Below are 54,667 nucleotides of genomic sequence, written 5' to 3'. Positions count from 1 at the left end.
GATGATGCGGTCGCGGATCGTCAACACCATCGGTTTCATCGCCACCGGTTCGGTGCTGCTGGTGGTCATGGTGACCAAGTTCCTGGCCGGTGCATGGATCGCCCTGGTCGCGATGGGACTGCTGTTCGGGCTGATGAAGCTGATCCGGGGCCATTACAACGGAGTCAGTCGGGAACTGGCGGAGCAAGCCGCCGAACGGGGCAACGAGATCGTTTTGCCCAGTCGCAACCATGCTCTGGTGCTGGTATCGAAGCTGCATCTGCCGACGCTGCGCGCGGTGGCCTACGCGCGCGCGACCCGGCCCGACATGCTGGAGGCCCTGACCGTGAACGTCGACGAGGCCGAAACCCGTGCGCTGCAGCATGAATGGGAAGAGAGCGATATCAGCGTTCCGCTGAAGGTGATCGCTTCCCCGTACCGTGAAATCACCGGGCCGATCCTGAAATATGTCAAACAGATCAGCAAGCCGCGAACTGTGGTGACGGTGTTCCTCCCGGAATACGTGGTGGGCCACTGGTGGGAACAGTTGCTGCACAACCAGAGTGCGCTGCGGCTCAAAGGTCGGCTGCTGTTCATGCCGGGTGTGATGGTGACCTCCGTTCCGTGGCAGCTGACGTCATCGGAGCGGATCAAAGCCTTGCAGCCGCAATCGGCTCCCGGCGACGCGCGACGGGGCATTTTCGATTGAGCCTCGAATCGGCTTGCGGGGAGCTGACATTGGTCACCGGCGCCCCCGCCAATGGCGGTAGTTGCATCGCGCACCACGACGGGCGGGTCGTTTTCGTTCGCTACGCGCTGCCCGGGGAACGGGTTCGCGTGCGGGTGACCGCTGATCGCGAATCATATTGGCACGCAGAGGTTATCGACGTGATCGAGCCGTCTGCCGACCGGGTGGAGTCGCTGTGCCGGATCGCCGGGGTGGACGGTGCCGGTTGTTGCGATCTGGCATTCGCCAGACCCGAGGCGGCCAGTTCGCTCAAGGCGCAGGTGGTGGCTAATCAGCTCGAGCGACTCGGCGGGCACGGTTGGTCCGGCGACACCGAACCAATGTCGGACGCCGGGCCGACTGGCTGGCGAACCCGGGTCCGGCTCGACGTCGGGCGCGACCGCAAGCCCGGATTCCACCGCTATCACAGCGACGAACTGGTCACCGACCTCGATTGTGGGCAGTTGCCCGCCGGCATGCTGGACGGGCTGGCCGGCTCTGATTGGCCGCCCGGCGCCCACGTGCATGTCGTCGTCGACGACGACGGCGAGCGCCACGTGGTGCGCACGGTTTCCCGGGGTCCCCAGAAAAAGGGCAGCCAGCGGTCCGGCACCGCGACGAAGGTGCTGGAGGGCAACTATCACACCGTGCAACGGGTGGGCGGGCGCAGTTGGCGGGTGCCGGTCACCGCGTTCTGGCAGTCGCACCGCGATGCCGCGCGCGTGTACAGCGAGATCGTCGCTGACTGGGCCCAACCCGCGGCGGGTATGACCGCCTGGGACCTCTATGGCGGAGCCGGCATCTTCGCCGCCGTGCTCGGTGCGGCGGTGGGGGAGTCGGGTCGGGTGGTCACCGTCGACACCGCCCGCGGGGCCACCGGGGCAGCCCGAGCCGCCCTTGCTGATCTGCCTCAGGTCGACGTCGTCACCGACTCGGTGCGCCGCGCGGTGGCCGCCCAGGACGCGCGTGCCGATGTCGCGGTGCTGGATCCGCCGCGCTCGGGCGCCGGGCGCGAGGTGATCGATCTGCTGGCGGCGGCCGACGTCCCACGCGTGGTGCACATCGGTTGCGAGGCAGCGTCTTTCGCCAGGGACATCGGCCTGTACCGGCGACACGGTTACAACGTCGAGCAGATCAGGGTGTTCGACGCTTTCCCGTTGACTCATCATGTGGAGTGCATAGCGCTGTTGAGCCGTTAGGAAGGGGCTGCCGGTCCATGGCGGACGTCATCGAAGTGCGAGGGCTGACGTTCACGTATCCCAAATCCGCCGCGCCGACGATCCAAGGGATGGACTTCAGCGTGGGCAGCGGCGAGATCTTCGGGTTTCTGGGCCCCAGCGGCGCGGGCAAGTCGACCACGCAGAAGCTGCTGATCGGATTGCTGCGGGGCCACGGCGGGCAGGCGGCGGTGTGGGGACGCGATCCGCTGGACTGGGGACCGGACTACTACGAGCGCATCGGTGTCTCGTTCGAGCTGCCCAACCACTATCAGAAGCTCACTGGACTGGAGAACCTGCACTTTTTCGCGTCCCTGTACAGCGGCGCGACAGCCGACCCGATGCAGCTGCTGACCGACCTCGGTCTGGCAGATCATGCTCACGTTCGGGTAAGCAAGTACTCCAAGGGAATGCAGATGCGGCTCACCTTCGCCCGGTCACTGCTCAACAATCCGGAGTTGCTGTTTCTCGACGAGCCCACCTCGGGTCTGGACCCGGTCAATGCCCGCACGGTCAAAAGCATGGTTCTCGATCTGAAGGCGCAGGGCCGCACCGTGTTTCTCACCACCCATGACATGGCGACCGCGGACGAGCTGTGTGACCGGGTCGCCTTCGTCGTCGACGGGCGAATTGCGGCACTGGACACCCCGGCCGAGCTGAAGATCGCCCGCAGCAAGCGGATGGTGCGGGTCGAATATCGCCGGGGCAGCGGCGGTGGCGGCGGTCTGGAATCGGCCGAATTCGCGATGGAGAACCTGGCCGACGACCCGGAGTTCCACGCGGTGCTGCGTAACCACCGGGTCGAGACCATCCACAGCAGGGAAGCCAGCCTCGACGACGTCTTCGTCGAAATCACCGGTCGGCAGCTGACATGACCCGACTCGCCAGCGTCGTGCGACTCGAACTGACGATCCAGACGCGCCAACGCTTCCTGCATGCGGCCGTCTTCTCCGGGCTGATCTGGCTCGCGGTGCTGCTCCCGATGCCGCATGGCCTGCGCGCGGCCGCCGAACCCTATGTGATGTCCGGTGATACCACGATCATCGGGTTCTTCTTCATCGCCGGTGCGGTGTTCTTCGAGGAGCAGGAACGCACGCTGGGCGCCATCATCTCCACGCCGCTGCGGTTCACTGAGTATCTTTTCGCGAAACTCGCTGTCCTGGTAGCAGTTTCGCTATCAGTGGCACTCGCGGTGGCGACCATCGCCCACGGGCTCAACTATCGACCGGCGCCGATGCTCGCCGGAGTGCTGCTGGGCACGCTGCTGATGTTGCTGGTCGGCTTCATCACCTCGCTGCCGTTCGCCTCGATCAGCGACTGGTTCCTGGCGGCGACTGTTCCGCTGGCCGTGATGAACCTGCCGATCCTTTACCTGTCCGGCGTCTGGCCGAACCCGGCGCTGTATGTGCTGCCCATGCAGGGACCGTTGCTGCTGATCGGATGTGCTTTCGGGCAGGTGGTCCTGGCGCCGTGGCAGGTTGCCTACGCCCTGCTGTATCCGCTGCTGACGATCGCTGGATTGTGCTGGGCGGCAAAGGCATTGTTCGGCCGGTACGTCGTCGCAAAGTCCGGGGGAGTGTGATGGGAACGGCGCGCACGCTGGCCGCGTTCGGCCGCAATGACCTTCGCGGCACCTACCGCGACCCGTTGATGATCGGCATCGTCGGCGCACCGGTCATCTGGACCAGCCTGGTCGCGGTGATCACCCCGCGGGTGACCTCGCTGGTCGCCCGGCGCAACGGGTTCGACCTTGTGCCGTACTACCCGCTGATCCTGACCGCGTTCCTGCTGCTGACCAGCATCATCGTGGCAGGCGCGCTCGGCGCGTTTTTGGTGCTCGATGAGGTCGACGCCGGAACGCTGACCGTACTGCGGGTCACGCCGGTGCGGGTAGCCACCTTCTTCGCCTACCGGGCTGCGACCGTACTCGTGGTGACGACGGTGTACGTGGTCAGCACACTGTCGCTCAGCGGCATCCTGGGGCAAGGCCTGCTGGTGCCGCTCATCCCGATCGGGCTGCTGGCGGGTGTGTCGGCGGTGGTGACGCTGTTGCTGATCATTACCATGGCCGGCAACAAGATTCAGGGTCTGGCAATGGTTCGCGGGCTGGGCATGCTGATCGCCGGGCTGCCGTGCCTGCCATGGTTCATCCACTCCCAATGGAACCTCGCCTTCGGAGTGCTGCCGCCTTACTGGGCCGCCAAGGCGTTCTGGGTGGCCAGCGCCCACGGTGTGTGGTGGCCGTATCTGGTCGCCGGTTTCATCTACAACGTGGCGATCGCGTGGCCCCTGTTCCGCCGCTTTGAGGCCAAGCAGCGGTGAAACGCCCGCGGGAGGTTAGACTCCGTCGCGGTGTGCCGGGAAGTCTGGTCGGCGATTTCGTCGTCGACCGATCGAGGGGCACGGATGCTTAGTAACCGAATGAGTTCGACGTCGTCACGGCTCGCATGAGCGAAACAATCCGCTACGCACTTGTCATCCTGTTCTGTAGCGCCGTTGGATTGGTTGCGGTGCTGGCGAACCGGCTCACCGAGCGGGTGAAAATCCCGGTCGCGCTGCTGGTATTGGTCGGAGCCGCTATATCAGTGCACGCCGTGCCCGCAGTGCAGCCACCGTCCGAGCGAACCGTCGAGCGGGTCCTCACCATCGCACTGGTGCTGGTGTTGTTTAACGGCGGCATGCACATAGGGCAATCACGATTTCGGGCCGCGGTCGTACCCATCCTCTCGCTCGGCGTTCTCGGCACCGCCCTGACTGCTGTCGGCGGGGCAATGTTGCTGCATTACCTGTGTGGAATCACTTGGTACGCTGCGGTTCTGGTGGCGACGGCGGTTGCTCCGACCGATCCGGCTATTGTCTTCGCGGTGCTCGGCAAGCGTGAGATCGCCGGCCGCAGCAGCACTATTTTGGAAGGCGAGTCCGGAGCCAACGACCCTGTAGGCATCGCGTTGATGAGCAGCCTGGCGGCCGCCGGCGGCCTCACCGCCGCCGGGTTCGCCAGCGTGGGAGCCCAATTCGTCCTGCAAATGGCAGTTGGGGTGGCCGTCGGATTGGTTGGCGGGCCCGCCTTGCTCGCGTTCATGCGCCGTGTCGCCCTGCCGAGCGAAGGCCTCTACCCACTCCGGACACTGGCATGCAGCTTGATGCTGTACGGCATCGCCACCCTCGCCCACGGATCTGGTTTCCTGGCGGTGTTCGTCGCCGGAATTGTGATAGGCGATGCCCGGGCGCCGTACAAGCCGGAAATCAAACGATTTCATGCAGCCCTGGCCGGATTGGCCGAAATCGTCGCCTTCGCTGTCTTGGGTCTTACAGTCAACCTCCGCGTACTGACTCACCCCGACGTGTGGATTCCTGGGATTCTTCTCGGCGCGGCCCTGACGGTGCTGATTCGACCGTTGGGCGTCGGCGCTTGCCTGGCAGGTGTGGAGCTGCGGCGAAATGAACGTGTCTTTATCCTTTTCGCCGGCTTGAAGGGTGCGGTACCGATCCTGCTCGGTGAGTTCTTACGGGTCGCCCATGTTGACGACGCGGAACGCCTATACGGCATCGTGGTGGTCGTCGTCGCATTCTCGGTCTTGGTGCAGGGCAGTTCGGTGCCCGGCGTAGCACGACTGCTGCGCCTACCAATGCGCATGGTGGAGACGCAGCCCTGGGAGATAGCTGTCCGACTCGCAGACGAACCCCAGGGTGTTCATCGCTTCAGTGTTGCCGTGGGGTCGGCGGCGGAAGGATGCACGGTGGAGGGGCTCAGTGATCGCGTCGGCGACATCTGGGTGAGCATCGTGGTCCGTACGACTGGCTTGGTACCGGTGCGGGGCGACACCCGACTCGAGGTCGGCGATGAGGTCGTTGTGCTGGCGGATCCCGAACTGCATGACACCCTCACGGAGCTGTTCGGAGCCGCGTAGCGGTCCTAGCACCATATTCCGGCCCACTGCGTAGACTGGCGGGATGCTGGAACAGATCCGCGGGCCCGCTGATCTGCAGCACCTTTCCCAACAGCAGCTACGCGAATTGGCTCAGGAGATCCGCGAGTTCCTGATCCATAAGGTTGCTGCCACGGGAGGGCACCTGGGCCCCAACCTCGGGGTCGTCGAATTGACCCTCGCGCTGCACCGAGTTTTCGACTCGCCGCACGACCCGATCATTTTCGACACGGGTCATCAGGCGTACGTGCACAAGATGCTGACTGGTCGCGCCCAGGAGTTCGTCAGCCTGCGTAAGAAGGGCGGCCTGTCCGGATATCCGTGCCGGGCGGAGAGCGAGCACGACTGGGTCGAGTCCAGCCATGCCAGCGCCGCGTTGTCCTACGCCGACGGTCTGGCCAAGGCGTTCGAGCTGACCGGGCATCGCAATCGGCACGTCGTCGCGGTCGTCGGCGACGGCGCCCTCACCGGCGGCATGTGCTGGGAGGCACTGAACAACATCGCGGGTTCCCACCGGCCGGTGATCGTCGTCGTCAACGACAACGGACGTAGCTACGCTCCGACGATCGGGGGCCTGGCCGACCGCCTGGCCACCTTGCGGCTGCAGCCGGCCTACGAACAGCTGTTGGAGCGCGGCCGCAACGCGATGCTCTCGGTTCCGATGATCGGTGACGTCGCCTACCACTTGATGCATAGCGTGAAGGCCGGAATCAAGGACTCGCTGTCGCCGCAGTTGCTGTTCACCGACCTCGGGTTGAAGTACGTCGGTCCGGTCGACGGCCACGATGAGCGAGCGGTGGAAGTCGCCCTGCGCAGTGCCCGTGGCTTCGGCGCCCCGGTGATCGTGCACGTCGTCACCAGGAAGGGAAAGGGCTATCGCCCGGCTGAAGACGACGAGGCCGAGCAGATGCATTCGACGGTTCCGATCGATCCGCACACCGGCATGGCCACCAAGGTGGCAGCGCCGGGCTGGACCGCGACGTTTGCCGACGCGCTGATCGCGGCCGGCCAGAAGCGTCGCGACATTGTGGCCATCACTGCAGCGATGCCCGGCCCCACCGGGCTGTCGGCGTTCGGCGAGAAGTTTCCGGACCGGTTGTTCGATGTCGGCATCGCAGAGCAACACGCGATGACGTCGGCGGCGGGACTCGCGATGGGCGGAATGCATCCCGTCGTGGCGATCTATTCGACCTTCCTCAACCGGGCGTTCGACCAGATCATGATGGATGTGGCGTTGCACAAGCTGCCCGTCACCATGGTGCTCGACCGGGCCGGGGTCACCGGCAGCGACGGGCCGAGCCACAACGGCATGTGGGACCTGTCGATTCTGGGCATCGTGCCAGGCATTCGGGTCGCCGCGCCCCGCGACGGGACCCGGCTGCGCGAAGAACTCGGCGAAGCACTCGACATCAACGATGGTCCGACCGCCATCCGGTTCCCCAAAGGCGATGTGGGGGAGGACATTCCAGCCCTCGAGCGGCGAGGCGGCATCGATGTGCTCGCCGTGCCTGCCGGCGGCTTGACCAACGACGTGCTGCTCGTCTCGGTTGGCGCGTTCGCGTCGATGGCCTTGGGAGTGGCCAAGCGGCTGCACAACCAGGGCATCGGTGTGACGGTGATCGATCCGCGCTGGGTGTTGCCGATACCCGACGGGGTGCGCGAAATGGCGTTGCAGCACAAGCTGTTGGTCACGTTGGAGGACAACGGAGTCAGCGGCGGCGTGGGTTGCGCGGTGTCGGCCGCGCTGCGGCGGGCCGAGGTCGATATTCCGTGCCGCGACGTGGGTTTGCCACAGAACTTTTACGAGCACGCGTCGCGGGGTGAGGTGCTCGCCGACCTGGGACTCACTGACCAGGATGTGGCCCGGCGTATCACTGGCTGGGTCGCGGCGCTGGGGACTTCCGCGGTAGAGCAGTCTGAGATCAGCGAGCGTCTGGACTGAGCCCGATGGTCGGGACCCGCTGCGCCCGGCTAACGCCGCGCTTGCGATCCCTCTAGCCTTCTTCGGTATCCGACTCGGTTTCTTGGCCGACTTGCGGGGCCTTGATCATCGCGGCGGCCAGCACCGGGACCACCAGTTCACGCTGCCACGGTCGCGCATGACCGGCGCGCAGGCACTCATCGGTCATCGCTACCGGATCGGTGATGACGCCCAAGCCTTCCCAATCCCAGCACAACCGGCGCACCAGTTCCGGTAACACCAGATTCTCGGTCGGAATCTTCACCCGCTGAGACAGCGCAGCGAGCGCCGCGCGAGCCGTCTCCAGCCGAGCGGCGGCATCGGGCTTGCGCCTGCTCCACCGGGCCGGCGGCGGTGGCCCGGTCGACGGCTCCGCCACCTGCGGAAGATCCTGGTTCTGCCGGGCGGCCTCCAAGGCCGACAGCCAGATCGAGGCACTGCGGCGCTGGTTGCGACCACCGAACACGGGCAACGCGACCAGATCATCGATCGTTTTCGGATCGGCGACCGCGGCGTCGATAATGGCCGAGTCCGGCAGGATGCGGCGCGGCGCGATGTCGCGGCGCTGGGCGATTCGGTCGCGCGTCGTCCACAATTCGCGTACCGCGGCCAGCGCTCGGCGGTCGTGAATCTTGTGGATGCCCGATGTTCGGCGCCAGCGGTCACGCCGCGTTGTGGCCGCACCCCGTTCTTCGAACGTCCGTAGGAACTCGAATTCCTCTGCCGCCCAGTCGCTTTTGCCTTGTTCGGCGAGAATATCGGAGATCGCCGCACGCAATTCGATGAGCAGTTCGACGTCGAGGGCGGCGTAGTTGAGCCAATCGGCCGGGAGTGGCCGCTTGGACCAGTCGGCTGCGCCGTGGCCTTTGGCCAGCCCCCGGCCCAGCAGCAGCTCGACCATGGTCGCCAGATTGACTCGCTCAAAGCCTGCCAGTCGTCCCGCCAACTCGGTGTCGTACAACGCCGGCGGCCGCAGGCCGACCTCGGCCAGGCAGGGCAGATCCTGGTCGGCAGAATGCAGAATCCATTCGTCTTGGCTGAGTACCTCAGCGACCGGACGCAGCACGGTCAGCGAATCACCGCCGTGGCTGACCGGGTCGATGAGCACGGTGCCTGCGCCGGACCGCCGAATCTGGATCAGGTAGGCCCGGTTGGAGTACCGGAAGCCCGACGCCCGTTCGGCGTCCACGGCGAATGGGCCACGGCCCCGGTCAAGCTGGGCGGCCGCAGCTTCGATCTGACGCACGCTGACGGAAAGGTCGGGCATCCCGTCGGACGGGTGTAGTAGTGGGGCGGCTTCAGGTTCGGCGCCGCCCGACGGATCAGTCTCCGCAGGGGCCGGGTCGGGGCACATGCTATGCGCGTGACCGCGAGCTCAGGTCTGTGATACCCGTCGGTGGCAGGCCCGCGGCGTGCTCGAGGACATCGCAGAATGCCTGGACGTGGGTGCCCACGTCGGGGGTCATGGCAGTCCAGGACGCCCGGAGTTCGAGCTGGTGGGCCCGCGGCGGGCCGGAGATGTCGCCGTAGCGCACCGACGTGGTGGCTGTCACCGTCCCACCAAGCGCGGTCATCTGCTCGGTGTGCGACTCCAGCGCCTCCGACAGCCAGCTCCAGGCCACTTCCGGCAGGAGCGGATCGATGGCCTCGTGCGAGTCCAGGTCGGCCTGGATGTAGGCGACCAGGCGGATGGTGCCGTCCCAGGCGTCGGATCCCTCTGGGTCGTACAGCAGGATCAATCTGCCGAACGCGTCGCCCTCGGATCGCTCGGGGACGATGTCGACATCCGGGTGTCTGACCTCGGCTCCCAGCGCATAACTGAACGGCGCCAAACGCTGCGGCGGCCGGATGGGGCCCAGCTCGATCTCCGGCCGGGCGGTGACAGCGTTCATCGCCGCGACCGCTTCGCGAAATGGTTCCGGTTCGACTGAAGTCACGAGAGCTGCTCCCTGCGAGCGGGTGCTCCCCCCACCCCGTCGTTCAGGCCCATGTCGTGGTCGGTGCGGGTCACAGTTTTCGACGGTAGACCTATCGTCCGACCGGCGAAAACAGGCGCGCCGAGTTACGCCTAGCTGTCCGACGTGTCAATAAAGCGTGCCGGACGCTTCTCGCGATGAGCGGCGAGTCCTTCGCGCACGTCAGGACCGCTGAATCCGATGAATTCCAGGCCCAGCGACGTCTCGAAGGCCGGCGCGAACATGCGGTACCAGTGGTTGAGGCTGTGCTTGGTCCAACGGATCGCGGTCTGGGCGCCGTTCGCGAGGTTGTCTGCCACGCGGGTTGCGGTGGCCAGTACCTCTTCATCGTCGACGCAGGTCGAGACCAGGCCGATGCGCTCGGCTTCTTCGCCGGACAACGGTTCGCAGGTCAGCAGGTAGTACTTGGCCTTGGCCATGCCGACCAGCAGGGGCCAGCAGATCGCGGCGTGGTCGCCGGCCGCCACCCCGAGCTTGGTGTGCCCATCGATGATTTTGGCCGTCCGGCCCGCCACGGAAATGTCGGCGAGCAGCGCCACAACCAGTCCCGCGCCGACGGCCGGACCCCGGATGGCCGAGACCACCGGTTTGTCGAGATTGATCAGATTGAGCACCAGATCTCGGGCCTCGCGCATGATGCGGACCCGGCTCTCGAAGTCGCCCATCGTCTCGTCGATCAGGTCAAAGCTGCCGCCCGACGAGAACGCCTTACCCTCACCGCGGACCAGCACCGCCCGCACTGCGGGGTCGCGGTCGATCACCGGCCAGATGTCGGCCAGGTCGCGGTGCATCTGCGGTCCGACCGAATTGAGCCCAGGCGCATCGAGCACCAGAGTCAGCACACCGTTATCGCCTTGTTCGCAGCGCAGGCTGGGAAAGTCGTCGTAGGTTACGGGCATCGGCGCTCCTTGAGTTGTCGCGTGGCAGCATTGAGGCTAATGACTACCCGCCGCGACCTACCGCACTCGCCCTATCTGGCCGCGGTCGCCGGCCGCAAACCCAGCCGGACACCGGTTTGGTTCATGCGGCAGGCCGGCCGTTCGCTGCCCGAATACCTGGCGCTGCGCCAACACCACAGCATGCTGGCGGCCTGCTTCGAGCCCGAAGTGGCCTGCGAGGTAACGCTGCAGCCTATCCGCCGCCACCAACCCGACGCGGCGATCCTGTTCTCCGACATCGTGGTGCCACTGCGCGCCGCCGGTGTCGATTTGGACATCGTCGCCAACGTCGGGCCGGTGATCGCCGAGCCGATCCGTACCACCAGCGACGTCGAAGCCATGAAACCCCTTGATCCGCAGGCGATTCAACCCGTGCTGGAAGCGGTCGGGCTGCTGGTAGGCGCGCTCGGCGAGGTCCCGCTGATCGGATTCGCCGGTGCGCCCTTCACGTTGGCGTCCTATCTGGTCGAGGGTGGACCCAGTCGCAACCATGCGCGCACCAAGGCGATGATGCTGGCCGAGTCGGCCACCTGGCACGCGTTGATGACGAAGCTGACTGACCTCACCATCGCGTTTCTGCGCGGTCAGATCGACGCCGGGGTGGACGCCATCCAGCTGTTCGATTCGTGGGCGGGCACGCTGTCGCTGGCCGACTACCGGCAGTATGTGCTGCCGCACAGTTCGCGGGTTTTCGCTGAGTTGGCCGAGTACGGGGTGCCGATGACGCACTTCGGAGTCGGGACGGCGGAGTTGCTGGGTGCGATGTCGGAGGCGGTGTCTCCGGGGCAGGCTCGCGTTGTGGGCGTGGACTGGCGGACATCGCTGACCGATGCCTCGGCCAGGGTGCTACCCGGGACCGCGCTGCAGGGCAACCTTGATCCGGTCGTCCTCCTCGCGGGCTGGCCGGTGGTGGAGGCGGCCGCGCGGTCCGTCGTAGACGACGGCCGCCGGGCCATGGACGCCGGTGCGGCCGGTCACGTCTTCAACCTCGGTCACGGTGTGCTGCCCGAGACCGACCCCGGTGTGGTGACCGAACTGGTGGCACTGGTCCACTCGCTATGACGACTCGCTCGTATTGCGTTGTGGGCGGCGGAATCTCGGGCTTGGTCGCGGCGTATCGGCTACGTGTCGCGCTTGGCGACGACGCCGACATCACTTTGTTCGATCCCGCCGATCGACTCGGAGGCGTTTTGCGCACCGAACTGGTGGGTGGCCAACAGATGGACCTCGGCGCCGAGGCGTTCGTCTTGCGCCGGCCCGAGATGCCGGCATTGCTGACCGAACTGGGTCTGGCGGACCGGCAGCAGACCACCACCGGGGTGCGGCCGTTGATTTACAGCGGTGAACGGCTGCACCCGCTGCCGTCGGACACGGTGGCCGGGATTCCGTCGTCGGCAGCGTCCGTGGCCGGTCTGGTTGATGACGCCACCGTCGCGCGTATCGAAGCCGAGTCGCAGCGGGAGATGAGTTGGATTCCTGGCAGCGACCCCGCGGTAGGCGACCTGGTGACCGACCGGTTCGGCGCGCAGGTGGTGGCCCGATCGGTGGATCCGCTGTTGGGCGGGGTGTATGCGGGTTCAGCCGCAACGATCGGGTTGCGCGCGTCCGTGCCCAGCGTCGCCGCGGCCCTCGACCGGGGCGCCACGAGCTTGACTGACGCGGTGCGAGGAGGCCTGCCGCCTGCCGGCGGGGGGCCGGTATTCGGCGCGCTGCGCGGCGGTTACCAAGTTCTGCTCGATGAGCTTGCGGCGCGAAGTCGGGTGCGGTGGATTCAAGCCGGGATAACCGCTCTTGAACCTGGCTGGACTTTGCGCGACGAAGCCGGCGCCGAGTGGCACGCCGATGCGGTGATTCTGGCCGTCCCAGCCGCGCAGGTCGCGCGCTTGGTAGCCACCCTCGCACCGGCGACGTCCGCGGCTGCCCGCCGCATCGACTGCGCCTCCGCGGTAGTGGTCGCGCTGGCGGTGCCACCCGAAACCCCGTTTCCGCAGTCCTCGGGTGTATTAGTGGCCAGCGGTGAACCGTTGCACGCCAAGGCGATCACGCTGTCGTCACGCAAATGGGGTGCAAGCGGTGACGTGCAGCAGTTGCGGCTGTCTTTCGGCAGATTCGGCGACAACGTGGCGACCCAGACTCCCGAGGACGAACTGCGGGCCTGGGCGTTGAGTGACCTGGCCGCGGTGTTCGGGCTGGCCGTGGAACCGATCGATGTGCGGGTGCAGCGCTGGATCGACGCGATGCCGCAGTACGGGCCGGGGCACGCGGGGCTGGTTGCCGAGTTGCGCGCCGGTCTGCCCCCGACCCTGGCGGTAGCGGGCAGCTATCTGGACGGAATCGGCGTCCCGGCCTGCGTCGGCTCGGCCGGCAAGGCGGCCACCAGCGTCGTCGAAGCGCTCGATGCGCAAGTGGCACGATAGGTCCCATGGCACGCCTTGACTTCGACGCTCTCAATGCAACCGTTCGCTACCTGATGTTTTCGGTTTTTTCGGTACGGGCGGGTGAGCTTCGTGACGACCGCGGTCCCGTCGTCGACGATGCCGCCACCTTTTTCAAGCAGCAGGAAGAGCGCGGCGTCGTGGTCCGCGGCCTCTACGACGTCGCCGGCCTGCGTGCGGACGCCGACTTCATGATCTGGACCCACGCCGAGCGCGTCGAAGCGCTGCAGGCGACCTACGCCGACTTCCGGCGCACCACCACTCTGGGTCGGGCCAGTTCGCCGGTCTGGAGCAGCGTTGCGCTGCACCGCCCGGCCGAGTTCAACAAGAGCCACATCCCGGCGTTCCTGGCCGGCGAGGAACCCGGCAACTACATCTGCGTGTATCCCTTCGTGCGGTCCTACGAGTGGTATCTGCTGCCCCATGACGAACGCCGGCGGATGCTCGCCGAGCACGGCATGGCCGCCCGCGAGTACAAGGACGTCCGGGCCAACACGGTTCCGGCGTTCGCGCTCGGCGACTACGAATGGCTGCTGGCCTTCGAAGCGCCGGAATTGCACCGCATCGTCGACCTGATGCGGGAACTGCGCGCTACTGACGCCCGACGGCACACCCGGGAGGAGCTGCCGTTCTTCACCGGACCGCGTGTGCCGGTCGAGCAACTGGTGAACGCGTTGCCGTGACGCGACCGGACCCCGCTGACCCCACCCGGTTCGAGGAGAGCTACCGCGACCAGCGGTTGGCGCACGGATTGCGCGCAGCCACCCCGTGGGACATCGGGGGTCCGCAACCGGTTGTCCAACAACTCGTCGCGCTGGGCGCCGTGAAAGGCGAGGTGCTCGACCCGGGCACCGGCCCCGGACATCACGCGATTTATTATGCCACCCAAGGCTTTTCGGCGACCGGCATCGACGGCTCAGAGACCGCGATCGGGCTTGCCCGAGAGAACGCCGAGCGCGCCGGGGTTTCGGTGGATTTTCAGGTCGCCGATGCGACCAAGTTGGAAGGCCTGGACGGGCGCTTCGATACGGTCGTGGACTGCGCTTTCTATCACACCTTCAGCACCGCGCCGGAGTTGCAGAAGAGCTACGTGCAGGCGCTGCGCCGAGCGACCCGGCCGGGTGCGCGGCTGTATATGTTCGAGTTCGGCGAGCACGACATCAACGGCTTCAAGATGCTGCGGTCGTTGCCCGAGAGCGATTTCCGCGACGTGCTTCCGTTAGGTGGTTGGGAGATCACCTACATGGGCAAGACCAGCTATCAGATCAATATCGACAGTGAGTCGATCGAGGCGATGGCGCAGCGCTACCCCGACATGGTCGACGAAGCGCAGGCGCTGCTGGCGCGATACCGAGCCATGGAACCTTGGCTGGTCAACGGCAGGGTGCACGCGCCGTTCTGGGAAGTGCACGCCACCAGGTTGGACTAGAGCTTTGCCGATCGTGAATTCTGCGACGCGACACGCCGGTTGAGCATCGTGCGGTTCACACTCGCCGCGATGGCGAGGGATAGCGCTAGGCCTGGTCGGGGACCAGACGCAGCGAGATCGAGTTAATGCAGTAGCGCTGGTCGGTGGGCGTCGGGTAGCCCTCACCGGAGAACACGTGTCCCAGATGGCTGTGGCAGTTCGCGCACAGCACCTCGGTGCGAACCGTGCCCATCGAGCGGTCGGCACGCAGGATCACCGCGTCCGAATTCGACGGGTCGAAGAACGACGGCCAACCGCAGTGCGACTCGAATTTCTCGGTGCTGCGGAACAATTCGGTGCCGCAGGCCCGGCACTGGTAGATGCCCTGGGTCTTGGTGTCGGTGTATTCGCCGGTGAAGGGGCGCTCGGTGCCGGCCCGACGCAGCACATTGAATTCCTGCGGGTTGAGCTTCTTGCGCCACTCGTCGTCGGAAAGTTGAAGCTTCGGACGCGCAGTTTCAGTCATGCGCACTCCTCCTCATCGCCTAGCTCGGGTTGGCCGCGCGGATCACTTCGCGGGTAACTCCTCCAAGGTAGCTTTTTCGCGTTCAGTGACGAGCCACGCCGGATCGATTCCCTCGTCCAGCCGGTTATCTGCCTTGGCATCCTTATAGCGGAAGTAGAGCACCGTGAACGTCACGATGATCAACAGTGACCAACCGTAGGTGATCTTCAGGTATTCCAACGCCCGTCCCCAGCGCATCCAGTTGAACAGCAGCCAGCGGTCCAGCGTCATGAAGCCGTAGATCCCCAGCCAGGCGGGCCAGTTGCGCAGCACCGAATTGGGCAGCACGACCGTCATCAGGAACGGGAACAGCATCATCGAGTAGTAGCCCTGGGCCAGTGACATCGCCAGCCACGACCACAGCAACAGGACTCCGGTGGAAGTGGTGAACCAGAACAGCGGGTCATGGGTGCGGTAGTAGCGGTACAACAGCCACAGCGCGCCGATCGCCAGCCCGGTGAACAACAGCCGCAACCCGATGATCAGCCAGAAGGGCAGGCCGAAGTACACGCCGTTGCCTTGGATCGAGCTGTTGAAGTAGTCCCGGGTGCCCAGGATGTAGGGGAGGGTCCGGGTCAAGAAGTTCTTCGGGTCGGCCACCAGTGGCACCGCCGCAAGGTTCAGGACCAGGGGCACGATGAGCGCGGTCACCCACGCCCGCCATTGGCGGTTCAAGAACGGCAGCAACAGCAGCGGCCCGAGCAGCGGTTTGAGGACCAGGGTGAGCCCGATGGCCAAGCCGGCGTACCACTGGCGACTCGTTCGGCCGTCCAGCAGCCATTTGAGGAACAGCACCTCCAGCAGCAGGATGCAGCCGTTGATGTTGGTGAAGACCAGGGTGTTGGTCACGGTCTCGGTGCAGAACATGGCCAGAATCAGGGCGGGGGCGGCCACCGACTGCAGGGTGAGGTTGAACATCCGCAGCAACAGGTATGCGGCGACGAGGATCGCGACCGTGTTGATCGAGATGAACAGGTACCGCGACGGCGCGAATGGCAGGTAGCCGAATGGCGCCATCAGCAGCGTCCCCCCAGGCGGGTACAGGTAGTGCGGGTCGACGTAGTCGAAGTGCTCGTTGTAGATGTCCCAGCCCTGCCGGAAATTGAGCACTGCCCGGTAGACCGGCTTGAAGTCGTCGGTGATGTTGCCGTTGGTGGTGAGCACGATGGCCCGGTGCAATACCGACAGGATGGCCGCGGGCCATAGCACTGCCCGCAGGATCGATGCCGTGCTCATCGGCCCGGATTGGGATGCGGCTGGCGCGGATTCGTGCGAGCCGGTTCTGGTCGAGTCAGCAGCCGTCACCAGCGCACCGTACACCGACGAGGCCCGGCCGGAACTGTCAGGCGTAGGTGTCAGGCGGGGCAATACGTGTCGGTTCCGGGCAGCTTGCCGGAGTCGAGATAGCCGACCAGGGGAGGCACCGCACACGACGAGTAGATGCTGGCGCCGTGGCCGATGCCCTGCCACATGATCCGCTTGCTGGCGGCGTTGGCATTGATGACGGTGGCCGCTGTGGCGGCGACGCCCTCGTTGCCGACGATCGGGTCATTCTGGACGCCCAGCAACACCACGTCGACCTTGAGTTCTTTCGGCACCTGCGGCGTCGAGCCGGTTGGCCAGTGCACGCATTTGACCAGGTTCAGTGCCGCAACGGCGCCGAATTGGGGGTAGAGCTTCGACCATGCGACCACCAGCTCGCGGATCCGGTCGGGGGTGGGCCGGTTGGTCGCATCACTGCAGGCGTTGACGAACTGGCCGTCGCTGTCCCGGGTGGCTTCGGTGCGGTTGATCAGATTGTTCAACTGGTTCATGTCGCCGGAACGTGCCGTCGCCAGGGCGTTGGCCAGCGTCGTGGAGTTGGCGACGCGGTCACCGACCGGGAAGCCCAAGGCGGTGACGATGGCATTCGCGATCGAGGCCACCGAGACGCCGCGTAACCCCTGGCCGCGGGCGCTGGTCAGCACCGCACTGATCGCGCCCTTGGGGTCGGGGCCCAGCGCGCAGTTCACCGCGATGCACTGCGCGGCGAATGCGTCGAGCGCGGCCTGCTGGCCCTTGACCTGCTGCTCGGCGGCGGCCTCGGCGCTGACTCCCAGCGCAACCGGCGAATCCACGATCAGCCTGGCCACTTTGTCGGGACGCGACCCCGCGTAGGCCAGCGCCACCTGGGCGCCGTTGCCGATACCGATCAAAGCGATGGAGGGGACATCCCAGACATTGCGCAGCCGCTCGATGTCGGACGCCGCGTGCGTGTTGTCGTACGCGGAATCGCCCGGTGCGATGGCGTCGGTGCAATTGGTGGTGGCGGTGTTGGAGATCTCGGAAAGGTTGGCCACCGGGTCGTCGCCGGTCTGGAACTGAGCCTGGTCGCGCATCTCCTCGCGGTCGAGGCGGTCGCGGCAGTCGATCGGGCTGGACATGCCCATGCCGCGCCGGTCGATGGCGACGATCGGGTGACTGGACAGCACGTCGGCGCCCGCGTGTGACAACCAGGTCGGCAGCTGGGTCGAGGACGCGATATCGGATCCCGTGGTGAAAACCAGGGGTCCCGCGTCCGTGGGCGTCTTGCTTGAAGTAGCGCGGACCACGCCGACGCTGACCGACCCCGAGCTGCCGTTCATCGGGTCGAGGTCGGCGTCGAAGGTGGCGCAGTCCAACTTGACCCCCGGCGCTCCGGGGACGCCGGCGTCCGCGTTGACCTTCGAAGTGCAGTCCTTCCAGGACAGGTCGTTCTTCGGCTTGGCGATCGGCGGCGGGCCGCTGGGCGGTGGTTTCGTCGTGGCGACACCTTGGGGCCGGGCGCCGGAATCGGTAGCGAAATGCGGGTCAGCGCCGAAGACCGGCACACAGCCGGCCAGCACTGTGCTGGCCAGGAAAGCAACCGCCACCTGGACCGTGGCGGATGCGATGCGCCGACTCATGCCGACCACAGTAGCGGGACGGCCTTGTGGTCAGCTCGATGGTTCGGGCCCGCAGCGCCCGGCTGCGCCGCGCTCGCGACCCTCACGCGGTTATATGGTTCGGGCCCGCAGCGCCCGGCTGCGCCGCGCTCGCGACCCTCACGCCTTGGTGTACCGCGTGTACAGATACCCGGCGTCGTCGGTGAGCACGTGGGCACAACGCATCCGGGTCTGCATCTGGCCCGTCCCCGATGCGATGCGGCGGGCCTGACCGCCGACGACGAGCGGTGCGATCGTCAGGCACAGCTCATCGAGCAGGTCGCCGTCGACGAATGCGCCGAGCAACGAGGGTCCGCCCTCGGTCAAGATTCGCCGCAGACCACGAGCCTGCAGCTTGGTGACGACGGCGGCCACATCGACCTCGCCGGGATCGTCGCCGGAGCAGTCGATCACCTCGCCGGCCAGACCGGCCAGTCGGCTCCGTGTCTCGTCGGCCGCGGCTGTGCAGGTGAGGACCAGGGGCGGCACTTCGGTGCGGGTGAAGACGGCCAGATCGCGGTCGAGATGACCGGATTTGGTGACGATCGCGATCGGCGGAATCTCGCTCTGGTTGCCGGCCTGGCGGTGTTGTCGCTGGGCGACGCTCAGCTGAACCCCTGAGTACCCCTCTGAGCGGACCGTGCCCGCGCCGACCACGACGACGTCGGCGAGTTCACGCAGCACGACGAAGACGGCGCGATCGCCGGGCCCCGCCAATGCGCCGCTGAGGCCTTCGACGGTGGCGCCACCGTCAAGGCTGGTGATGAAATTCGCGCGTACCCAGGCGGTATCCGAGTCGGCGGGGTAGCCGTAGAGCTGCGTTAGTTCGTCAACGCCGAGGTCGCGTTGCGAGCCCAGGACCTTCAGCGGTGGGTCGGCCTCGAAGTCGGGCATGAACTCGATTGCAGCACGTCGCTACAGTGCCACCATGCACGGGTCCAGTTCGGGGGAAGCCACTGGTTCGGTGGGCCACCTGGTGGACAGGCATCCGTCCGTGTCACCGGAGCGACTGATCTCCCAATTACGGCCACCGCCAACGTTCGCCGACGTGAGCTTCGCGACGTACCGTCCCGACCCGGCCCAACCGAGCCAGGCTGCCGCTGTCGTGTCGTGCGAGGAGTTCTGCCGGCAGGCCGTGGAGCGACGGACCGGGCGCAAGAAGCTGTTCGGTCGGCGCGAGGTACTGCCCGGAGTCGGGTTGTATCTGGACGGCGGCTTCGGTGTCGGAAAGACCCACCTGCTCGCGTCGGCGTACTACCAATTGCCCGGAACGGGACCCGACGCGCCGGATCATCCCAAAGCCTTCGCGACATTCGGCGAGCTGACGCAGTTGGCCGGGGTGTTCGGCTTCACCGAATGCATCGAGCTGTTGGCCAACTACACGGTCGTGTGTATCGATGAGTTCGAATTGGACGATCCCGGCAACACCACGCTGATATCGCGGCTGCTCTCGTCGCTGGTGGAACGGGGCGTGTCCGTGGCCGCCACGTCCAACACGCTGCCCGAGCAACTCGGCGAGGGTCGATTCGCCGCCCAGGACTTCCTGCGCGAGATCAACACGTTGGCGAAGATCTTCACCACCGTACGGATCGAGGGCCCGGACTACCGGCACCGCGACCTACCGCCGGCACCGCCGCCGCTGTCCGACGACGAGGTCGCCACGCGCGCCGCAGCCGAAGCGGGCGCGACGCTGGATGATTTCGATGCGTTGTGTGCGCACCTGGCCTCCATGCATCCGTCGCGGTATCTGACGCTGATCGAGGGCGTGACGGCAGTGTTTCTGACCGGCGTGCACGGCATCGACGACCAGAGCGTCGCGCTGCGCCTGGTCGCCCTCACCGATCGCCTCTACGACGCCGGCATTCCGGTGGTCGCCTCGGGGGCCAAGCTGGACACCATCTTCAGCGAGGACATGCTGGCCGGTGGCTACCGCAAGAAGTATCTGCGGGCCACCTCACGCCTGCTGTCTTTGACTACAAGAGGGACTACTGGGCGAATTCCCGGATCATGACGTGGTCGTCCTCGACGAACTCGCCCATCTGAAATGTCTTGGCGCCGTTGATCTTGAAGCCGCACTTGGCGTAGAAGCGGACTGCACGTTCATTTTTCTCGTTGGTGCCCAGCCACATACAGCGGGTTCCCCACGCAATGGCGACGGCCAGCGCGGCATCCATCAACTCGGCCGACACACCCTTGCCGTGAAAGTCCGGCAACAGGTAGAGCTTTGACAACTCCGATGCCGGTCTGACCGGCACGGCGCGCTGGATGCTCTCGTCGTCGGGCACTCCGCGAATCACCATGGCGTAACCGATGATTCGGCCCTCGTTGCGAGCCACCAGAACCGCCCGCTGCGGGTCGTTCAGGTACGAAGTGAAACGGTCCACCGACAGATCGGAGGCGATGAACGCGGCGATGTCTTCCGGACGTGACCAGGGCGGGCACGCCAGCGGGAACGTGAGTGCGGCAACGTCGGCCAGTTCAGCGGCGTCGTGGGGATGTGCGAGTTCTACGTTCAGGTCACAGATTCCACTGCGCGAGGTGCTCGCCGGTCTTCCTGTCCAGCAGCACAACCGTCGACACCGGGTCGCGGTAGGCGTCCCAGTACACCGCACCGCGCACCACCGACCCCTGCGGCACATTCACCAGCATGTTGTCCAGGGCGTCTGGCGCGTCGGAGTTGCGCGGCTTGTACGCGTCGGCAAAGGGTGTGACGCCGTCGAAGGCGAAAGTGGTCGCCATTATGAACGAGTTCGGCACCCGGACCGCACGGACCGCCACATCGACGCGGTTGGGCGTGCTGCCGGGAAAGCTTTTGACCGGGACTCCGCTACGGGTGTAGCCGAACCCGGGCGGCGCGTCGCACGGTTCGACGCTGGTGACGGTCACGTCGGCGACGTAGGTCCCGGTGTCGACCCGGAGAGTGTCACCGAGGTGGCCGATGGGGGCATCGCCGGCCCATGCGCGCGGAACGGCCGCGTCGACCGATAGCACACCCCCCAGCGCAACGAAGAAGACGGAAAGGACGATCAGCCAGCGGTGCATCTTCGCCTCCTGGACTGGTTGTCGGACCATCGCATGATTGCACACCGCTAATCCCGAGGGGAGGGGTTCTGTCTCAGATCTGGGTGGTCGCGCCCGGGTCAGTGCTTTCGGCCAGAGACGCGAGGGCCGCGGCCAGATCGGTCTCGACGCGTCCCTTGTCGACGCCGGCCCGGTGCAGCGGCCCGGCCCCGTCCTCGAGCTCGAGCAGTGCCAGTAGCAGGTGTTCGGTGCCGATGTAGTTGTGGCCCAATCGAAGTGCCTCGCGGAACGTCAATTCGAGTACCTTGCGCGCCGGGCCGCTGAACGGGATCAGCGCCGGGGATCCGCCGCCGCTCTCGGGCAGCTCGACGGAGTTGCTCAGGGTCTCGGTGTCGATCTTCTGCAGCTGGAGCAACACCGTCGCGAGTGCCGCGCGGTCGTTGAGCACGCCGAGTAACAGGTGGTCGGGGGTGATCTCGCTGTTGCCGGCTTCGTGCGCGGCGTTCTGCGCTGCGACCACCGCGCCGCGGGCTCTCGGGGTGAATCGATTGAAGCCCTGTTGGGGATCGAGGGTGGTCGCCTCTGCCTTTGGGACGAATCGTTTCTGGGCGGCCTGTTTGGTGACGCCCATGCTCTTGCCGATGTCGGTCCAGGACGCTCCCGAGCGGCGCGCTTGATCGACGAAATGTCCGATTAAATGGTCGGAGATCTCGCCAAGATGCTCGGCGGCCAGCACGGCGTCTGAGAGTTGGTCCAGTGCATTGCTGTGCACCTTCTTGATGGAGTCGATCAGTTCATCGAGACGGACGGGATAGGCGATGGGGGTCGGCTGAACCATGTCGTCAACGTTAGGTTGACGACATGGTGGTGTCAACCTAGGGTTGACGATCGAGCGGTCGAGATGAACTCCCGCTGGAGATGCGGGCCTGCCGCACCTCTGGGACGATCACAGAGCTATGAGGACCCTGTTGTTGCTGACCAGCCTGGCCGTCTCGGTCGGCCTGGCGGTGCCCGCGCACGCCGACGCCAACCAGGATCAAGCGTTTCTGGTGTCGTTGAACGCGGCAGGCATTAGTTACAAAGATCCCGAGAGCGCCATTGCGGCCGGCAAATCGGTATGCGACATGGCCGGCGAGGGCAAGTCGGGGGTCGACGTCGTCAAGGTTTTGCAAGCCGGGAACCCGGGTTTGTCGCAGTCCAACGCCGCGAAGTTCACCGCGATCTCGGCGGGCGTCTACTGCCCCGCCCAACTCCCCCCGAAAGACGGCGGTTCGTAATCCGCCGGGGCGACCTCGCTAGCCTGATCACGAGCATCGGGAGGTCGCGTTGAGAGCAGGGTTGGCCGCGGGCGCGGCAGCATTGACGACCGGGCTGCTGGGCTGGGGTGCCGCCAGGGCTCTGGTGGGGTGGATCGAGCGCAACCCGGACCCGTTGACCCGCGAACAATTGCTCGCCGAACCACAAGGCGAGGAAGTCATCATCGATCGCCCGGACGGCACGGTGCTGCGGGCATTGAGCGCCGGTGCCGGCCAACCGGTGGTTCTGGTGCACGGCTACACCGTCACCGTCGCGGAATGGAACGTGGTGTGGGATGAGCTGTTGGCCCGCGGGTTTCGCGTCATCGGTATTGACCAGCGCGGCCACGGGCGGTCCACCCTAGGCGCCGAGGGAATCGGATCCGCGCCGATGGCTGACGATCTCGCCGCGGTCCTGACGCACTTCGACGTGCGCGACGCCGTGCTCGTCGGGCACTCGATGGGCGGCTTCGTCTCCATCCGGGCCCTGCTCGACCACCCCGATCTGCAGTTGCGGCTGCGCGGCCTGGTGCTGTTCGCGACCTGGGCGGGCCGGGTGCTGGACGGGGCCCCGCAGAACAAGTTGCAGATCCCGCTGCTGGAGCTCGGCATCATGCAGCGACTGATCCAGAACAAGACCATCGCGGTCCTATTCGGCGCCGGGCAGTGCGGGACGCGCCCGTCTCCGGCGATGGTCCGGGTCTTCACCGAGGGTTTCCAGCAGCATGTCGACCAACACGGGCCGCATCTGGAGATCGTGCGGGCCTTCTCGCGCGAAGACCGCTACCCGCGGCTGGGCGAGATCGCGGTGCCGACGGTTGTCATGGTGGGGGCGGCCGACCGCACCACACCGCCCAATCACTCCCGCCGGATGGCCGCTGGCATTCCCGGCGCGCGGTTGGTGACGGTGCCGACCGCCGGGCATGCGCTGAACTGGGAAGCACCCGATGAGCTGGTCAAGGTCATCGAGTCGTTTGCAGAGAAAACGGTTGCGCCGCAACCGGATACCTGATCCCGCGGCGCCGCCGCTCACTAGGAACGAGGCTGCACTGGTGGCGGCGAACCTGCGGTGATGGCGAGTCTCGCTGCTGCGTTCAGGCGCGGGGGCGGGTTGCCGACGTCCACTGCCGGCCGTCGAAGTAGCGCAGCAGATCGGGATCGCCGGCGTCGGAAAACCAGCCTGGCGCGCTCATAGGTGGCTGCTGCCACGAATGCGGAACGTAGGGCTCGGCCTTGGATGAATCCGTCAGGCGAACCAGAAAGACAATCACCCCGGCGACGACGCCGATGGCAATGACGCCACCCACGATCAACATCAACAGCAGAGCCATGACGCTCCACGGTACTCAACCGACACGGCCACCAGTGGCGTGTGGTTACAGTCCCGGCAAGCAGATCGGGGATCCGTTGCAGGTGTTGGCCGGGGACGGGTCGCCCTCGAGAATGTGGGCGCCCACCGGGATGCCGCCCTCGGTTCCCGGATGACCCAGGCTGCCGCCGTAGTAGTGGTGGCAGACGTTCATGTCCCACACCACATCCGGCATCGGCAACTGACTGCCTGGGCACCAGACGTAGCTACACATGGCCATCTGGTTGCAGATGCCGGTTGACGGGTCGGCCTGGGCGGTTCCTGCGCCCATCCCGAAACTGGCCAGGCCCAGAGCGCCCGACAGCAGTGCCCCTGCGATGATCCGCTTCATGTCTCTCTCCTTGGTCTACGCGCACGTGAACGGCGCTTGGTCGTTGCGACCAGTAGACAGGGGGGATTTCGCTACCGATCCCAAGAATCAGTGGGCGACCGGACACTTTCCGGTGTAGTCCACCTGCCAGTGTTTGATGCCGTTGAGCCATCCCGAGCGCAACCGGTCGGGCGCCGATATCGGTGTGAGGTCGGGCATGTGATCGGCGATCGCCCCGAACATCAGATTCAGGCTCATCCGTGCGAGGTTGGCGCCGATGCAGTAGTGCGCGCCGTGACCACCGAAACCCAAGTGCGGGTTAGGATTTCGGGTGATATCGAAGGTGAAGGGATTGTCGAAGACCTCTTCGTCGAAGTTGGCTGAGCGGTACAGCATCACCACGCGTTGGCCCTTCTTGATGGTGACGCCGGACAGCTCGATGTCCTCGAGCGCGGTGCGCTGAAATGAGGTGACCGGGGTGCCCCACCGCACGATCTCATCGGCAGCGGTTTCCGGGCGTTCCCGCTTGAACAGTTCCCACTGATCGGGGAAATCGGTGAACGCCATCATGCCCTGGGTGATCGAGTTTCGGGTGGTCTCGTTGCCGGCAACCGCCAGCATGAGGACGAACCAGCCGAACTCGTCGTCCGACAGTTTCTCCCCGTCGATGTCAGCTTCGACGAGCTTCGTCACGATGTCATCGGTCGGGTTCTTGACGCGTTCGGCCGCCATCCCCATTGCGTAGGTGATGAGTTGCGCTGACGCGGTCAGACTGTCGGCGCTGGCGTACTCGGGGTCGACGTCGCCGACGAGCTGATTGGACCAGTCGATGATCTTCATCCGGTCCTCGGGCGGTATCCCGAGCAGTCCGGCAATGGCCTGCAGCGGCAGGTCGCACGCCACCTGTTCGACGAAGTCGCCGGAGCCCTCGGCCGCTGCTGTCTTGGCGACGTGTTGCGCGCGCTGGTTGAGTTCGTCGCGCAGGCGGCCGACGGCGCGCGGGGTGAATCCGCGCGAAACGATCTTGCGCAGCCGGCTGTGATGTGGCGCGTCCATGTTCAGCATCACGAAGCGCTGCATCTCGATCAGTTCGCGGCTGGCGTCGTCGCGGTGCCGCGACATGGCGGTGTTCTGCCAACTGGAGAACACGTCGCTGCGCAGCGACACCTCTTTGACGTCACGGTGCTTGGTCAGCGCCCAGAACCCGCCGTCGTTGTATCCGCCTTTGCCGATCGGCTGTTCGTTCCACCAAATCGGTTCTGTGGCGCGCAGTTCGGCGAGTTCGGCGACCGGCAGTCGTTCGGCGTAGATGTCGGGATCGGTGACGTCGAAGCCTTCGGGCAGTTTCGGAGTCGGCATGACGAACCTCAGGTCGTTTCGAGTCGTTTGACGGGGATCTGTGACGACATCGCTTCCACCGCAAGGAAAGCGAAGGTCATAGCCGGCGCCAGGGTGCCGCCCGCGCCCGGATAGGACGGGCCCATCACGCTGACCGTCGCGTTGCCGGCCGCATAAAGGCCGCCGATCGGTGCGCCGTCGGCGTCGAGCACCCGTCCGGCGGTGTCGGTCCGCAGCCCGGACTTGGTGCCGAGGTCGCCGGGCACCACCTGCACCGCGTAGAACGGCGCCGTGTCGATCGGACCCAGTGACGGATTCGGCTTGACCCGAGGGTCGGTGTAGTGCACGTCGTTGAGCGTCTCACCGCGGTGGAAATCGGGATCCTCACCGCGGCTTGCGAACCCGTTGAAACGCTGGACGGTATCTGCCAAGTTGGCGACGGGTACATCGATCTGCGCGGCGAGCGCTTCTAGCGAGTCGGCTTTGTGCAACCAGCCTCGGCCCGGCCGCAATCGCTCCGGTACCCGGCTGTCCGGCTGCAGCATGCCGGGCTTGACCGGTCCGATCGGAAACTTCTTGCGGTACTTGGCATCAAAGATCATCCAGGCCGGGATCGCCTTGCCGGTCTTGGCATGTGCGGCATACATCGCCTTGCCGATGTTGTTGTAGTTGCTCGCCTCGTTGACGAAGCGGCGGCCGTCACGATCCACGAAAAAGCTCCACGGCAGGCTCTTCTCGATCACCAACACCCACGCCGTCGGCTCGCCGGGCGGCAACACGGCCGGTGTCCACCAACAGTTGTCCATCGACGCCGCGTCGAGATCGCCGCCTACCTGCTCGGCGAGCAGTATGCCGTCGCCGGTGTTGCCCTCGTGACCGACCGTCCAGCGGGCCTCGACGGGTAACGGCTGGTATCGCTTGCGCATCTCCTCGTTGCGCTCGAACCCGCCGGTGGCCACCAGTACGCCCTTGTGCGCCCGGATCACCTCACCCGAGGCGAGTTCGACGCCCACCACCCGGTCATCCTCGGTAAGCAGTTGTCGCACAGTGGTATTGAGCAGCACCGGCACACCGCGCCGCTTCAACTCAAGACGCAATCGCGCCATCAACGCCTGGCCCAATGTCAGATACGGGTCGCGACCCTTCCAGCGCCGGCGTGATCCGCTGCGACGTACATAACGGCCGAGGCCGGCCAACAGACCGAGCTTGGGCTTGATGCCCGGGTGCATCAGCGCCCGCGCCTCGGAGAGTCGCATCATGAACCGATCGAAGATGAGTTCACCCGGGTAGCAGGGATGCAGGGTGGCAAAGTCCTCGCCCAGCAGGTTTCCATCGAACGGCAGCGGTTCCAGCGGCCTGCCGCCAGGTTTGGCGCCCGGCTGGAAACCGTCGTAGTCCGGATATTCGAGCACGGGCTCGAACCGAACGTCGGTCTCGGCCTCGAAGGTGGCGATCATCCGATTGGCGCCGTCGATGAAGGCGCGACGTTGTTCAGCGGGCACCTGTCCCTCGGTCACGGCCTCCAGATATGCCCAGGCCTCGTCGTCGTTGTCGCTGATGCCGACGTCGCCCATCTTCGCGTTGTTCGGCACCCACACCGCACCGGCCGACATGGCCGCCGAACCGCCCCACATCGGGCTCTTTTCCAGCACCACCGCGCTGTGGCCGAGCAGTGCCCCGCGCAGGGCACCCGCGAGTCCGGCGGCGCCGGAACCCAGTACGACGACATCTACATTGCGTTCTGTCGGCATGACTCACACCGTCCCGTAAACCGGCGCCGGCTGGGGCGCTTTTTCGATCAGATCGCGCACTCCTGCACCGACTTCGGCCGGGTCCCACCGCCGACCCAGATCCAGCGGCGGCCCGTGCTGCCAGCCGTCGGCGACGGAGATCTTGCCGCCCTCGACTTCGAACACCCGGCCGCTGACGTCGGCGGACTCGTTGCTTCCCAGCCAAACCACCAGTGGTGCAATATTTTCCGGCGCCATGGCGTCGAATGCGGCGCTGTCGACTTCGGCCATCATGTCGGCAAAGACGCCTTCGGTCAGCCGGGTGCGGGCCGACGGCGCGATCGCGTTGGACGTCACGCCGTATCGGCTGAGTTCCACCGCCTGGATGATCGTCAGCGCGGCGATACCTGCCTTCGCGGCGGCGTAGTTCGCCTGCCCGATGTTGCCCATCAGCCCAGCGCCCGAGGACGTGTTGACGATGCGCGCGTCCACGGTGTTGCCCGCCTTGAACTCGTCGCGCCAATATGCCGCGGCATGCCGGCTCACGCAGAAATGGCCGCGCAGGTTCACCCGGATGGAGTCGTCCCACTCCTGCGGGCTCATGTTGACGAACATGCGGTCGCGCAGCATGCCCGCGTTGTTCACCACGGTGTCGAGTCGGCCAAATGTGTCGATGGCGGCAGCCACCAGGTGGCGGGCGGCGTCGAAGTCGGTGACGTCGTCGTTGTTGGCCACGGCTTCCCCGCCCAGTGCGGTGATACGTTCGACCACCTCATGTGCCGGGCCGGCATCCGAGCCGGTGCCGTCCGGCGCGCCGCCCAGATCGTTGACCACGACGCGCGCGCCCTGCTTGGCGAACTCGACGGCGTGCTCGGCGCCGATGCCCCGGCCCCCGCCCGTGACGATGACTACGCGTCCGTCGCAAATTCCTGGCATCGCTGGTGATCTCCTTTTTCAGATTCGCTCGATGATGGTCACGTTGGCCTGACCGCCGCCCTCGCAGATGGTCAGCAGGCCGTAGCGGCCCGATGTTCGTTCCAGCCCGTGCAACAGGGTGGTCAGCAGGCGGGTCCCGGTGGCGCCGATCGGATGACCCAGCGCGATCGCCCCGCCTGCCGCGTTGACTTTGTCCGGGTCCGCATTGAATTCGCGGGTGAATGCCATCGGGACCGGCGCGAAAGCCTCGTTGATCTCGATCAGGTCGATGTCGTCGATCGACAGCCCGGACCGCATCAGCGCCCGGTGTGTTGCCCGGATCGGCGCGGTGAGCATCATGATCGGATCGTCGGCGCGCACGTCCAGGTGATGGATCCGGGCGCGCGGCGTCAGGCCGTGCTCGGTAACGGCGCGCTCGGAGGCGATCAGCACCGCGCTGGCGGCGTCGGAGATCTGCGACGCGTGGCCCGCCGTCACCGTTCCGCCCGGCCGCAACGGGGCCAGTTTCGCCATCCGCTCGGGGGTGGTGTCGCGGCGCGGGCCTTCGTCCACGGAGACGCCGGCCAACGGCACGATTTCCCGCTCGAACCAACCGGAGTCGATGGCGTGCACTGCCCGGCGGTGGCTTTGCAGGCCGTACTCGTCGAGTTCGGCGCGGGTCAGTTGCCACTTCTCGGCCACCATGTCGGCAGCCCGAAACTGGGACACCTCTTCGTCGCCGTAGCGCGCGGTCCATCCGGTGCTGCCGCTGAACGGATCGGGCAGCCCCCACTGCTCGGCGGCGGTGTAAGCGGCCGAGATCGGGATCATGCTCATGTTCTGCAGACCACCGGCGATGACCAGCTCCTGCGTTCCGCTCATCACCGCCTGCGCAGCGAAGTGCGCGGCCTGCTGCGACGACCCGCACTGCCGGTCGATGGTGACGCCGGGGACATCGTCGGGCAGCCCGGCGGCCAGCCAGCAGGTACGCGCCACGTCACCGGCCTGTGGGCCCAATGTGTCGCAGACGCCGAAGACCACGTCGTCAACCGCGGAGGGGTCGAAGTCGTTGCGATCAACCAGTTTTCGGATGACATGTGCGCCGAGGTCGGCGGGGTGCACATCTTTGAGTCCGCCGTTGCGTTTGGCGACCGGAGTGCGTGCCGCATCCACGATAAACGCCTGTGGTCGGCTGGCCGTCATGAAAATCCGCCTCCTTGCGCTCGAAGCCGAGCCTGGTATATCAATGTCTTGATGTCAACTTCCGAATGTATCCGGCCAGAGCTGGGAGTGGTACTCCCGGCGTTCTCCCGCACCACCGGCGTGGCGCACTGGAACCGTTACGCCGCTGTCAACGACGAATTCATCGACGTGCACATGTCCGTCGAGGCGGCGCGCGCGGCGGGCCAACCCGACATCTTCGGCATGGGCAATCTCCGCGTCGGCTATCAGCATGCGGCGTTGCACCGCTGGATCGGCGGACGCGGCGATATCGCATCGTTCAACTGCCAGTTCCGCGCGCTGAACTTCCCGGGCGACGAATTGACGGTCTGGGGTCGCGTCGTCGACTCCGTCGAATGCGAGGGATCGACCCTGACGGTGCTCGAACTCGGGGTGCGTAACCAGAACAACCAGGAGACCACTCCGGCGACCGCCGAGGTCGTGTGGTTCGACGGCACACCCGCGATGCCGTCCGCACCGACGCGAACCGTCGACACCGACCGCGCGCCCGGGGTCTACCTCGATGCTGACACCATCGGCTGGCTCGGCCGGCCGCTCCCGGTGCTGGGGTCGCTTCCGGTGGACACCAATGACATTCGCCGCTGGGCGCAGGCGATCTGGTATCCGGAGCCGCCGCCCGGTGACCAGTTCGACGTCGCGGTCGCGGCGCTCGGTCCGTGGGGCGGGCTGGTTGCACCGCGTGACTTCAATCCCTACGCCTGGCATCCGGACTTCCACCCGGAGGCTTACCCGTGGATGCGGGGGATGGGCACCGAACCGGGCCGGCGCGGCCTCAACGGCGGTCAAAAGACCTGGTACGGGGCACCCATCTGCCCCGGCGACACCATCGATTCGGAGGTTAAGCTCGTCGACGCCTACGAGAAGGAGGGCCGGCTGGGCACCATGCTGTTCCTGGTCGACCAGGCCCGGTGGACCAACCAGCGCGGTGAACTCGTCCGGCTCAGCGAACGAACGACTATTTACCACTGATCATGGGTGCACCAGTTGAAGTCGGCCATGCGGTCTTCGCGTTGCACGAGCCCCTGCCGGGACATGAGCGCGACTTCAACCGCTGGTACGAACGCGATCACATGTACATCGGCGGCGTCCTGGCGCCCTGGACCATCGGTGCCGCCCGCTGGATCGCAACCGACGAACTCAAGGCGCGCCGGTTCGGTACCGGTCCGTTCGGGCCGATCGCCGACGGCCGCTATCTGACGCTGTACTGGATCCAGCGGGATCGCCTTGCCGACCAACAGAAGTGGGTCGCCGAACAACTCGTCGGGTCCAATCGGTTCGAGCGCAAGACGGTGCAGACCGCCACCACCTACGACCGGTTGAGCGGTTGGCAACGCGACGCCGACGGCCCACCGCTGTTCCTCGCCCTCGCGCACGGCTACCGCGGCGTCGCCTTTCTGGTGCTGCAGCGCGGTCCCGACGTCGACCAGAACGCCGTCTGCGATTGGTTGTTTGGCCCCTATGCGCAGCAGCACTGGGCGGGCAGCGGTGTCGCGGCTGCGATCGCGTTCGCGCCGCGGCCCAAGGAGCCGTGGTGGCCGCCCGCCGCGCCCGAGGTGGAAGGCGTCGGCGACCGAGTCATGGTGGCCTGCTTCCTGGATGACGGGCCGGTCGCGGGCTGGGATCAAGCCTTCGTCCCGCTCGCCGATGCGGTCGCGGGCGTGGGTGAGGTACTGTTCGCCGGCCCCTTTCAGCCGACGGTGGTGGGTACAGACCCGTGCTGACCGACCGGCACCGCTACGACATGCATTGGCGCAGCGCGCCGGCGCTCACCCAGCAGGCCGCCCACCGGTTCGGCACCGACGTTGCGCTGATCGAAAACGGCACCGAACGCACCTTCGCCGAGTTGGCCAGCGACGTGCGCGCGGCGACCGCGGCGGCACTCGCCATGGGCGTCGTCCCCGGGGACGCGGTGGCGATCTGGGCGCCCAACAGCGGCGCCTGGCTGACGGCCGCGCTCGGCATCCAGGGTGCTGGGGCCGCAATTGTCCCCGTCAATACCCGGTTCAAAGCGGTTGAGGCCGCACACGTGCTGCGGGTCAGCCGCGCGCGATACCTGTTCACTGTCAACGGTTTTCTCGGCACTGACTACGAAACGATGCTGTTGGAAAGCGGTCAGCATCTGCCGGAGCTGCGCAGCGTGGTGATCATCGCGGGTCCCGCCCTGACCCCGTCGAGTCGGACCTGGGCCGACTACCTCGACGCGGGCCGCACTACCCCGCGCGCCATGGTGCTGGCCGCCATCGACGCGGTGGGCCCCGAGGATATCGCCGACATCCTCTTTACGTCCGGCACCACCGGACGCCCCAAGGCAGTGCCCACCACGCACGGTCAGAATCTGCGGTGCTTCGGCGTCTACACCGAGGCGATCGGGCTGCGGCGCGGCGACCGGTATCTGATCGTCAACCCGTTCTTCCACAGCTTCGGCTATAAGGCGGGCTTCCTGGCGTGTCTGATGCGCGGTGCCGCCATCCTCCCGGTGCCGGTTTTCGAGGCTGCAAAACTCGGTGAAGTAATTGCCGCACAACGGATTACCGTGTTGCCCGGGCCGCCAACCATATTGCAGGCGCTGCTCGACCAACGGGCCGGCCACGACCTGTCGTCGCTGCGGCTCACCGTGACCGGTGCGGCCGAGATCCCCGTCGAGTTGATCCGCCAGCTGCGCGAGCACCGGATCTTCGACACGGTGTTGACCGCCTACGGGCTCACCGAATCGAGCGGAGTGGTGTCGGTAAGCAAGCCCGACGACCCGCCCGAGGTGATCGCCCAATGGTCCGGGCAGGTCATCGACGGCGTCGAGGTGCGCATCGTCGACGGATCGGGCGAACCCGTGGCGCCGGGGGAGATCGGCGAGATCCTGGTGCGCGGGTTCAACGTCATGCGGGGGTATCTCGATGATCCTGACGCGACCGCCGCCGCCGTCGACGAGTTCGGCTGGCTGCGCACCGGCGACCTCGGCGCTGCCGACAGCCACGGCAGGCTGCGCATCGCGGGACGCAAGAAGGACATGTTCATCGTGGGCGGGTTCAACGCTTATCCCGCCGAGATCGAGGATCTGCTACTCGGGCACGACGGGATCGCCCGGGCCGCGGTGGTGGGCGTGCCGGATGACCGGCTCGGTGAGGTCGGCGCGGCCTTCGTGGTGCCGGCGGCCGGAGTCGAACTGACGCCGGACGAGGTGATCGGCTGGGCCAGAGCCCATATGGCCAACTACAAGGTGCCGCGCCGGGTGGCTTTGGTCGACGAGTTGCCACTGAACGCGGCCGGGAAAGTGGACAAGCTCGCACTGGCCGACCGGGCTCGTTCGTCTTTGCCATTAACATAACATCAACAAATTGATATAAAGATATTGACGGTATTTGGAGGTAGGCATGACGATCGACGTCTGGGCGTTCAACATCTTCACGTCGGGGGCTGCACCCGAGCCCGAGGACCTGACCGTGGAAGCCTGCCGCGAGACCTATGGCTGGTACGTGGACCTGGCTGCCAAACTCGAACAGTGGGGTCTCGACGGGGTGTTCTATGCCGAGCACCACTTCAACCCGATCTTTATCGCGCCCTCGCCCCAACTCGTCGTCGCATCGGTGGCGGCCCGAACCAGCAAGCTCCGCCTGGGCATCATGAGCAGCGTGCTGCCTCTGCACGACGGCCGCCGCTTCCTCGAGGAATGCGCGATGCTGGACATGTTGTCCGGCGGACGGTTCGAGATCGGGATCGGACCGGGAGCGGGCGACGACGAGGCGGTTCAGGCGGGGTTGCCCGCCGAGCTGATCCGGCCGCGCTACTACAGTGCCGCCGACCTGTTGGAGAAGGGGATCGCCGGCACCTACGTCACGCATCGCGACGACTTCTACGATCTGGTCGACGTGCCGATAGTGCCACGGCTGCAGGGCAATCCGGAACGACCGGTGTGGACCACCATCATGTCCGCGGGTTCGGCGGAGTGGGCGGCGCGGCGCGGCTGGCGAGCCTGCACCGGTTGGCTGCCGCGCCCGTTCGCGGCACAGATCACCGAGGTCTACCGGGCTGCGGCACGCGAGGCGGGCACCTCGTCGGGACCCGAGATGCTCGCGCTGCGTCGCCGGGTGTTCGTCGCACCGACGGACGCGGAAGCCCATGAACTGGCCGCGGCCGCAGCGGATCTGACGCAACTCGGGGTCTTGCGGCAGGACAAGCGGCAAGGTGAGGCCGGCGACCCGAACGTGGCGGCGATGCTCTCGCATCCCGACGACTTCATCATCGGCGGGCCCGACACCGTCGCCGAACAGATCGTCGAACAGTGCCGAGAGGGGGGCTTCGGCACCTTCGCGGCCTGGTGTGACTACGCGGCCTTCGCTCGCGACGACGTGTCCCGTAGCTACGAACTGCTGGGCACCCGGGTCGCCCCGGTGGTCCGGTCGGCAGTCCTGGAGCAGGCGAGTGTTTGACGTCAAAACCTTGCACGACCTGTGTTACGCCACCGTCGACGGCGTGGACCTGGGTCTGGATCTGTACATCCCGGCCGTCGCGGATCCCGCTCTGGTGGTCTACGCGCACGGCGGCGGGTTCCAGTTCGGCGACAAGTCCGACGCCGCGGCCACGCGACTGCAGGCCCTTGCCGCGCACGGCGTCGCGGTCGCGTCGATCAACTATCGGCATGCACCGCAATATCTGTTCCCGGCCCAGGTCGACGATATGAAGGCCGCGGTGCGCTGGCTGCGGGCCAACGGTGGCGGATACGGGCTGGCGACCGATCGGATCGCAGTGTGGGGCGCGTCTGCGGGCGGCTACCTGGCCAGCATGGTCGCGCTCGACCAGGACCAGTCCCGCGCGGTGCAAGCCGCGGTGATCTGGTTCGCCCCGGCAGATCTCGCGTCGTCAGGCGCCCGCAGCCCGCTCGAGCGCCAGATCATGTTCCCGTCCTTCGAGGCAGGAGTTGTCGGGGTCGATGATGCGCGCGACGCGCCCGTGGCGTCGTCGGTACTGGTGCGGGCGCTGACGGCACCGGCCTGGACGCCGCCGTTCCTCATTGCGCACGGCGACCGTGACCGGATGGTCCCGCCCAGTGAATCGGCCGCATTGCACGACGCGCTCGGTCGTGCAGGTGTGCCCAGCACGCTGACATCTTTGGCCGGTGCCGGCCACGAGGACCCCGCGTTCGACCGGCCTGAATTCTTGGCGATGACGGCCGCCTGGCTGAACGCGGTGTTGGTGCGATGACCATCGATCTGCGCGGACTGGGTTACGTCGTCTACGACGTCACCGACGTCACCGCATGGCGGCGATTGACTGTCGAGGCTTTCGGCATGATGCCCGCGCCCGGCCCGCCAGAGCCCAAAAGCCAAGGGGCGGATGGCACATTATGGTTGCGGCTCGACGAACGCAGTTGGCGCATCGCCGTGCAGCCCGCCGAGCGGGACGCGCAGGTCGCCGCGGGATGGGAGGTCGCCGATTCAGTCGCGCTGGATGTCGCGGCGGCGCATCTGGAATCGCACGGTGTTGCGGTCAAGGTCGCCGACGACCAACTGCGCGCCCGCCGTGGCGTACTGGGCCTGGTCGCGTTCGACGACCCATGGGGTAACCATCACGAAATCTATTGGGGCCAAACGGTTGAAGAAGAGGAGTTTCGTTCGCCCACCGGTTTGCAGGCTTTCCTGACCGGTCCGCTCGGCATCGGACACGTCTTCTACGCGGTCCCGTCGGCACCCGAGGCCGAGGCTTTCTACCGGGACGCGATGGGATTCCGGCTCACCGACCGATTCGCCTGGGGCCCCAACGCCGTGGTCTTCATGCGCGCCACCGCGCGCCATCACAGCATCGGCTTCTTCGACTTGCCGATGCCGCCGGGGCCGAATCACCTGATGCTCGAGGTCAGTCGGCTCGAGGACCTCGGCAAGGCCTACGACCGCACGATGGACCTGAAGATCCCGATCGTCAACACGCTGGGCCAGCACTTCAATGACCCCACGCTGTCGTTCTACGTGCAGAACCCGTCGGGATTCAATATGGAACTCGGTTGGCAGGCAATGCAAGTCGATGACTCGACCTGGGTGGCACGGACCTACACCGGCCGCGGCGAACTATGGGGGCACCGTGGCAACATGATGGACGACATCTCTGATGCCAAGACGGGTGCGTGATCGGATGCGGGTGTGCGTGCTCGGCGCGGGGGGCCTGGGCTCCTTGGTCGGTGCGCGCCTGGCCGAGTCCGGGGTGCACGTCACGCTGATCGGCCGTCCGGCCCATGTCGAAGCGATCCGCCGAAATGGATTGCGGATCGAGGGTATTCGCGGGCCGGCTGTGGTGGACGACCGGCTTACCGCGGTGTCCCATCCGTCTGAGGTCGACGGCCCGATCGATTACCTGCTGCTGACCGTCAAGACTTCGGACACGGCCGAGGCGTTGGCCGGGGCGGACACGCTGCGCACCGCCGGCGCGGCACTGTCGTTGCAGAACAGCGTCACCAAAGACACCCGACTGACGGAGTGGATCGGCGCCGACCGCGTCATCGGCGCGTCCACCACCGAATCGGCAACGCTGGTGGAACCGGGCCGGGTGCGCCACACGGGAACCGCGCCGGTGGCGTTCTACTTCGGCGAACTGGACGGCACTCTTTCGCCGCGGGTCGAGCGGCTGGCGCTGGCTTTCCGGGAAGCCGGATTAAGCTGTGTGGCAACAGAATTCGTCAATGCTGTCGAGTGGGAAAAGCTGTTGCAGGCCGCGCTCATCGCCGCCTTCTCGATCACGGCCGTCGGGTTCCTGCCCGACCGCACCATCACCGAAGCGCTGCAGACCAGGCCGGGCGCGGAGTACTACGTACAACTGGCCGGCGAACTGCTGACCGTCTACCACGCCCTCGGTTATACGCCGCGCGACTACTTCGCCCCATACGCCCAATTCCGCGAATTCGGCGAACATGACACCGACAGCAACGTAGAACGGGCGATGGCGCTGGGCCGCACGATGGCCGAGCAGGGCGTGCGCGGCCGACCCTCGATGCACGATGACCTGCTGCGCCACCGGCGCACCGAGGTGCAGGAGTCGGTCGGCGAGTTCGTCACGGCCGCAACGCGGCTCGGCGTCGCGGCACCGGCGTTGACCGCCGCGCACCGCATCATCCGGTGCTACGAGCTGATGGTGACCGAGGAGGTGGCAGTCGATGTTCACTGCTGAGCCTGGCGCCCTGCTGCCGCCGCTGACCCCCCAACAGGAATTGGTGCTGCTGGCGCGCACCCTGTGGCATGAGGGCTACGACGACCACCTGGCCGGCCACATCACCTACAAGCAGCCGGACGGCACGCTACTGACCAACCCCTGGTACCTGCTGTGGGACGAGTTCGGTGCCGACGACGTGGTGCGCATCGACCTGGACGGCAATGTGCTGGAAGGCAAGTGGCCGGCCGCCCCCGGCGTGCACCTGCACCTGGCGCTGCACCGGGTCCGCGACGACGTCGGCGTGTCGATCCACAACCATCCGCGCTGGGTGACGGTGTGGGCTAATGCCCGACGCATTCCGGGGGTGCACGATCAGACTGGCGCCCTCGGCGGCGGCCGCGTGGTGCTGGTCGATGAGTTCGAGGGCACGGTCGCAGCCTCGGAAGCAGCTGCCGCCGCCGTCGCCGCGATGGGCGACGCCGACATTGCGCTGCTGGCCGGCCACGGCGTTTTCATACTCGGTCCCGACCTACCGCGCGCACACCTGCGCGCGGTGTCGTTCGCCGAGCGCTGCCACCGCGCCGCCCTTGTCGAGGGGTTGGGCGGCGCGAAGGAATTGCAACCCGACGTCAACGCGACGCTAGGGGTTGCTGAGTTCGAAGGGTTCTGGGAGGCGATGGCCCGCAAGGAGATTCGTCGTGACCCGGATGTGCTGAACCAAAAGAAACAGGAGGAGCGCTGATATGCTCACTGCCGCCGATTTCCAGGGCCGGGTGCTGGCCCTGCCACCGACCCCGATGCGTACCGACGTCGATCCGTTCGGGCCCGAATCAACCGTGGATCTCGACGAGGCATGCCGGCTGGCCGACCAGCTAATCCGGGACGGCGTCGGCTTGATCGGGCTGTGCGGCACCACCGGCGAGGGCGCGACGACCACTTGGGCCGAACGGCTCAGGTTGTACGACGCGGTGAATGAGACTGCGGCGGGCCGAGTTCCGGTGATCGCCGGTACCACGGCGCTGGGTACCAGGGAAGTCGTCCAGCAGATGCGCGTCGTGCGGCAGCTTGGTCTGGCGGGAGCGTTCGTCGGGTTACCGCTCTGGCAGACACCGACATTGGCGAACGCGGTGGGCTTTCACGCCGATCTCGGCGAAGCGGTGCCCGACCTGCCGCTGCTGGTCTACGCCAACCGGTTCTTCTTCAAATTCGAGTACCCGATCGAATTCTGGCAGGGAGTCGCGCAGCGCTGCCCGACGGTGGTGGCGTGCAAGACCAGCTTTCCGCTCACCGAGGAATTACTGGCCACCGCGGGGGAACAGGTGGCGTTCCTCAACGGCGAAGGTGGCCTGCTGACCGCGGCGTACAAGGCGTTCCCCGACTATCCGCATGGTTGCTGGGCGACGTCGGCGGCGATGGGGCCGCAGCCGTGGGTGGTGGCCATGGCCGCCGCGGCCGCCGGTGACCGCCGGCGGGCGATCGAGTTGCTCGAGGCGATCGACACTGTGCCGCTGGCGATTCCGGACTTCACCCAGTTTGCGCAGTACAACCTGCAGTTCGAGAAGGCCAGGATCGACGCCGCCGGCTACACCCGGTGCGGGCCGCCGCGCCCGCCGTACACCGACCTCCCGGACACGTGGCGGGCCGCCGCGGTGGCCAACGCCGCCGCCTGGCGGGCTCTTTGTGAATCGACCACGCGTGAATCGACCGCAGGCGCCTCGGCGCGATGACGGAAGGGCAACCCATGTTGAAGGAATCCAAGGAGCGTTTCGTCCCTGACCTGGTCGGGCGGATAGACGGGTCCAAGCCGGAGTCGCTGGTCGTCGACCTGTCCACCTACCAGGTGTTCGACGCGGATTCGGCGGTCGTCACGTTGATGTACTCCAACATCGCCGACAACGGGCTGGGCATCGTGGTGTGGAACCTGGAACCGGGGCAGGAGAACGACTTTCACCTGCATCCCGGCAGCGAGCACCTGCATGTGGTGCTCGCTGGCGAAGCCGAGTACACCCTGGCCGACCGGCCGCCGGTGACGGTGCGGGTCGGCCAGGCCGTCATGGTGCCAGCCGGCATCCCGCACGGCATCCGCAACGTGGGGACCGAGCGCTGTTCCTACCTGGCGGTGACCAGCCCCGGCGAATATCAGAAAGTCTTGGCGGACAAGGGGGAGCGGGCGTGACCAAAGTCGTTGTCACCGGCAGCTCATCCGGACTGGGCCTGGCCACAAAGCAGGCGCTCGAGGCTGACGGTGTGCGCGTCATCGGGGTGGACCAGGCCGACGCCGAGATCGCCGCCGACCTTTCGACCCCGGCGGGCCGCGCTCGCGCGGCCGACGCCATCGCCGACGTGTCGGGCCACGTCATTGATGGCTACGTTGGCTATGCGGGCGTCGGCCCGTCGGCCCCGGATATCGGATTGCTCACCAGCGTCAACTATTTCGGCCAGGTCGACTTGCTGGTGGCGCTCAAGCCGCTGCTGGCCGCCGCGGCGAAACCGGCTGTGGTGGTGATCAGTTCGATCGCGCCGATGGTGCAGGGCGTCGACGACGAATCCGCCGAGGCGATGCTCGCCGGCGACGAGCAACGTGCGATTGAACTGACCGCGAAGCACGGCGACCCCGGCATCGCCTACAACACCTCGAAGCTGGCGACGCTCAAATTCGGCCGACGGATCGCACCCGTCTGGATCGCCGACGGCATCCGGGTCAACGTGCTGGCTCCGGGCACCACCGTCACCCCGATGACCGAGGTCGCAATGGCCGATCCGGAGATCGCCAGGTTGATGAACGAGAACCCGGCGCCTATCCGGCGGTGGGCTCAGCCGTCCGACATCGCTGACGCCGCGCGTTGGCTGTTGTCAGAGGGCAGCAGGTACGTAGTCGGCAGCGTGCTCGTCGTCGACGGCGGAATCGACGCGGCCGCAAGGCCGGAAAACTTCTGAATCCGACGACCAGGAGGTACTGGCATGACATCTACGGCGAACAGGATGTCTCTTGCCGATGCCCGGCAGGTGGCCGAACGGCTCGCTGCGTCGGCATCGCAACGGCGGGAGGCGGGGGAAGGGCTGCGGCGCCTCCCCGAGGCGACCATCGGCGAGTTCGTCGACAGCGGGTTGCTACGGATGAACCAGGCCGCGCGCTGGGGCGGTCTGGAACTGGGTAGCCGGGCGGTGGTCGAACTGGTCTCCGCGGTCGCCGAGGGCGATGGTGCGTCCGGTTGGGTCTTCGGGCTGCTGGCCAGTCACTTCTGGCTGGGCTCGGTGTTCGATCTGGAAGCCCAGTACGAGATGTGGGGCGACGACCCGGACACCTTGATGTCGTCGTCGTTCGCGGCCGAAGCCAGCGACGTCGCGGCGGTCGACGGCGGCTACCGGGTGAGTGGCCGCTGGCCGTTCTCCAGCGGCTCCGATCACTGCGCGTGGGCCATGGTCGGCATCGTGGTGCCGCCGGCCGATGGCGCCGGACCGCCGACGCCACGCTGGTGTCTGGTGCCGCGCAGCGACTACACCGTCGAGGACACCTGGTCGACGTGTGCGTTGCGCGGGACGGGCAGCAACACCGTGGTGATCGACGGGGCGTTCGTGCCGGCCCACCGGACCGTCGATCCGGTCGACGTGATGGAAGGGCGTGCACCCGGGTCCCTGGCGAATCTGTCGCCGATCTTCAAGCTTTCGTTCTCCTCGGCGTTGTCGGGCTACCTGGGATCGACCGCGCTCGGCATCGCCCGACGTGCGGCCCGTGACTTCGCGGACTACTCGAAGAAGAAGGTGTCCAAGTTCACCGGGTTGCCCGAGCTGAGCGATCCGATGATCATCCACGTGGGCACGGTGGCGGCGCAGGCCGAGGCTGCGCACGGCCTGGTGATGTACCGCGCCGGTCTGCTCGACGAACTCGGCGCCCAGGGGCTGGGGCCGACCCTCGAGCAGCGGCTCGCCGCCAACCGCGACATCACCAGCGCGGTGCGCATGTGCGTCGACGCCGTCGAACTGGCAATGCGATTCAGTGGCGGCAGTGGACTTTTCGACAAAAACACCGTGCAGCAGGCGTGGCGCGACGTGCATGGCGTCGCCGCGCACATGGGTTACAACACCGACACCGTCTACGGGAACTGGGGCAGGCAGATACTCGGCCTGCCGCTGCCCCCGGGATTCTCCTGACCCGTGCCGGACCGTCCACCGAAGGGCAGGAACGTGAGCCTTATCAATCAACTCGCCTACGTCGGGGCGGGCGCCACCGATCTCGATGCGTGGCGCGGATACGCCGGACGGGTGCTGGGCCACCAGATCATGCCCGAAACCGACGACCACGCGTTGTATCTGCGGTTCGACGACCGTCATCACCGACTCGTCGTTTCGCCCTCGGACGTCGACGACGTCACCTACGTCGGGTGGGAGGTGAACAACCGCGCCGCACTCGACCGTGCCGCGGCAGCGGTCGCCGACGCGGGAGTCGAAGTGCGCGAGGGGAGTCCGGGTGAGGCCGACCTGCGTCGGGTGCTCGGCTTCGTGCATTTCACCTGTCCGTACAGCGGGGTCCGGATGGAACTCGCCTACGGCCACGAGACGATGTTCAGCCCCACCTTCCGTCCGTCACGTCCGTTGTCCGGATTCCACACCGGCGAGCACGGCCTAGGGCATGTCGTCTGCTACGCCTCCGACGTGCAGAAGGCTGCCGATTTCTACGTCAACGTGCTGAATTTCGGCGTCAGCGACTACACCGTCATTCCGGGCATGGGCGTGCTGGCGAGTTTCCTGCACTGCAACGGGCGCCATCACTCGCTGGCGTTCTTCGCAGCGCCGCACGCGCCGAGACGAATTCAGCATCTGATGTTGCAGACCAACACCATTGACGATGTCGGCGCCACCTACGACGTGTGTCTCGACCACGACCTGACTACGACGTCGCTCGGGCGGCATCCGAATGACCACTCGGTGTCGTTCTATTTCCGCAACCCGTCCGGCTGGAACATCGAGTACGCCTGGGAGCCGCGAGTGATCGATCCGGGCACCTGGGTCACCGAACACTTCGTCGCGGGTCGGCCCGACGCCTATTGGGGCCACCGCGGCCTGATGGAGATGGTGTGACCGTCGAGTCCAGCCGGGTGGCTCCGGCTGCGCCGCGCTCGCGACCCTCGCTAGGGTTGACCGCGGTTCGAGGCGGTCAGGCCGTCTCCCCGGAGCAGCGCGGAATCGAGGCGATGATGGCGGTCCAGCGACGTGACGACTATGAGCCGTCCGTGGCCCACATTCCGTGGGAGCTGAAGCGCGCGGAACGTGCGGCTGCCCGTCTACTCGACGCCAAATTGCGGGGCACCGGGCTGACCAAGTCGCAGTTCGGCGTGATCCAGGCGCTGGCTCACATGCGCAAGGCGTCGTCGGCCGAGCTGGCTCGCACGGTGTTCGTGACTCCGCAGGCGATGGTGGGACTCATCACCGCGCTCGAGCAGAAGGGCTACATCGAGCGGGAGCAGTCGGAGGTGTCGGCGCGCATCATCGACGCGCGGTTGACCGCCGCCGGCCGGGCGGCCTGGCGACGCGCCTCGGCCAAGCTCGCCGAGATCGACCAGTTGCTGGCGGATGAGTTCAGCCAGGCCGAGGTGGTTCGGTTCAGCAAATTCCTCTCCCGCGTCAGTGAGGCGCTGGACGTCGACGAGTGAATTCGGACTGAGCATCCGCGACGGCCAGTGCGGCGTCACGAGCGACTGCTAGCGTTCTTCGCATACTTCGTGGCGAGGAGGCCCGATGCCCAGTGCATTGACCAGCATTCAGCAGAAGCTGCAGCACATCACCGAGTCGGCGCGTGCCGTTCAGCGGCTCACCGCGAGCGGAATCGTCGACTTCAAAGACCTGAACTCGACGGTGCAGGCCGCCAAGATGTCGCGCGTCTACGGCCCACAGGCCACGATGACGGTGCTGGGTGGCCGTAGGTACGCAAACCTGCCGGCGATCGTCGATGAACGCGGGACGCTGACCTATAGGGAGGTCGACGACCAGTCCTGGGCGTTGGCGCACGGCCTGCGATCCTTCGGCGTCACCGAAGGCTCGGTCGTCGGACTGCTGTGTCGCGACCATCGAGGTCTGGTGATCGCGATGGCCGCGTGCGGCAAGCTCGGCGCCCGTCTGGTGCTGATGAATACCGGTTTCGCCAAACCACAGTTCGCGCAGGTCTGCGAGCGGGAGCACGTCAGCGTGGTGCTGCACGACAGCGAGTTCCTCGGCCTGCTCGACGCGTTGCCCGCCGAATTGCCGCGAGTGCTGATCTGGGTGGACGACGACACCGACCTGCCCGCGGGCACACAAACCCTCGACGACATCGTGGCGGCGAACTCGACGGAGCCGCTACCTCCGCCGAGCAAACCGGGTGGGTCGGTGATCCTGACCAGCGGTACCACCGGGCTGCCCAAGGGCGCCCCGCGCGACTCGGTGTCGCCGTTGGCGACCGCCCAGATCGTCGACCGAATTCCGTTCCCCCGCAAGGGAACCATGGTGATCGTGTCGCCGATTTTCCATAGCACCGGATGGGCCACGTACACCGTGGGTGCCGCACTGGGGAACAAGGTGGTGACCGCCCGGCGGTTCAAGCCGGAGGCCACCTTGAAGCTCATCGCCGATCACAAGGCGGACATGCTGGTCGCGGTGCCGACGATGTTGCACCGGATGGTCGAGCTTGCGCCCGACATCATCGCCAAGTACGACACCTCGTCGTTGAAGGTGATCCTGATAGCCGGGTCGGCGCTGAGTCCCGAGTTGTCCACGCGGGCCCAGGACACCTTCGGTGACGTCCTCTACAACATGTACGGCTCAACCGAATGCGCCATCGCGAGCATCGCCACCCCAGCCGAGTTGCGTGCGGCGCCAGGCACCGCGGGACGGGCCCCCTGCACCTGCGAGGTCGTCCTGTACGACGAGCGCGGTCAGCGCGTCACCGGTGCCAACAATCGCGGCCGGATCTTCGTCCGCAACGGCGCACCGTTCTCCGGCTACACCGACGGTCGTAGCAAGCAGATCATCGACGGCTACATGTCCACCGGCGACATGGGCCATTTCACTGACAAGGGACTGCTGTTCGTCGACGGCCGAGATGACGACATGATCGTCTCCGGCGGCGAGAACGTCTTCCCGCAGGAAGTCGAGAATCTGTTGGAGGAGAGGGCCGACGTCGCCGAGGTGGCGGTGGTAGGGGTTGACGACGTCGAGTTCGGAAAGCGGTTGCGCGCCTTCATTGTTTCCGAGCCGGGTGCCACCCAGAACGGGGCCGAGATCAAGCAGTACGTGAAAGACAATCTCGCTCGCCACAAGGTTCCTCGTGACGTGGTGTTCATCGAAGAACTGCCCCGAAACGCGACCGGCAAGCTGTTGCGCCGAGTACTGGTCGAGATGGACGTAGAAGGGGCCTAGCTCAAAGCTTGCCGGCGACGAAGCCCGCGGCCTGATCCACCAGTCCGGAGTTGATGTACGAGGGCTGAAGATGCGACGGCCAATTCGCGCCTCTCCCGCAGATGGGGTCGCCGTCGGCGCACTGGTCGATCGTCTTTCCGGCGAAGGCGGGTGCCGGGCCGAGCCGTTTGGTGCCGTTGCCGAACAACGCGACCGCCGCAATGTGCTGATCCATGCCCGGCGGCAGCGGGTTGGTGAAACCGAGGGCTGGACGGGTCAAGCCGGTCACCAGGTCAGCCGACGCAGCGCCCAGCGAATAGCCGCCGAGGACCAGGCGGGTCTCCGGGCAACTCGCCGCCATGGATTGAACGTGGGCACTCATGTCGTTGGCGCCGAGGGCGGCGCTCAGGTCGGCGGGATAGTTGACCCCGTACACCCCGATCGACATCCGTGTCTTGCCGCGCAGCGAACTGACTAGGGCGTCCCCGACCGCGCCGACGCCGGGCGGTTCCTCTCGGCCGCGAGCGAAGACTACTTCCGCACCGGGGCAGGCCGCCGTCGCCTTCGGAATCAGCGCGGGAAAAGTGGTCGCCGACGTGGCGACTGTCAGTGCAGCGGCGACCGAGGCGCCGGTTGCCAGGTTGAGTTTGCGGCGCGTGCCTGACTTCATCGCAACAAGCCTCATGACGCGATGTTACGGATTAAACGCGGCAGCGGCTCTACCCGCCTGAATATCGTTCTTTGACAGACGATCTCGGATGCCCAACTTGCCGGGCTGTCGGTTTGGTCGGTCGGGCGAGCATTTGCCTAGGCTGCTGCTGTGACGGTCGTCGCCGATATCGAGAAAGAACGGGCCGCGCTGACGAAGTCGTTAACTGCCGTGGGGCCGTCGGCGCCGACTGCGTGCGGACACTGGACCGCCCTGGATCTGGCGGCCCACCTTGTCTCCGAGGAGCGCTCGGGTGGCGTCGTGGTCTTCCTTGGTCGGTCGTTGGCCATTCGCGGCATTCGGGTGAACGACGCGAAGGGAATCGAGAAGCTCATACTTCGCGAACGGCGGCACGGTTACGGGGAGCTGATCGACCGACTGCGTCGCCGGCCTCCGCGTCTGTTGCTGCGCCCGAGCATCGCCGCGGTGACGTTGTTCGAACTCTGGATGCATCACGACGACCTGGCCGGCCCCAACGGACTCGACCACAACGTTCCGGCGCACCTTAGTGAAGTGATTCCGACGCTACTGCGCTACCAATCCCGACGGTTACCTGCCGGCGTGCACCTCAGGGTCGGGACCTGTCCTGGTGGCCACGAGTGGACATTCGGATATGAACGCGGCACCCAGATAATCGCCCGCGGCTCGGTCGGTGACCTGGTCCGATGGTTGGCCGGGCGAGCACCCCTGACCCGAATCGCTTTGGACGGCCCCGATCATGGGGTGCAAGCGGTGCGGGCATTTCCAGGGCGCGTGTGAGCGCCGCCAGAACGGGGCCCAGCGGGCCGCGTGGTCGATTCGCGGCGTTGCCCGGGACAGCTACGCCACGTGCTGGCGCACAGGGCTCGCTATCGCCTCCGTCGGCTGCTGCGCTTGGTCTCGCACCGTGCTGATGGCGCGGGCCAGAATGCGCGACACGTGCATCTGTGATGCGCCGATCCGCTCTGCAATCTGCGACTGGGTCATGTTGTGGAAGAAGCGCAGCAGCAGTACCGTTCGTTCGCGCTCCGGGAGTGCAGCGATGAGGGGACGCACGGTCTCGACGTCGAGGACTCTGTCGAAGTTCGTGTCGATGCCGCCCATCATCTCCAAAGGCGCTCTTCCGTCGTCGTCGGCCGGGGCAGGCCTATCCGTCGACAAGGTCGTGTACGAGGCGCTGGCAATGAGTGCTTCCACGACTTTCTCCCGCTCCACCCCGAGATGGTTAGCCAGTTCGGTGGCGGTGGGGGCCCGGCCCAGCGAGTGAGACAACTCGGCGGTCCCAGCATTGATGTGGAGGCTGAGGTCTTTGACACTACGGGGGACTTTCAGCGACCAACCGTGGTCGCGGAAGTGGCGGCGCACCTCGCCCATGATCGTCGGTACTGCGAAAGACAAGAAATTCGAGCGGGTTTCGACGTCGTAGCGGTTTACCGCGTTGATCAATCCGACCCGCGCCACCTGTATCAAGTCCTCGAGCGGTTCGCCGCGGTTCTTGAACCGCTGGGCGATGTGATCGGCGAGCGGCATGCAGAATTCGATGATTGCGTCGCGTTGATGTCTGAACTCGCGGGTGTCGCTGGACAATGTTTTGAGGTGCTGAAACAGAGGAACGACCTCTGCATAATCACGACTGCGTCCGGCCATATTTATCCCAATCCGCTTAACTATCGCTTGCGGCTCGGGTCTGAACCTGGTCGTGTTTACCCCCGTCGGGGCCGAGTTCAAACCTTGTCGGAGGCAACTCCCGTCGAATGGGTGCGGCCGACACCGTCTGAGCTGTCGATAGTTGGGTAAGCCACCGACAGGTGTTATGGCGGTCCGGACGGTCATATCGCTTAGCTCTCGGCAGTACAGAAATCTGCTGCCGGGGGCGTCACTGAATCTAGCTAGAGACCCGGCCCACCTGGCTTGCCCCGGTTCATCTCGGCGAGAGCTGCGTCGGCAGCCGCGACGTCCTCGTCCACTTCGGGTCGACGTAGTACCGGATGTCATCAAGTGTGAAGCTGAGCTCGCGCGCCGGCCGCCTTGCTAACCGTAGATCTTGCACGTAAATCCATCGGTTGGTGACTACGAAGATCCGCATCTTGGCTGACCTGTAGTCATAGGTTCGGTAGAACCCACCCTGAAGACCGCTTGGACTACCTCGCCCGGGCCGAGATCGACGCTCTCGGCGAACCTGCGGCGTTGCTTGTCAGGGCTTGCGTTCCCCAGCAGGAATATCGTCCCGAAGAATAGGGCGAGTGCTGCCAAGGTCATGACCAGCAGCAGTATCCGGTCGTGAGACACCCAACCGAATCTATACACCAAGTATGTGAATGGCTGTGATCACCAGCAGCTCTCGCTGCAGACCGTGAACACTGGCGGTGTTCACTTGCCGGCTGCCGGCGAGGGCTCGGTACAAGCCGGGCCTAAGCTGCGCGAATCTTGGTGCGCGATACTGGGATTGAACCAGTGACCTCTTCCGTGTCAGGGAAGCGCTCTCCCGCTGAGCTAATCGCGCTGGGAGATCATCTGGAGGTGGAGACGGGAATCGAACCCGTGTGCACGGCTTTGCAGGCCGTTGCCTCACCACTCGGCCACTCCACCGCTGGGATTGATGCCTTCGCACCTTCGAGCGGATGACGGGATTCGAACCCGCGACCCCAACCTTGGCAAGGTTGTGCGCTACCAACTGCGCTACATCCGCGCGCTCCGTGCGAGATCGTCGCCCGGTGCGAAGCACGACATTAGCCCAGTGGGCGGGCCCACACAAATTCCTAGGTAGAAGCCGTGTCGCGGCCCTCCGATTGGCCCCGGGTGGCCCGCCCCGGCGAGTTGCGCGGTCGCGTTGCGCGCACCTGGCCCCGCAGGGCGGCATCGGCGCCGTGTTAGTCTTCGACGTCGTTCGCCTCGCGCGCCGGTCCCGTGGCTCAGTGGAAGAGCGTCCGCTTCACACGCGGAAGGTCGCTGGTTCGATCCCAGCCGGGACCACAACATGTTTTCGCAGGTCAAACGCGGTATCTAGTCAGTCTAATAGCAGCTTTGGGCTATCCGTGGGCTATGAGTTGCTCCGAGCGCCTGTTTGCCAGCACCATCGCACCGGCACCTGCCTCGCGGCGTTTCTACCCAACCATTGCAGGTCAGCGGGTAGTCGGTAGGTACCAATGCGGGTAAGTTGATAGACGGCCTAGCCCGCCGATTGCGCCCAAGCTGCGCGCGACGTTCGCAACCGAGCAACTGATTTCGGGAGAACCTCGCAAAAAGCTCTAGAACGCTGGTAAGTCACCACGTGCCGTCAAAGCGTTGGCTACTCCACTACGCCACGCTTTGAAAGGTAACCCTTGAATGTCTGTTCTCGATTTTCCTCGCGGTGCTCCGCGCGGCCCACTGCCGTACCGACCCAAGCCGACCGACCGCCAGAAAGTGATTTCTGAGCGTCTAGCCGAGAAGGTGAAAGAAGAAACCGGCCTAGTCGTTGACCCTGAAACCGCACGTGCTGTCCGCTGGACAGTCCTGCGATGGTCTGAGCGCGCAATGTTCGACAGCGCGAGAGAGCTTGAACGACTGACTTTGCTTGCTCAGTGTGCCCGCAGGCGGGACTACGCGCTCAAGCTGCTGCGCGAAGTAGAAGAGGAACTGGCGGAAATCCTCGGCCCTGAAGACTTCGAAGACGACGACGACGAATTTGAAAACGACGAATCTGCTGCCGCGCCGGTAAGGGTGGTTGTCTACCGTGCCTGAGAAACGCTATCTATCGACTCTTGAAGCGGCGAAATACATTGGGGTGTCCAAGAATACGCTTCGTAAGTACGTGGCCAAAGGTCTTGTGCCAGCGCACAAGTTTGGGGAACGTCTGCTGAAATTTGATCCTACTGAACTAGACGATGCAGTGAAGGCGTTGGCTCGGTAGAGCAGCAAGCGGAAGGCCAGTCACAATTCCAGCGTTTGCACTGTCTTCGCTCCCAGATACGTCCTGAGCGAGTTCGGCCCATTCGACTGGCTTTCCGCAACGCCGGTTGCAAGCTTGGCAATTGCTTGCCCAACCAAGACTTCCCACGGTTTTTCCGAAGCTAATATCTGCCCGACCAGCAACATGCGAATCTGTTTCAAGTCAGAGTCTTTTCGCTTGAACCCATCGTCCATGAAGGATGCCATCACCTGATATTTGTCGTGTATTTTGTTGCTGTCTGTCACACACCATGCGCCTATGCGTGCCTGAACTTCGCTCCATTCCACTCCTATTGCAGACAGAGCATCATCTGAAAGCAAAAGGTTTTCAGCTGCGCGGCAGGCCAAGCGTAGTCGAATTACGTGCGGGGAGTCATTCAGGGATTCTTCAACGCCGTCGCCGTCGCGAAGGGAAAATGCTATTCCGCCATCGTATACCGCCGATACAATCTCTTCTAATTTGTCCTCGTAAGCCTGCATGCTGCCTTTACCGCCGCAACTTATGGGCGTAAGGTCTAATTTTCCGTTGGATGATCTCACGGCTTGTTGCCAGATTCTTACGTCGTCATCGCCCTCTAACAGCAATGTTCGCGAGTCATTAAATACTTGAGTTAAAGGATGCGCACCGAAGACAGGCAAAAGTTTTTTGTAAGTATCGTCAATTGGCGTAAAGTGAAGAGATTTAATGCCCGGCCGCATAAAGCACACCTGCGTCGAGGGATATTGAGACAATTCCCCTAGAATTGGCGTGCTATGCGTTGCAATTACCAGATCGAAATGGTGCTTGTTAACAAGATTCATCAAGAATCTAATCAACTTCGCTTGTAGATCAGGATGCAAATGAACATCAGGCTCGTCCAGGCAAAGCAAACCCCGGTTTCCGGCGTTCGTATCAAGCGCAAAAACCAGGGTCTCGATCGCTAGCGCTATTAGTTCCGACTCTCCACTACTGATCTTATCTGCCGGTATTGGAGCGGAGGATTTACGGTCGTAAATCCCAAAGGTCGCCCCATCATCCCGTATTTCAACGTTATCCAGCAGATTATTGATGTCCTCTTTGTAGTCAGCAAAATATGGCGGCAGCTCTTCGCCTGCCTTGTGCGCCGCCTGAAATCTCCGCGACACAGCCGTTTCAAGTTGCCGATAAAGTGCCATTGTCTGCATCTTAAACTGATTAAATTGATTATTTACGCGGGTGTTCGGAAGCCAGCTGATGTTCCTAGAAATATTTTGCTCAACCTGCGGATCGTAACTTAATTGCCCGGCTCGCTCGGGAATGATATACCTCGAAGTTTGCCAGATCGAACTCTGAACTATATTTGGCGACATCGCTCTTAATAGTGTACTTTTCCCACAACCATTCTTACCAAGTAACACATTTACTCGACCTAAGCCCGAGATCGAATATTCCGCAAATGGGATTGTTTGTTCGATGGTCATAGTTGCGATTGTAAGTACCAAACCACCTAGCGGCCTGCAAGCCCCTCTGATTTGGATAACCCGCGCTTCAATCCTGGTCAACCGATGCCTTCTTGCCTCGCATATCGAACACCCGTTCGACCGACTCGCTGTCGATTGCTCGTCACCCGACGTGCCGACACCGATTCCCGGGGCTGAGCGGCCCGCTGGCAGACGTTGGCAATCCGCCGGAGTGACTCTGCCGCCACGGCTCATCAGGTGCTCAGCGTCGACTCATAGCTTTCATTTTACCGATTGCTCCGATTGAATCTGGCCGATTAGTCAACGCACATCGGTAAAATGAAAGCTATGAGCAGGAACCGCCGGATGACTCATGCTGAGATCGAAGCAGAGTTTGAGAAGTACTTGTTTCTTGCGGAGTTTGAAGGTTTTCAGGGCATGACAAGCTGCAATGGCTTGCAACCGCATGTCTGGGCCGCGATCCACGCCGTTGGAGGAGAGTATCCGAACGCACAGCCTGAAACCGTCGTAGAAGCAAGACTAGTTTTCTACGGCTACATGGAATGGTTGAAGTCTTAAGCTGCACATCACACCGGCACCTGCCTGGCGGTACAACACTTTTGCCCGCCTAGTTCGTCGTCTTGTGCGCCAACGCTGTCGATCGGTTTGCCATTGCCGCTGTCGTCTGTGTTCGGCATACAGCTTGCGTGCAATAACGGTGATGTTCGGCCAATGGCGCTCTAATTCATCCGACCAAAGCTGTTCGATGGCAGGCAGTTTCGGCGCATCCAAATAGACTTCGTAGTCCGATGTGTTCTTTCGCAGCACTGCATCCAAGTAGGTTGAAAAGCCGTTGCCGTGTTCGTCGGTGGTAAGTTCCAACGGCAACGCACTGCGGCCCACGGTCCCGCATAGGCGATGAAACCGTCTGCTTCCGTGAGTGGTCGCGGCTCTGGTTGCTCGGGTATCGCTGCAATCTGCACACCGTTGCGGAAGAGCTTCGGCGCTTTGCCGTTAGGGCGCGGCAGACTAAAGGTAGTCAAACCAGGGTCCAGCGTTACTGAATGCACGGTGGCACCGCGCAAACGTGCGGCTACAGCGTGACCTGCTTCATGAAACGCCGTAACTTGGTCGGTCAGCATGTCAGGCAAGTTCAATCATGTAGCGAAGCGCTTGCAATTCCGTGGAGCACCGTGCGGTTCTTTCTAGCTCCCGGTGGGTCTCGTCTAGTCGGTGCTGGTGGGTGCCCTTGCAGTACGGGCACCTGACACCAACGCGGAAGACGCCGCCGTCATCGCTGACCGACTCAACGGGTGCGCTAACAGCTACGCCCGACACCGATGATCCGTTCCGGTTGTGGAGTCTTGCCGGTGTAGTCATGGGGGTAGCCCTCTGGCAAGCCGAATTCAGATGAGTCATCGTCTGCGGCGAGGATTTCAGCCTGACCGATTGGCGGTAGCTCGTAGCCGATGCCGGTTGGTTGGTTACACATGGCTACTTCGGAATGTTCGGAACGTCGTAGTTTCCCGATGCCTTGATCTGCATCACTGCGGCTTGGCCGCGACGACGAACGCCTACCCCGAAACTGCGCTGAAAGAAGGCATCTTGGAGCGGGTAGCCGGGAACATTGCCAGGTATCGTGCGCAGGCCACGGTAGGCCGCTTGAACGTGCTCGCGGAAACCGATGCAGTTGTTAGGGCTGTTCTTACCGTAGGTCGAAACCACTGCGAGGTAACCCTCTGGAATGTAGTCGCTCCAAATGATCCACAGCGGCCCGTAGCTGCCCTGAACCTTCAGGCCGTTGAATTCAGCCGGTGCAACCTTCCCAACAAGGTTTTCGGGCATGAGATACGCCGGTGCGCCAGCGCTCGGAATGTAGTCATGATGGGCGATCTGTTCGTTTTGATTCTCGACACCTGCTTTGAAGGTCGAAATGACCTCTCCCTCATCAGGATTGCAGAACAAGAGCAACTGTGCGCCAGGTTCATTGAAGCCGTGCTGGGTAACGTGTCTCAATAAATCTTCGACATCACCTGAGTCAACGACCGTGCTCGCCGAGACCAGGTAGTGACTGTGAGGTGCCGTAAAACCCTTGCCGAGATAATCGGGCGGAGCAATCGAATCTCCGTTGTAGAGCGGATAGACCGTGTGCGCCCATTCATTTTGCGTCGAGGTGTTGTCAAAGAGCCTTTGCAAGATGGTCCCGTTGACCAACCGATTGTCGGCTTCTAGCGCGTAGTTGGCTTGTGCACGGATTTGCTCAGCTGTAGCGCTGCGCAGGAATTTCCAGGTGAAGCGAGTCGATTTGTCGTAGTCCTCGAACGTGTAGCCAAGTAGCAGGTGTTCGCTTGGGGCGCGCAGACTTTCAGGCTCTCCGTACTCAGTCGCAATCTCGAAGCTATCCGAGCTAGCGGATTGCGGAATGGCGTCAGCGCTGTTGGTCGTTGCAAAACTCAACAGCGACGTGATCGCAGAACGCTCTTTATTCCAAACGTCGATAGCCTGTCGCACCTGGTCCCAGATGACATTCAAATCCACACCATCAGCCGAGACGGACACCAGAGCGTCACCTTCGGTCGCATAACCGCCGTCGAACCCAAATGGAAGCAGCGGCCAAAGTTGCCGATTCAATGAGAGACGATCCATCGCAAGCATCTTAATCCCTTCACCTAAGTCTATGGAACCGTCTAGTCCCTGCGGAATTCGGAAAGGTAAGTAAACGACTCCGCAGGTGACGGCGGCTCTGTCGCTTTCGCGTCGGCCTGAGAGGGTACTTACTGGGTCGCGAAAGTCACCCATGCTCCTATTTAGATTATTGCGCGTACGTGCTGGTCAGGCAAGCGTTATCGGGATATTGCCAGGTCAGAGGGTGTGCCGAATGTGCTTGACGCGCAATGCATTTGGGTTTAGCATCGGGTTTGCGACAGTTTGTCACCCGCTCATTCTGAGCAACTCCAATGAAATTGAAGGGTCTCTTATTCAATGTCTAAAACACTGAGCAAGCCTGACTTTTCAGAGTATTCAATCTGGAAAGTTCATGTTGGCCGAAAGGCTGCAATCGATCGGATCAAAGAGCTAACCGGTGAAATGGTTTCCATGAACGAAATCACGCTTGCAGTCTGGCCGGGCAAGGGTCAGAAATCAGAGATTGACCACAGCCACAAGGGCAAGGGCCGCGCGGTGACGTTCTCTGATCGCGGATTGATCGAGTGGCGTTGGCTAGTCAACAACGGCGACAAGGCCAGCGCATGACATCTGACGCTGAAAGCTATGACCCCTTCGCCGGATACGATAAGTATCGCGAGATTCATCAGCGGGTCAACCAAAACCACTCACAAGCGGGCCTTCCCGCCGTACTCGACTGGTCAGAAATTGACCAGATGACCAAAGGGATTCTGCACAGCGATTTTACGCAGACTCAAGACCCCGATCAGCGCCGTCTTGCTGCGCTCACAGTCGAGACCTACCTACGCGATGGCGAAAAGATCGATGGGCCATGCGTTTTGCTGGGTTTTGATCCGCGCGTACCGTTCCCGCTGTCAGAGCTGGACAGCCTTGTTAATCGCTACCTTTCGGAGCGCTACCGGGTCTGCGATGTCGCGGTGAGCACCGAGTGCCAGCCTGACAATGCGACTGAGCTGCTCAGAGTCGGCTATGGCGAATACCTCTGCCTCTATAAGTGCTGCCAGACGTGCCGCTATTGGTTTAGCGATCCTGACCGCTGCGACACCCAAGACGGCGTTTTCCCCTACCGGCACCCCTTTGACGACAACGACCGGCACCCGGCATCGTCCGATGACCACAGAGACGACGATGGTCAACCTACCTAACGTCAACGGGCTGAGCGTTCCGCGAGCTGCACTGGCCTACGTGGATGCCGGAATACCGGTAGCGCCGTTCGATCCCTCCAAAGGCAACCACAAACAGTGCGGCAACTTGGTTGGCGGTGATCCAGCTTGGTATGACCGCGTAACTACCGATAAGGCGCAGCTTCGGGCGTGGCGGCAACGGTTCGGCAGGTTTGACGCCCTTGCCACTTCACCCGGTGCTGTTGGTTGCGTCGTGATTGATCTGGACCACCCGGACCTGTGGCCGGCCAACTGGCACCACTACCTCAAAGCTCAATCGGTGCCGTTCGTATGCACGCGGTCTAGCGAGCACAAGCGCAAAGGGCATTATTGGTTTGCCCTACCCCCCACGGCACCTGCCTTGACGAACCGCTCTGATTTCGAGTGGGGAGAGCTGCGCTGCGTTCGTGGTGGCATCGTCTTGCCGCCATATACCAATCGCGATACCGGAGATGTGCGAACCGTTGTGCGCTCTGGGCTACCACCTGTGTTGCCGGATGAACTGTACGAAGCGTTCAAGGCAGGTGCCGGTGGGGGTAGGTCAGATATCAGCCTTGAGGATTTTTGCGCCACATACGCTAGCGCTGACCCGAAACGGCGCAAGAAGCTCGATGGCTTAAAGACTTACCACTCTCGCAGTACCAAAGAGCCGCACAACGCGATGCGTGACGTTCTACAGATGGGGCTGGAAGAAGCCCGACTTGGCTACGTACCGGCAAAAGCTGTGATCGCGACCTGCCGCGAGCTATGGCCCAAAGGTCGCTCAGTGCGCGATTTTCAACGGCTCTGTACCGATGTCGCCAGGTACGTCGAAACGTTAGACCTTGACCCAATCAAGCTCAGAAGTGATCGCGCGAAAGGCTCTGACTCGCGTCGCTATTCGTCACTTTGACACAAATTGATCCGCACAAAGGGCGTTGAAGCCTAGTTGCAAACAATGAAAAGCCCGCAGCGTTCGACTGGTAATCATCGCTACGGGCTGAT

Annotated in this window: 58 protein-coding genes and 4 tRNA genes (2 of these 62 only partly in view); 38 read left to right on the top strand and 24 right to left on the bottom strand. The window is 64.6% G+C overall.

Annotation, left to right across the window (positions count from 1 at the left end; all coding sequences use genetic code 11):
• The 7 genes from ACZY1I_RS18920 to dxs form a co-directional block, all read left to right on the top strand.
• On the top strand, positions 1–688 hold the final stretch of the coding sequence (locus ACZY1I_RS18920) for an APC family permease (protein WP_463755991.1). Its footprint begins 1,304 nt before the window's first position; the window shows 688 of its 1,992 coding nt (coding positions 1,305–1,992); its start codon lies beyond the left edge, outside the window; its stop codon occupies positions 686–688.
• Complete coding sequence (locus tag ACZY1I_RS18915) at positions 685–1,905, top strand: class I SAM-dependent RNA methyltransferase (RefSeq protein WP_463755990.1); 1,221 nt, start codon at positions 685–687, stop codon at positions 1,903–1,905. Before ACZY1I_RS18920 ends, ACZY1I_RS18915 begins: the two co-directional genes overlap by 4 nt.
• A 17-nt stretch (positions 1,906–1,922) precedes the next feature.
• On the top strand, positions 1,923–2,798 hold the full coding sequence (locus tag ACZY1I_RS18910; RefSeq protein WP_463755989.1) for an ABC transporter ATP-binding protein: 876 nt from the start codon (positions 1,923–1,925) through the stop codon (positions 2,796–2,798).
• A complete protein-coding gene (locus tag ACZY1I_RS18905) occupies positions 2,795–3,505 on the top strand; it encodes a fluoroquinolone export ABC transporter permease subunit (protein ID WP_463755988.1) in 711 nt (236 codons plus the stop codon). The genes ACZY1I_RS18910 and ACZY1I_RS18905 overlap by 4 nt, the downstream gene beginning before the upstream one ends.
• A complete protein-coding gene (locus ACZY1I_RS18900) occupies positions 3,505–4,245 on the top strand; it encodes an ABC transporter permease (RefSeq protein ID WP_463755987.1) in 741 nt (246 codons plus the stop codon). Before ACZY1I_RS18905 ends, ACZY1I_RS18900 begins: the two co-directional genes overlap by 1 nt.
• 125 nt (positions 4,246–4,370) lie before the next feature.
• On the top strand, positions 4,371–5,834 hold the full coding sequence (locus tag ACZY1I_RS18895; protein WP_463755986.1) for a cation:proton antiporter domain-containing protein: 1,464 nt from the start codon (positions 4,371–4,373) through the stop codon (positions 5,832–5,834).
• 43 nt (positions 5,835–5,877) lie between these two features.
• Positions 5,878–7,794 carry a 1-deoxy-D-xylulose-5-phosphate synthase gene (dxs, locus tag ACZY1I_RS18890; RefSeq protein ID WP_463755985.1) on the top strand — a complete coding sequence of 639 codons (1,917 nt, stop codon included), beginning with the start codon at positions 5,878–5,880 and terminating at the stop codon, positions 7,792–7,794.
• Positions 7,795–7,846: 52 nt separating this feature from the next.
• Here the strand turns inward: dxs and ACZY1I_RS18885 are convergent, their stop codons facing one another.
• From ACZY1I_RS18885 to ACZY1I_RS18875, 3 genes are all read right to left on the bottom strand, one after another.
• Positions 7,847–9,166, bottom strand: coding sequence for an HRDC domain-containing protein (locus ACZY1I_RS18885; RefSeq protein WP_463755984.1), 1,320 nt, complete (start codon positions 9,164–9,166; stop codon positions 7,847–7,849).
• A 1-nt stretch (position 9,167) separates the two neighbouring features.
• Positions 9,168–9,704, bottom strand: a complete 537-nt coding sequence (locus ACZY1I_RS18880; protein ID WP_463756298.1) for a DUF3000 domain-containing protein — start codon at positions 9,702–9,704, stop codon at positions 9,168–9,170.
• Positions 9,705–9,880: 176 nt separating this feature from the next.
• Positions 9,881–10,687, bottom strand: a complete 807-nt coding sequence (locus ACZY1I_RS18875; RefSeq protein WP_463755983.1) for an enoyl-CoA hydratase/isomerase family protein — start codon at positions 10,685–10,687, stop codon at positions 9,881–9,883.
• 39 nt (positions 10,688–10,726) lie between these two features.
• On the opposite strand from ACZY1I_RS18875, the gene hemE reads away from it, so the two are divergent.
• The 4 genes from hemE to ACZY1I_RS18855 are packed head-to-tail and all read left to right on the top strand — an operon-like array spanning position 10,727 to position 14,590.
• Positions 10,727–11,788 (top strand): uroporphyrinogen decarboxylase, encoded by a 1,062-nt coding sequence (hemE, locus tag ACZY1I_RS18870; RefSeq protein ID WP_463755982.1) that lies wholly within the window; start codon positions 10,727–10,729, stop codon positions 11,786–11,788.
• Entirely contained in the window at positions 11,785–13,143 is a 1,359-nt protein-coding gene (locus tag ACZY1I_RS18865) for a protoporphyrinogen oxidase (protein ID WP_463755981.1), read from the top strand. The genes hemE and ACZY1I_RS18865 overlap by 4 nt, the downstream gene beginning before the upstream one ends.
• 5 nt (positions 13,144–13,148) lie before the next feature.
• Positions 13,149–13,844 (top strand): hydrogen peroxide-dependent heme synthase, encoded by a 696-nt coding sequence (gene hemQ, locus ACZY1I_RS18860; RefSeq protein ID WP_463755980.1) that lies wholly within the window; start codon positions 13,149–13,151, stop codon positions 13,842–13,844.
• Positions 13,841–14,590: a class I SAM-dependent methyltransferase gene (locus tag ACZY1I_RS18855; protein WP_463755979.1), complete on the top strand. Its 750-nt coding sequence runs from the start codon at positions 13,841–13,843 to the stop codon at positions 14,588–14,590. The genes hemQ and ACZY1I_RS18855 overlap by 4 nt, the downstream gene beginning before the upstream one ends.
• An 85-nt stretch (positions 14,591–14,675) precedes the next feature.
• On the opposite strand, the gene msrB is transcribed toward ACZY1I_RS18855, so the two are convergent.
• The 4 genes from msrB to ACZY1I_RS18835 form a co-directional block, all read right to left on the bottom strand.
• Positions 14,676–15,095, bottom strand: a complete 420-nt coding sequence (gene msrB, locus ACZY1I_RS18850; protein ID WP_463755978.1) for a peptide-methionine (R)-S-oxide reductase MsrB — start codon at positions 15,093–15,095, stop codon at positions 14,676–14,678.
• A 42-nt stretch (positions 15,096–15,137) separates the two neighbouring features.
• Complete coding sequence (aftC, locus tag ACZY1I_RS18845) at positions 15,138–16,454, bottom strand: arabinofuranan 3-O-arabinosyltransferase (protein ID WP_463756297.1); 1,317 nt, start codon at positions 16,452–16,454, stop codon at positions 15,138–15,140.
• 35 nt (positions 16,455–16,489) lie between these two features.
• On the bottom strand, positions 16,490–18,058 hold the full coding sequence (locus ACZY1I_RS18840; protein ID WP_463755977.1) for an alpha/beta fold hydrolase: 1,569 nt from the start codon (positions 18,056–18,058) through the stop codon (positions 16,490–16,492).
• Between the two features lie 138 nt (positions 18,059–18,196).
• On the bottom strand, positions 18,197–18,970 hold the full coding sequence (locus tag ACZY1I_RS18835; protein WP_463755976.1) for a pyrimidine reductase family protein: 774 nt from the start codon (positions 18,968–18,970) through the stop codon (positions 18,197–18,199).
• On the opposite strand from ACZY1I_RS18835, the gene zapE reads away from it, so the two are divergent.
• A complete protein-coding gene (zapE, locus tag ACZY1I_RS18830) occupies positions 18,969–20,087 on the top strand; it encodes a cell division protein ZapE (RefSeq protein ID WP_463755975.1) in 1,119 nt (372 codons plus the stop codon). The two genes, ACZY1I_RS18835 and zapE, sit on opposite strands and share 2 nt — an antisense overlap.
• Here zapE and ACZY1I_RS18825 read toward each other — a convergent pair.
• The 3 genes from ACZY1I_RS18825 to ACZY1I_RS18815 form a co-directional block, all read right to left on the bottom strand.
• Positions 20,062–20,601: an N-acetyltransferase family protein gene (locus ACZY1I_RS18825; RefSeq protein WP_463756296.1), complete on the bottom strand. Its 540-nt coding sequence runs from the start codon at positions 20,599–20,601 to the stop codon at positions 20,062–20,064. The two genes, zapE and ACZY1I_RS18825, sit on opposite strands and share 26 nt — an antisense overlap.
• Complete coding sequence (locus ACZY1I_RS18820; RefSeq protein WP_463756295.1) at positions 20,594–21,118, bottom strand: hypothetical protein; 525 nt, start codon at positions 21,116–21,118, stop codon at positions 20,594–20,596. Before ACZY1I_RS18820 ends, ACZY1I_RS18825 begins: the two co-directional genes overlap by 8 nt.
• Before the next feature lie 73 nt (positions 21,119–21,191).
• The gene (locus tag ACZY1I_RS18815; protein ID WP_463755974.1) at positions 21,192–21,935 is read right to left on the bottom strand and encodes a Clp protease N-terminal domain-containing protein; all 744 of its coding nucleotides are present in this window, start codon (positions 21,933–21,935) and stop codon (positions 21,192–21,194) included.
• 118 nt (positions 21,936–22,053) lie between these two features.
• On the opposite strand from ACZY1I_RS18815, the gene ACZY1I_RS18810 reads away from it, so the two are divergent.
• Both ACZY1I_RS18810 and ACZY1I_RS18805 read left to right on the top strand, forming a co-directional pair.
• Positions 22,054–22,374, top strand: a complete 321-nt coding sequence (locus tag ACZY1I_RS18810; RefSeq protein WP_463755973.1) for a DUF732 domain-containing protein — start codon at positions 22,054–22,056, stop codon at positions 22,372–22,374.
• A gap of 49 nt (positions 22,375–22,423) precedes the next feature.
• Complete coding sequence (locus tag ACZY1I_RS18805) at positions 22,424–23,404, top strand: alpha/beta fold hydrolase (protein ID WP_463755972.1); 981 nt, start codon at positions 22,424–22,426, stop codon at positions 23,402–23,404.
• Between the two features lie 82 nt (positions 23,405–23,486).
• On the opposite strand, the gene ACZY1I_RS18800 is transcribed toward ACZY1I_RS18805, so the two are convergent.
• The 6 genes from ACZY1I_RS18800 to ACZY1I_RS18775 all read right to left on the bottom strand — a co-directional run bounded on the left by ACZY1I_RS18800 (position 23,487) and on the right by ACZY1I_RS18775 (position 29,257).
• Positions 23,487–23,723, bottom strand: coding sequence for a DUF2510 domain-containing protein (locus ACZY1I_RS18800; protein ID WP_463755971.1), 237 nt, complete (start codon positions 23,721–23,723; stop codon positions 23,487–23,489).
• 45 nt (positions 23,724–23,768) lie between these two features.
• Positions 23,769–24,092 carry a hypothetical protein gene (locus ACZY1I_RS18795; RefSeq protein WP_463755970.1) on the bottom strand — a complete coding sequence of 108 codons (324 nt, stop codon included), beginning with the start codon at positions 24,090–24,092 and terminating at the stop codon, positions 23,769–23,771.
• Between the two features lie 87 nt (positions 24,093–24,179).
• Positions 24,180–25,430 carry a cytochrome P450 gene (locus tag ACZY1I_RS18790; protein ID WP_463755969.1) on the bottom strand — a complete coding sequence of 417 codons (1,251 nt, stop codon included), beginning with the start codon at positions 25,428–25,430 and terminating at the stop codon, positions 24,180–24,182.
• A gap of 8 nt (positions 25,431–25,438) precedes the next feature.
• Positions 25,439–27,160 carry an FAD-binding protein gene (locus ACZY1I_RS18785; RefSeq protein ID WP_463755968.1) on the bottom strand — a complete coding sequence of 574 codons (1,722 nt, stop codon included), beginning with the start codon at positions 27,158–27,160 and terminating at the stop codon, positions 25,439–25,441.
• Positions 27,161–27,163: 3 nt separating this feature from the next.
• Positions 27,164–28,075, bottom strand: a complete 912-nt coding sequence (locus ACZY1I_RS18780; RefSeq protein WP_463755967.1) for an SDR family oxidoreductase — start codon at positions 28,073–28,075, stop codon at positions 27,164–27,166.
• A gap of 18 nt (positions 28,076–28,093) precedes the next feature.
• The gene (locus ACZY1I_RS18775; protein WP_463755966.1) at positions 28,094–29,257 is read right to left on the bottom strand and encodes an acetyl-CoA C-acetyltransferase; all 1,164 of its coding nucleotides are present in this window, start codon (positions 29,255–29,257) and stop codon (positions 28,094–28,096) included.
• Between the two features lie 51 nt (positions 29,258–29,308).
• Between ACZY1I_RS18775 and ACZY1I_RS18770 the strand changes: the two genes are divergently transcribed.
• The 15 genes from ACZY1I_RS18770 (at position 29,309) to ACZY1I_RS18700 (ending at position 43,819) form a co-directional block, all read left to right on the top strand.
• Positions 29,309–30,265, top strand: coding sequence for an FAS1-like dehydratase domain-containing protein (locus ACZY1I_RS18770; RefSeq protein WP_463755965.1), 957 nt, complete (start codon positions 29,309–29,311; stop codon positions 30,263–30,265).
• Positions 30,266–30,267: 2 nt separating this feature from the next.
• Positions 30,268–31,017 (top strand): hypothetical protein, encoded by a 750-nt coding sequence (locus ACZY1I_RS18765; protein WP_463755964.1) that lies wholly within the window; start codon positions 30,268–30,270, stop codon positions 31,015–31,017.
• 20 nt (positions 31,018–31,037) lie between these two features.
• Positions 31,038–32,618: a FadD3 family acyl-CoA ligase gene (locus ACZY1I_RS18760; RefSeq protein ID WP_463756294.1), complete on the top strand. Its 1,581-nt coding sequence runs from the start codon at positions 31,038–31,040 to the stop codon at positions 32,616–32,618.
• A gap of 46 nt (positions 32,619–32,664) precedes the next feature.
• Positions 32,665–33,720, top strand: a complete 1,056-nt coding sequence (locus ACZY1I_RS18755; RefSeq protein ID WP_463755963.1) for an LLM class flavin-dependent oxidoreductase — start codon at positions 32,665–32,667, stop codon at positions 33,718–33,720.
• Positions 33,713–34,492 (top strand): alpha/beta hydrolase fold domain-containing protein, encoded by a 780-nt coding sequence (locus ACZY1I_RS18750; protein WP_463755961.1) that lies wholly within the window; start codon positions 33,713–33,715, stop codon positions 34,490–34,492. Before ACZY1I_RS18755 ends, ACZY1I_RS18750 begins: the two co-directional genes overlap by 8 nt.
• A complete protein-coding gene (locus ACZY1I_RS18745; RefSeq protein ID WP_463755960.1) occupies positions 34,489–35,412 on the top strand; it encodes a VOC family protein in 924 nt (307 codons plus the stop codon). The genes ACZY1I_RS18750 and ACZY1I_RS18745 overlap by 4 nt, the downstream gene beginning before the upstream one ends.
• Positions 35,393–36,445, top strand: a complete 1,053-nt coding sequence (locus ACZY1I_RS18740) for a ketopantoate reductase family protein (protein WP_463755959.1) — start codon at positions 35,393–35,395, stop codon at positions 36,443–36,445. The genes ACZY1I_RS18745 and ACZY1I_RS18740 overlap by 20 nt, the downstream gene beginning before the upstream one ends.
• Positions 36,432–37,169 carry a class II aldolase/adducin family protein gene (locus tag ACZY1I_RS18735; protein WP_463755958.1) on the top strand — a complete coding sequence of 246 codons (738 nt, stop codon included), beginning with the start codon at positions 36,432–36,434 and terminating at the stop codon, positions 37,167–37,169. The genes ACZY1I_RS18740 and ACZY1I_RS18735 overlap by 14 nt, the downstream gene beginning before the upstream one ends.
• 1 nt (position 37,170) lies before the next feature.
• A complete protein-coding gene (locus tag ACZY1I_RS18730) occupies positions 37,171–38,154 on the top strand; it encodes a dihydrodipicolinate synthase family protein (protein ID WP_463755957.1) in 984 nt (327 codons plus the stop codon).
• Positions 38,155–38,168: 14 nt separating this feature from the next.
• Entirely contained in the window at positions 38,169–38,603 is a 435-nt protein-coding gene (locus tag ACZY1I_RS18725) for a cupin domain-containing protein (protein ID WP_463755956.1), read from the top strand.
• Positions 38,600–39,364, top strand: coding sequence for an SDR family oxidoreductase (locus ACZY1I_RS18720; RefSeq protein ID WP_463755955.1), 765 nt, complete (start codon positions 38,600–38,602; stop codon positions 39,362–39,364). The genes ACZY1I_RS18725 and ACZY1I_RS18720 overlap by 4 nt, the downstream gene beginning before the upstream one ends.
• 24 nt (positions 39,365–39,388) lie before the next feature.
• Positions 39,389–40,579: an acyl-CoA dehydrogenase family protein gene (locus ACZY1I_RS18715; RefSeq protein ID WP_463755954.1), complete on the top strand. Its 1,191-nt coding sequence runs from the start codon at positions 39,389–39,391 to the stop codon at positions 40,577–40,579.
• Positions 40,580–40,612: 33 nt separating this feature from the next.
• Positions 40,613–41,506, top strand: a complete 894-nt coding sequence (locus tag ACZY1I_RS18710) for a VOC family protein (RefSeq protein WP_463755953.1) — start codon at positions 40,613–40,615, stop codon at positions 41,504–41,506.
• Positions 41,503–42,078 carry a MarR family winged helix-turn-helix transcriptional regulator gene (locus ACZY1I_RS18705; protein WP_463755952.1) on the top strand — a complete coding sequence of 192 codons (576 nt, stop codon included), beginning with the start codon at positions 41,503–41,505 and terminating at the stop codon, positions 42,076–42,078. The genes ACZY1I_RS18710 and ACZY1I_RS18705 overlap by 4 nt, the downstream gene beginning before the upstream one ends.
• A gap of 85 nt (positions 42,079–42,163) precedes the next feature.
• Positions 42,164–43,819: an acyl-CoA synthetase gene (locus tag ACZY1I_RS18700; RefSeq protein ID WP_463755951.1), complete on the top strand. Its 1,656-nt coding sequence runs from the start codon at positions 42,164–42,166 to the stop codon at positions 43,817–43,819.
• Between the two features lies 1 nt (position 43,820).
• On the opposite strand, the gene ACZY1I_RS18695 is transcribed toward ACZY1I_RS18700, so the two are convergent.
• Complete coding sequence (locus ACZY1I_RS18695) at positions 43,821–44,483, bottom strand: cutinase family protein (protein WP_463755950.1); 663 nt, start codon at positions 44,481–44,483, stop codon at positions 43,821–43,823.
• Positions 44,484–44,618: 135 nt separating this feature from the next.
• Between ACZY1I_RS18695 and ACZY1I_RS18690 the strand changes: the two genes are divergently transcribed.
• Positions 44,619–45,266 (top strand): maleylpyruvate isomerase family mycothiol-dependent enzyme, encoded by a 648-nt coding sequence (locus tag ACZY1I_RS18690; RefSeq protein ID WP_463755948.1) that lies wholly within the window; start codon positions 44,619–44,621, stop codon positions 45,264–45,266.
• Positions 45,267–45,326: 60 nt separating this feature from the next.
• Here ACZY1I_RS18690 and ACZY1I_RS18685 read toward each other — a convergent pair whose 3' ends face one another.
• The 4 genes from ACZY1I_RS18685 to ACZY1I_RS18670 form a co-directional block, all read right to left on the bottom strand.
• A complete protein-coding gene (locus ACZY1I_RS18685; protein WP_463755947.1) occupies positions 45,327–46,133 on the bottom strand; it encodes a SigB/SigF/SigG family RNA polymerase sigma factor in 807 nt (268 codons plus the stop codon).
• Positions 46,134–46,914: 781 nt separating this feature from the next.
• Positions 46,915–46,989, bottom strand: a tRNA-Val gene (locus ACZY1I_RS18680).
• A gap of 12 nt (positions 46,990–47,001) precedes the next feature.
• Positions 47,002–47,075: transfer RNA gene (locus tag ACZY1I_RS18675), tRNA-Cys, on the bottom strand.
• A gap of 27 nt (positions 47,076–47,102) precedes the next feature.
• Positions 47,103–47,175, bottom strand: a tRNA-Gly gene (locus tag ACZY1I_RS18670).
• A gap of 212 nt (positions 47,176–47,387) precedes the next feature.
• Between ACZY1I_RS18670 and ACZY1I_RS18665 the strand changes: the two genes are divergently transcribed.
• The 3 genes from ACZY1I_RS18665 (at position 47,388) to ACZY1I_RS18655 (ending at position 48,378) form a co-directional block, all read left to right on the top strand.
• Positions 47,388–47,459, top strand: a tRNA-Val gene (locus ACZY1I_RS18665).
• Between the two features lie 354 nt (positions 47,460–47,813).
• Complete coding sequence (locus ACZY1I_RS18660) at positions 47,814–48,209, top strand: hypothetical protein (RefSeq protein WP_463755946.1); 396 nt, start codon at positions 47,814–47,816, stop codon at positions 48,207–48,209.
• Positions 48,202–48,378, top strand: a complete 177-nt coding sequence (locus ACZY1I_RS18655; protein WP_463755945.1) for a helix-turn-helix transcriptional regulator — start codon at positions 48,202–48,204, stop codon at positions 48,376–48,378. The genes ACZY1I_RS18660 and ACZY1I_RS18655 overlap by 8 nt, the downstream gene beginning before the upstream one ends.
• Before the next feature lie 20 nt (positions 48,379–48,398).
• Here ACZY1I_RS18655 and ACZY1I_RS18650 read toward each other — a convergent pair whose 3' ends face one another.
• Positions 48,399–49,856 carry an ATP-dependent nuclease gene (locus ACZY1I_RS18650; protein WP_463755944.1) on the bottom strand — a complete coding sequence of 486 codons (1,458 nt, stop codon included), beginning with the start codon at positions 49,854–49,856 and terminating at the stop codon, positions 48,399–48,401.
• A gap of 327 nt (positions 49,857–50,183) precedes the next feature.
• Between ACZY1I_RS18650 and ACZY1I_RS18645 the strand changes: the two genes are divergently transcribed.
• Entirely contained in the window at positions 50,184–50,414 is a 231-nt protein-coding gene (locus ACZY1I_RS18645; RefSeq protein ID WP_463755943.1) for a hypothetical protein, read from the top strand.
• 739 nt (positions 50,415–51,153) lie between these two features.
• On the opposite strand, the gene ACZY1I_RS18640 is transcribed toward ACZY1I_RS18645, so the two are convergent.
• A complete protein-coding gene (locus ACZY1I_RS18640; RefSeq protein WP_463755942.1) occupies positions 51,154–51,327 on the bottom strand; it encodes a hypothetical protein in 174 nt (57 codons plus the stop codon).
• 2 nt (positions 51,328–51,329) lie between these two features.
• On the bottom strand, positions 51,330–52,481 hold the full coding sequence (locus ACZY1I_RS18635; RefSeq protein ID WP_463755941.1) for a hypothetical protein: 1,152 nt from the start codon (positions 52,479–52,481) through the stop codon (positions 51,330–51,332).
• A gap of 336 nt (positions 52,482–52,817) precedes the next feature.
• On the opposite strand from ACZY1I_RS18635, the gene ACZY1I_RS18630 reads away from it, so the two are divergent.
• The 4 genes in view from ACZY1I_RS18630 to ACZY1I_RS18615 are tightly spaced (at most 45 nt apart) and all read left to right on the top strand, a layout consistent with a single transcriptional unit that may run on beyond the window.
• Positions 52,818–53,087, top strand: coding sequence for a hypothetical protein (locus ACZY1I_RS18630; RefSeq protein WP_463755940.1), 270 nt, complete (start codon positions 52,818–52,820; stop codon positions 53,085–53,087).
• Positions 53,084–53,665, top strand: coding sequence for a hypothetical protein (locus tag ACZY1I_RS18625; RefSeq protein ID WP_463755939.1), 582 nt, complete (start codon positions 53,084–53,086; stop codon positions 53,663–53,665). The genes ACZY1I_RS18630 and ACZY1I_RS18625 overlap by 4 nt, the downstream gene beginning before the upstream one ends.
• Positions 53,631–54,575 (top strand): bifunctional DNA primase/polymerase, encoded by a 945-nt coding sequence (locus tag ACZY1I_RS18620; RefSeq protein WP_463755938.1) that lies wholly within the window; start codon positions 53,631–53,633, stop codon positions 54,573–54,575. Before ACZY1I_RS18625 ends, ACZY1I_RS18620 begins: the two co-directional genes overlap by 35 nt.
• Before the next feature lie 45 nt (positions 54,576–54,620).
• Positions 54,621–54,667 carry the beginning of a hypothetical protein gene (locus ACZY1I_RS18615; protein WP_463755937.1) on the top strand. It continues 1,417 nt past the right edge of the window, so 47 of the gene's 1,464 nt are visible here — the first part of the coding sequence; its start codon is at positions 54,621–54,623; its stop codon lies beyond the right edge, outside the window.

Source organism: Mycobacterium sp. IDUB_37, from assembly GCF_055419245.1.
This window is presented reverse-complemented; position numbering and strand designations above follow the sequence as displayed.

What these genes read in the sequence shown, in the direction of transcription:
- ACZY1I_RS18910 (WP_463755989.1), top strand. Translation starts at nt 1,923, where the DNA reads ATGGCGGACGTCATCGAAGTGCGAGGGCTGACGTTCACGTATCCCAAA.
- ACZY1I_RS18905 (WP_463755988.1), top strand. Translation starts at nt 2,795, where the DNA reads ATGACCCGACTCGCCAGCGTCGTGCGACTCGAACTGACGATCCAGACG.
- ACZY1I_RS18900 (WP_463755987.1), top strand. Translation starts at nt 3,505, where the DNA reads ATGGGAACGGCGCGCACGCTGGCCGCGTTCGGCCGCAATGACCTTCGC.
- ACZY1I_RS18895 (WP_463755986.1), top strand. Translation starts at nt 4,371, where the DNA reads ATGAGCGAAACAATCCGCTACGCACTTGTCATCCTGTTCTGTAGCGCC.
- dxs (WP_463755985.1), top strand. Translation starts at nt 5,878, where the DNA reads ATGCTGGAACAGATCCGCGGGCCCGCTGATCTGCAGCACCTTTCCCAA.
- ACZY1I_RS18885 (WP_463755984.1), bottom strand. Translation starts at nt 9,166, where the DNA reads ATGTGCCCCGACCCGGCCCCTGCGGAGACTGATCCGTCGGGCGGCGCC.
- ACZY1I_RS18880 (WP_463756298.1), bottom strand. Translation starts at nt 9,704, where the DNA reads ATGAACGCTGTCACCGCCCGGCCGGAGATCGAGCTGGGCCCCATCCGG.
- ACZY1I_RS18875 (WP_463755983.1), bottom strand. Translation starts at nt 10,687, where the DNA reads ATGCCCGTAACCTACGACGACTTTCCCAGCCTGCGCTGCGAACAAGGC.
- hemE (WP_463755982.1), top strand. Translation starts at nt 10,727, where the DNA reads ATGACTACCCGCCGCGACCTACCGCACTCGCCCTATCTGGCCGCGGTC.
- ACZY1I_RS18865 (WP_463755981.1), top strand. Translation starts at nt 11,785, where the DNA reads ATGACGACTCGCTCGTATTGCGTTGTGGGCGGCGGAATCTCGGGCTTG.
- hemQ (WP_463755980.1), top strand. Translation starts at nt 13,149, where the DNA reads ATGGCACGCCTTGACTTCGACGCTCTCAATGCAACCGTTCGCTACCTG.
- msrB (WP_463755978.1), bottom strand. Translation starts at nt 15,095, where the DNA reads ATGACTGAAACTGCGCGTCCGAAGCTTCAACTTTCCGACGACGAGTGG.
- ACZY1I_RS18840 (WP_463755977.1), bottom strand. Translation starts at nt 18,058, where the DNA reads ATGAGTCGGCGCATCGCATCCGCCACGGTCCAGGTGGCGGTTGCTTTC.
- zapE (WP_463755975.1), top strand. Translation starts at nt 18,969, where the DNA reads ATGAACTCGATTGCAGCACGTCGCTACAGTGCCACCATGCACGGGTCC.
- ACZY1I_RS18835 (WP_463755976.1), bottom strand. Translation starts at nt 18,970, where the DNA reads ATGCCCGACTTCGAGGCCGACCCACCGCTGAAGGTCCTGGGCTCGCAA.
- ACZY1I_RS18820 (WP_463756295.1), bottom strand. Translation starts at nt 21,118, where the DNA reads ATGCACCGCTGGCTGATCGTCCTTTCCGTCTTCTTCGTTGCGCTGGGG.
- ACZY1I_RS18815 (WP_463755974.1), bottom strand. Translation starts at nt 21,935, where the DNA reads ATGGTTCAGCCGACCCCCATCGCCTATCCCGTCCGTCTCGATGAACTG.
- ACZY1I_RS18810 (WP_463755973.1), top strand. Translation starts at nt 22,054, where the DNA reads ATGAGGACCCTGTTGTTGCTGACCAGCCTGGCCGTCTCGGTCGGCCTG.
- ACZY1I_RS18800 (WP_463755971.1), bottom strand. Translation starts at nt 23,723, where the DNA reads ATGGCTCTGCTGTTGATGTTGATCGTGGGTGGCGTCATTGCCATCGGC.
- ACZY1I_RS18795 (WP_463755970.1), bottom strand. Translation starts at nt 24,092, where the DNA reads ATGAAGCGGATCATCGCAGGGGCACTGCTGTCGGGCGCTCTGGGCCTG.
- ACZY1I_RS18790 (WP_463755969.1), bottom strand. Translation starts at nt 25,430, where the DNA reads ATGCCGACTCCGAAACTGCCCGAAGGCTTCGACGTCACCGATCCCGAC.
- ACZY1I_RS18785 (WP_463755968.1), bottom strand. Translation starts at nt 27,160, where the DNA reads ATGCCGACAGAACGCAATGTAGATGTCGTCGTACTGGGTTCCGGCGCC.
- ACZY1I_RS18780 (WP_463755967.1), bottom strand. Translation starts at nt 28,075, where the DNA reads ATGCCAGGAATTTGCGACGGACGCGTAGTCATCGTCACGGGCGGGGGC.
- ACZY1I_RS18775 (WP_463755966.1), bottom strand. Translation starts at nt 29,257, where the DNA reads ATGACGGCCAGCCGACCACAGGCGTTTATCGTGGATGCGGCACGCACT.
- ACZY1I_RS18770 (WP_463755965.1), top strand. Translation starts at nt 29,309, where the DNA reads ATGTCAACTTCCGAATGTATCCGGCCAGAGCTGGGAGTGGTACTCCCG.
- ACZY1I_RS18765 (WP_463755964.1), top strand. Translation starts at nt 30,268, where the DNA reads ATGGGTGCACCAGTTGAAGTCGGCCATGCGGTCTTCGCGTTGCACGAG.
- ACZY1I_RS18760 (WP_463756294.1), top strand. Translation starts at nt 31,038, where the DNA reads ATGCATTGGCGCAGCGCGCCGGCGCTCACCCAGCAGGCCGCCCACCGG.
- ACZY1I_RS18755 (WP_463755963.1), top strand. Translation starts at nt 32,665, where the DNA reads ATGACGATCGACGTCTGGGCGTTCAACATCTTCACGTCGGGGGCTGCA.
- ACZY1I_RS18745 (WP_463755960.1), top strand. Translation starts at nt 34,489, where the DNA reads ATGACCATCGATCTGCGCGGACTGGGTTACGTCGTCTACGACGTCACC.
- ACZY1I_RS18740 (WP_463755959.1), top strand. Translation starts at nt 35,393, where the DNA reads ATGCCAAGACGGGTGCGTGATCGGATGCGGGTGTGCGTGCTCGGCGCG.
- ACZY1I_RS18735 (WP_463755958.1), top strand. Translation starts at nt 36,432, where the DNA reads ATGTTCACTGCTGAGCCTGGCGCCCTGCTGCCGCCGCTGACCCCCCAA.
- ACZY1I_RS18730 (WP_463755957.1), top strand. Translation starts at nt 37,171, where the DNA reads ATGCTCACTGCCGCCGATTTCCAGGGCCGGGTGCTGGCCCTGCCACCG.
- ACZY1I_RS18725 (WP_463755956.1), top strand. Translation starts at nt 38,169, where the DNA reads ATGTTGAAGGAATCCAAGGAGCGTTTCGTCCCTGACCTGGTCGGGCGG.
- ACZY1I_RS18715 (WP_463755954.1), top strand. Translation starts at nt 39,389, where the DNA reads ATGACATCTACGGCGAACAGGATGTCTCTTGCCGATGCCCGGCAGGTG.
- ACZY1I_RS18700 (WP_463755951.1), top strand. Translation starts at nt 42,164, where the DNA reads ATGCCCAGTGCATTGACCAGCATTCAGCAGAAGCTGCAGCACATCACC.
- ACZY1I_RS18695 (WP_463755950.1), bottom strand. Translation starts at nt 44,483, where the DNA reads ATGAGGCTTGTTGCGATGAAGTCAGGCACGCGCCGCAAACTCAACCTG.
- ACZY1I_RS18685 (WP_463755947.1), bottom strand. Translation starts at nt 46,133, where the DNA reads ATGGCCGGACGCAGTCGTGATTATGCAGAGGTCGTTCCTCTGTTTCAG.
- ACZY1I_RS18660 (WP_463755946.1), top strand. Translation starts at nt 47,814, where the DNA reads ATGTCTGTTCTCGATTTTCCTCGCGGTGCTCCGCGCGGCCCACTGCCG.
- ACZY1I_RS18650 (WP_463755944.1), bottom strand. Translation starts at nt 49,856, where the DNA reads ATGACCATCGAACAAACAATCCCATTTGCGGAATATTCGATCTCGGGC.
- ACZY1I_RS18645 (WP_463755943.1), top strand. Translation starts at nt 50,184, where the DNA reads ATGAGCAGGAACCGCCGGATGACTCATGCTGAGATCGAAGCAGAGTTT.
- ACZY1I_RS18640 (WP_463755942.1), bottom strand. Translation starts at nt 51,327, where the DNA reads ATGTGTAACCAACCAACCGGCATCGGCTACGAGCTACCGCCAATCGGT.
- ACZY1I_RS18635 (WP_463755941.1), bottom strand. Translation starts at nt 52,481, where the DNA reads ATGGATCGTCTCTCATTGAATCGGCAACTTTGGCCGCTGCTTCCATTT.
- ACZY1I_RS18630 (WP_463755940.1), top strand. Translation starts at nt 52,818, where the DNA reads ATGTCTAAAACACTGAGCAAGCCTGACTTTTCAGAGTATTCAATCTGG.
- ACZY1I_RS18625 (WP_463755939.1), top strand. Translation starts at nt 53,084, where the DNA reads ATGACATCTGACGCTGAAAGCTATGACCCCTTCGCCGGATACGATAAG.
- ACZY1I_RS18620 (WP_463755938.1), top strand. Translation starts at nt 53,631, where the DNA reads ATGACCACAGAGACGACGATGGTCAACCTACCTAACGTCAACGGGCTG.